Below are 57,671 nucleotides of genomic sequence, written 5' to 3' on the forward strand. Positions count from 1 at the left end.
CGCCGCGGCCAACCCGGAGATCCCGGCCCCCACGACCAGGACGGCGGGCCGACCGTCCACTTCGGTGTTCTCGGACATGGCTCGATTGTCGGGCAGCCCACGCGGCCCGGCACAGTCCCGGATCGTGTGCTGACGCTGGGCCGTACGGGTTGCGCTGGTGGCGGGCCGACCCGATCGGCGGTGCCGGAGGTGCTCGCGTGAGCCGGGACCACGAGCGGTCGACCCGCGGCGGGCAGGCGGCCCCGACGGCGTCGATCGGCCCGTCCGACGCCACCGCGCTCCCCCGGTCCGCACGACATCCCCCTTTTCACGCCACCGCGCCCGGCATTGCTGCATTCGGCGGCGACTTTTGATCCCGAAAGGGCACGATGACAGCCAACCGGCCGTTACCGGGATGTCCTCGGCTCGGGCATCATGGGAATCACTCGGGTGGGCACGGAGGAGTTGACGTGATGACGAATTCAGCATCGGATCTTCCGTCGGAGGTCGTCGACCTCACGAGCACCTCCCTCCGCGCGCTCCGGGACAGGCCGTCGTCGGTGCTGGACAGGGCGGTGCACCGCACCATCGCGGGGGTGCGACTCGGCGAGCACGACGACGCGGTCCAATCCCAGCGTGACTAGCGGATCCGATCCGCTCGGACGAGAACCGAGCACTCACCGCCTGCCCAGATCCGTCTTCGACCAGATCTGCTCCGGGCCGATCGACGGAACAGGAATGGCATTTTTGCGGAATGGTCAGTACAGCCTCCGCAAATTGATGTTTCGCGCCCTCCTGGAAGCACTGGACTCCTCGACGAGGTCGCTCGGCCCGTTCTCGGACGTGGACCACGCGTGGACCGTGCTGGCCGACGCCGAAGCCGTCGCGCCGGAGGTGGTGGAGGCGGTCCTGATGCACCCGGCGGTCGGCGTCTGGTCGTCGAGGGTGCTGCGCAACGCCTGCGGCGCCGCGGACGACAGCACCCCGCTGTGGTCGGAAGTCGGTGTCCTGCACGCCATCGCGGGCGCGTGCGCGGTGCGCTGCGGACTCGTCGCCACCCTGCCCGTGCCGGTCGTGCACGGTGCCGTCACGCTGCCCACGGTCGGGCAGTTCCGGCTGCCGCAGGACAGCTTCCCCGTGGGGCACGCGGAGTTGCGCGCCTCCCCGGACGGCGCGGTGCTGACCGCGTTCGGCAGCCGGGTGTCGATCACCACCCTCGACCGCGGCTTCCGGCCCGCGCGGACGCACCGGAGCACCGCCGACGGGCGCTCGCTCGACGTGGTGCTCGACGACCAGGACCCCTACCGCGAGTTCTCCGGCCTCGCGCCTCCGAGTCCGCTGGACGGCGTGGAGGTGGACGAGTGGCGCAAGCTCCTGGACGAGGCGTGGCGCCTGCTCGTGCGGTGGCACCCCGGCTACGCCGCCGAGCTGTCCGCGGGGCTGACCGCGCTCATCCCCATCGACGCCGCCCTCCAGGTGGTCGCGTCGTCGTCCTCCGCCGCGTTCGGCGGGATCGCGCTGTCCCCCAAGCGGTCCGCGACGGAACTCGCGGAAGCGCTCGTGCACGAGGTGCAGCACTCGAAGCTCAACGCGCTGTCCGACCTGGTGCGGCTGCACGACGGGCCGGACCCCTCGGTGCGGTACGCGGGCTGGAGGGACGATCCGCGTCCCGTCGTCGGTGCCCTGCACGGGATCTACGCGTTCGTCAGCGTGGTGGAGTTCTGGCACGTGCAGCGCGGCCTGGTCCCGGAGCCGCACTCGCGGCGCGCCGACCTGACGTTCGCGTTGCGCGCCCGCCAGGTGCGCCGGGCCGTGGACGACCTGCGCGGCGCCGCGGGGCTCACCGACCTCGGACGGCGGTTCGTCGCCGGGGTGTCGGTGCGGCTGGCGGCCTGCGAGACCGCCGACGTGCCGGAGGACGTGACCGCGGCCGTGACCGGCCTCCTCGAAGACCACTACGCGACCTGGCGTCTCCGGCACGTCCGGCCACGGCCCGCCGACGTCGCGGTGCTCGTCGAGCGGTGGTCCGCCGGTCTGGCGCCCTCGTCACCGCTGTCCGTCGCCGGTGACGTCGTCGCGAGCCGGGAACGCGGCGAGACGGGCAGAGCGGCCCTGCTGAAGGCTCTCGTGCTCGATCCCGACCGGCGCGAGCGGATGGCGGGCGCCGTCGGCCCGGACGCCAGGTACGCCCTGGGCGACCGCGCGGGCGCGGCGGCCGGGTACCTGCGGCACCTCAGGTCGAACCCCGACGGCGGGGACGCCTGGGTGGGGCTGGGGATGGCGCTGCGGTCACCGGCGCTGCTGACCCGGCCGGAGGTGGCACGAGCCGTGCACGACGCCGTGCTGACCCGCACCGGCACCCCACCCGACCCGACGCGGCTGGCGGCCTGGCTGGACCCGGCCGTCCCCCACCCCGCGGCCCAGGCCACCGCACGGCGGTAGGTGGTCACCGCGCCGGCGATGCGGTGACCACGAACCTTCACCGCGCGGTTACGCCATCCGGCCCGGAAAGCCCGGCGGAGACCGGAGGTCACCGCGCCAGTGCGCTGACCACGGACCCAGCCGTGTAGTTCCACCGACCAGACCGGAGGTCACCGCGCCAGTGAGGTGACCACGGACCCAGGCCGCGCGGGCTCCACCGACCAGCCGGAAGACCGGCGGTCGGTGGTCACGGCGTCAGAGCTGCATCGTGTCGGTGTCGCAGTTGGCCCGGACGGACTGGCTCGCCGCCGTCGTGGCCGGGTGGTCGTCGCCGAGGACCTTGCGGAAGCTGGTCACGGTCTTGGTGTGCAGGATCGCGGCCTCGTCGTCCTTCCCGAGCTGGCCGAGGTCGATCGCCAGGTTGAGCGCCACCGCGAGCGTCGACGGGTGCTCAGGCCCCAGCACGCGGATCGAGCGGTCGAACGTGTCCCTGTCCAGGGTCTCCGCCGTCGTGTGGTCGCCGAGCGCGGCGAGGTCGCTCGCCAGGTTGGTCGTGCTCACCAGGGTGAACGGGTGGTCGCTGTTGAAGACCTCCCGCAGCGAGACCGACGCGAACTCGTCCAGCTTGCGGGCCTTCTCCACGTCACCGCGCAGCCGCAGGGTGACCGCCAGGTTGGTGGCGGCGATCAGCGTGTAGGGGTGGGTGGGACCGCGGACCTCGCTGAACTGCCGGTGGCTGCGCTCGGCGAGCTCCTCCGACGCGTCCATGTCGTGCAGGTGGCGGAGGTCGGTCGACAGCGTCATCATCGCGGTCACGGTGTCGACGTGGCTGTCGCCGGACTGCCTGCGGTAGCGGTCGAAGCAGTCCGTGGCGAGTTCCTTCGCGCCGTCGTGGTCGCCCGCCTTGCGCCTGGCCACGGCCAGGTTCCTGGTGGCGCCGATGATGCTGGGGTGGTCCCGGCCGAAGATCTCGATCTGCTTCGCCAGCGTGGACTCCTGCTGCCGGGCCGCCTCCACGTACAGGCCGCACTCGCGCAGGTCCATGGACAGCGCGTTGAGCGAGCGGAACGTCAGCAGGTGGTCGGCACCGAGAACGGCCGTGCGGCGCCGCAGCGTGTCCTCGTCGATGTCGCGGGCGCGGAAGAAGTCGCCCATGAGGCGGTAGCAGCTCGCGAGGTTGTTGGCGTAGATCAGCGTTGCCGGGTCGTCCTCACCGAGGACTCGGCGGGACCGCTGGTAGACGTCCTGCTGGAGTTCCAGCTCCTCGGCGAACAGCCCCTGGGACCGGCGGTCGGCGGCGACCGTGTCGAGCATGCCCAGCACGTTCTCGTGGTCGTCCCCCACGGTGAGCCGCAGGGTCTCGTAGGTCTTCTCGTTGAGGAGCTGGGCCTCCTCGGTGTGCCCGAGCCTGCGCAGGGCGATGGCGTAGCGGCGGGTCATCTCCAGGGTGTCGAGGTCGGAGTCGCCCAGCAGCGGTTTCCAGGCGTCGACCGCCTGGACCGCGAGGTCGCGCGCCGCGCCGTAGTCACCGCTGTTCAGCAGGTACCGGACCAGGTTGTGGATCAGTTCGCGAACCCACTTGTCCTTGCTCTGCACCGCGAGCGCCATCGTGGCGTGGGGCAGGAGTTCCGCGTAGCGCGGCCAGTTGGCCGAGGCGTCTGGGTCGCCAGGATCGCCGTTGACCAGGAGGAGGTGGACCGAATGCCGCATCTTGTTCTGCTCGTCTTCGTTCAACCGGTTCTTCAGGACCGTCTGCACCAATCGGTGCAGTTGGAGGCTGTTGTTCCGGTGGTCGATTTTTGCCAGGCTGTACTTGCTGATTTCCCTGATCGCCCGGTTGAGCTTGATCGGGTCACCGAACGCTTCGTCGAGTGCTTCTGGCACCGGGGTCCCGCGTACGCCGCTGAAGAGTTTTCGAGATATCGGCTCCGGTCCGAAGAAGGCGCAGACCTGGAGCAACTGGAGAGCGGCCTGGTGCTCGTTCTTGAGCTTTTCCAGCGGGACGTTCCACGCCGCGGCGACCGGGAGCTGGTAGCCGGTGGCGGTCCCCGTGGACAGCAGCTCCATCCGGTTCTGCTGGAGCAGCTCCAGGTACTCGGACACCTGCATGCCCGTTTGCGCGCGCCACGCCGCGGCCTGCTCGATCGCCAGTGGCAGGTCGCCGAGGGCTTCCGCCAACCGGTCGGCGTCGGCGTCGTCCAGCGCGCCGCCGCGCATGCCCAGCAGCTCCTTGCTCTCGGCGCGGGTGAACAGGTCGACCTCGACCGCCCTGGCGACACCGGCCCAGTCGGAGTTGCGGGAGGTCACGACGATGTGCCCGGAGCCGGCGGGGAGGTAGGGGCGCACCAGTTCGGGGCGGTCGGCGTTGTCGAACACCAGGATCCAGCGCGAGTACGGCTCACCCCGGCGCAGCGCTTCCAGCACGGCCGGGACGGCGGTGTCCGCGGTGCCAGAGGCGGGCACGCCGAGCCGCTTGGCGAGTTCGACGAAGCTGCTGGTGATCTGCGCCGGGTGCTCGGCCGAGATCCACCACACGACGTCGTACTCGGAGGCGTGCTGGTAGATGTACTCGACCACGGTCTGGGACTTGCCCACACCGCCCATTCCGTGGAGTGCTTCGGGTAAGACGGCCGTCGCGCCCGGTTCGATCAGGCGCTGGCGCAATTGCTCCAGGAGTTGTTTGCGTCCGACGAAATCCGGGTTCCTCAAGGGGACGGGACCCCACACCTGCGGCCGCCTCGGTGTGCCGCCCCGCGGGTCTGCCGAAGAAGTGGTTTCGTTAATGGACATGAAATCTCCTTCGGTGAACGGCCGGTCCTCCGACTGCCGTGGCAGCGGCAGGGGGTCAGCCGTGGTCAACGCGTCGTCCTCCTCAAGAGCGCCGGACTCCATTCCGCGCACATCTTGGTCGGACGATCGTTCGTCGGCAACTCTGAGCAGTTTTCGCAATTCCCTGGCCCGTGAGGCATATCCGCCGGAGAGAGCGCGGAACACGGCCTCCTGGACCCGGAGGTAAGGAAGCGTCGCGTCGGAGATCTGCGGGATCTCCGTTTCCTCCGGATCGTTGACGGCCTCGCGGAAGTTCCGCAGCGCGGACACCTCCGAACCGCCGTAGTCGCCGAGGATTCGCGCGACCCGCGCCGTGTCGGCCCGAGTGCCCCCTGCCAGCAGTTCTTCCCGCACACCGGCGGAGAAGTCGTAGGAGACGACACCGCGACCGGTCGACGACCCCTGCGGAGCCGATCTCGTCACCAAACCGCTGAGCATAACCTCGGCGAGCGTGGACAAGGTGGAACCCGGTAAGAGGACACGCTGGACCAGCTTCATCGTCGAGAGGTTCATCGGGGTCGCCGCGAGCAGACCGGCGAGTCGGAACGCTTGGACCGACGCGACGGTGCGAAAGCGCAAAACTCTCGCCCGAGCGGTGAGCGGCGCCGGATCTGTCACCGGATCGGGGAGGATTTCATAACCGTTCAGGTGGACGAGCGCCGCGGTCGTCTCGATCCATTCGCCGTCGGGCGCGGTGAGGAGCCGCGTCCACCCGGTGAACCACTCGTCGGACAGCCCCAGCACGGGCACCGCGATCCCGGACCGCTCGTCCCCGTCCACGGCCAGGTCGGGGTCGACCGGTGCCACCACGAGGTGCTTGTTGGCCGCGCCGGGCCGTGGCGCGGACAGGCGCACCCGCTTGGCCACCAGGCCGCCCCAGTGCCACAGGCGCTGCGCCATCATGTGGATCACGGCCACCGGCATCGTCCGGCCCCAGCGGTGCAGCAGGCTCGCCGCGGCACCGTTGCGCCAGCCCGCGCCGATGGCGTCGGTCAGGACGAGGACGATGCGCCGCTCGGTGTTGTCGACGAGGTGGGACCAGTGCCGCGGGGCACCGGTCCCGCTCTCCGGGACCAGCACCAGGTCCTCCACGGACGTCCGGGACCCGTCGAGGGAGAAGCAGCGGACGTTGCGAAAGGCTCCCTGGCGCAGCAGGAGTTCGCGGAATTCGTGCGCGGTGCGTTGCCAGATGTCCATCGAAGGAGAGGCGTCTATCACCAGCACGACCTCGAAACGCCGCCATTCTGCGGCTTTCCACTCGGGTATCCACAACTCTTCCTGAGCGGCCCGGATCGCCGTCGCCTCTTCGTCGAGCACCTTCCGCCACGGTGACGGCGACCGCCGCGCGAAAGGTCGCAGTGCCTGGGAGATCCGGGCCGCTTCCGACAGCGCGGGAATGGTCGGCCACGCCGCTCTGGCGTCGACCCCGCCATTCGCCTCCGAGAGCGTCGAACCGGAGTTCACAACAGCCGTTCGGGGTTCCCAGTCCTCTTTTCCGCCCGCCTCCGACGCGTTGTCGAGAAAGGTAGGCGGATCGATGTCATCGGGAGTATTGTCTTGTTCTGGCGCCGAGTCCTCGAAGCGGGGGGTTTCCACAGCGGGTTGTTCGGGCGGGCTCTTGTCCTCCGCGGGCTGGGGTGGGTGGTCGGGCTCGACCGGTCGGGGAAGCCGCCGGGCCAGCCAGAGCCCGTCGCGCAGTTCCCGGTAGGTCAGGTCGGCGGCGCGCAGGCGTTCGGGGAGGGCGGTGCTCTCGAACTGCTGGAGGAGCGCGGTGTGGATGCCGACCGGGTCGAGGTCGTCCTCTTCTGGCAGGTCGCCGAACGGTGATCTGCTCATGGCGACTCCGCGGTGGGGTTCGCCAGCGGGTGCCAGATCGCCTTCAGCAGGCTGTTCCAGTCGTGGTCGGCCTGGAAGGCGCCGGACGTGGCCATCGAGACGGCGTTGAGCAACTGGTCGGCGGCCAGGCCGCCGAGTTCCGCGCTGCGGTCGAGGAAGGCGTTGATCAGGCGCGCGATGTCGATCCCCTCGGCCTCGCCGAAGTGCGCCGCGACCATCCCGGCGAGCTGCTCGTAGGTGGGCGGGCCGATGTGGAGCTTCAGGCAGCGGCGGAGGAAGGCCGGGGGGAACTCCCGCTCGCCGTTGCTGGTGATGATCACGATGGGGAACTCGCGACACTGCACGACGCCCTGGCTGATGACCGCCGATCCGCCCCGGTCGCGGGTCATCACCGAGACCTCGGGCTGCTTCTTGGCGAACCTGACGAGTTCCAGCACGTCGAACTCGCCTTCCTCGAAGACGTTGAGCAGGTCGTTCGGCAGGTCTATGTCGCCCTTGTCCATCTCGTCGACCAGGAGGACGCGGGGCAGGTCGTACGGCAGGAGCGCCGTGCCGAGCGGTCCGAGGTGGATGTAGTTGCCGATGTCGGCGTCGTTGCCCTGCGGCCGTCCGCCGGAGGCCTGGACGCGCCCGATGGCGTCGTACAGGTAGAGGCCGTCCTTCAGCGTCGTGCGACTGGTGATGGGCCATCTCAGCACCGGCCCGAGACCGAGTTCGCGCGATATCAGGTAGGCCAGCGACGACTTGCCGGTGCCGGGGTTGCCGGTCACCAGGAGCGGGCGCCTGAGGTGGATGGCGGCGTTCACCATCGCTATCTCCTGGACGTTCGGCTTCCTCGGCGTGTTCAGCGCCCGCCCGACGTGCCGGTCGCCCTCACCCCGGTCGTCCGCGGGCCTGAGCACCGTGCCCTCGCCGGTGAACCGGCGCCACGGCGGGGGTTTGGGCAGGCCCTCGATCGGCGAATCGGCTATCAGCCCCGTCCCCCGGTACACCTGCCACTCCGGCGTGGTGGCCGAGGTGGAACTCGTCGAATCGATACCGGCGCTCACGGTGCCGCCTCCTCGGGTGGTGCCGCGTTGGTCAGCGTCACGGTCCTCTTCGGGTCGTCCCAAAGGATGGTCAACTGGTTGCCCACGTGCCCGCTCCGCGGCCCTTCGCGGAACGCGGTCACGCGGGTGCGGCGAACCCGTTCGAGCATGGTGTCCTTGTCGTCGTCGTTGTGGAACACCGAGTGGGCGGTGGCCAGGAACTCCTCGGACGCGCAGTTCTCCCGGTGCCACAGGATCACCGGGACACCGGCCCGCAGGCCGACGGCGACCTCGTCCTGGCCGCGGGTCTCCGGCACGGGTGGCGCGCTGAGCACCAGCGCGACGAGGTTCGGCCGCTGTTCGAAGGTCGACGCGAGTTCGCGGATGCCCTCGGGGGTGCCTGCGTGGCCCTGGCAGATGCCGGACCTGTCGAGCACGCCCGCGCCGTTCAACTGCTCGGTGAGCTGGATCCACCGCTGGTTCCACGACCGGAGCCATTTCCTGGTGACCATGCGGTCGAGGCTCCGCACCACCGTCGGATACCGACAACCGAGCGGCATCGGAATGAGGCTTTCCACTTCCCACGACCACTGGTCGACGTCGAGGTTCAGGATTTCACCGGGCAGGATGAATTCGATGTTGATCGTCGGGACGTGCTGCGCCCAGTCGCTCTCCACCTGTTCTATCAGTGTCGCGACGGAGCGTTTCATGGAAGCCAGACTGCCCACCTCGTCACCGCCTCGTATCGGGTACCACCCGGTCGACAAGTCGAGCTGACGCCAATGGTAGAGCCGGTATTGGTCCCCAGTGGCCCCCTCTCGTTGCAATTGGAACACCAGGTAGGCCTCCGCGTGGGGCGGTGGGCTCGACGTCTTCGAACTGTGCAGCAGATCGTTCCGCAGGGCCTTCAACTCTGGCATCAAATGGAGCTGCTCAGCCTGTCTGTCCACCCAACGGCGTAACTCGATCCCGAGTTCGGGGCGGACGATGGTGGCGACGTGCTCGATGAAGACCAGTGGCTTCGGCAGCCCGTTCGGGCCCGCGTTGAGGGTCTCCAGCGCGCGGAAGACCTCCAGGTACGTGGTCTGCTCGCGCAGGCGCGGAGCGGCTGGACCTGCGGCGACGTGGTAGTAGTCGGCGATGTTGGGCACCACGACCCCGGCGAGCAGCGAGAAGAGCTTCTTCCGCTCCCCCGCGGGGAACATGCTCAGCGCCGTCGACTGGTCGATGATCTCGCGCAGCGCCCTCGCGGGCTTCGAATCCTGCTCGATCCGGTCGATCACCACCTGCAACGTCGCTAGGCCGTCCGGGCGACGTCCGCACACCTCGACGATGCTGTAGAGGTGACCGATCGCGTTCTTGTGCTCTTCGACGGGAAGGCGTTCGTCGAGTTCGTCGCACACCATTCGGACCACCAGGTTGCGGCCACTCGCATCAGTCAGACTGGGAATCCGCAGGAGGGCTTGGACTATCGGCCAGAGCGCGCTGTGATCCGCGCGGTCCTCCGCCCAGTCCATCGCGGCTTCCTCTCCTGAGCCGGTTTCAGGTCCGGCCATCCTCGCTAAGTCGTCGGCACGAGCGCGGTTGTTACCGGAACTCGGGAACAGGCGCGGTCGGATCGCGACCGGTCGAGAATGCCATTAACGACCTGTCCATTCGCTCGTTCGCGCTGTCAACCGGCGCATCGCAAGCGAATCCCCTTCGAGTTCCCGTAGCACGGCCACGAGTTCGAGCAGGCCGTCCTCGTGGTCGAGGCAGGTTCGGAGCAACCCGATCACGTGCAGCCTGGCGCGCGGGTGGTGCGGCACCGCGCCCGCGATGCGCACGGGCAGCAGGGAGAGGACGACGCTCCGCGCCGAGTCCTCGCGGATCGAGTCCACCTCCATGAGCGCGTCCACCAGCTCGCCGAACGCGTCGCGGCCCCCCGCCGCCCGGCCACCGGGTCGACCCGCCGGTGCCCCGGTCGAGGAGGACTGGTGGACGTGCTGCTCGGCGATGAACGTGACGTCCCGCCCCGCTTGCACGGCCGTGCTCCCACCCGACGGTTTCGCCCGCTGGTCGACCGCCGGGGGCGGCACGGCGTCGCCCGCGCCGTCGGGGCGGTCTGGTGGTTCGGCACTGCGCACGCCCCTGATCCTGCCCGTACGACCGCCGCGATGTCACCAACTCCGGCAACAACTCCCTTTCACCACAAGGCAAAGCCGCAATCATGCGGTCTCGAGGGCTGCCACTAGGCCGTTCCCGCGCGCACCAGTCCGCATTCGTAGGCCCGCACGACGGCCTGCACGCGGTCGCGCAGGCCGAGTTTGGCGAGCACGCGGCTGACGTGGGTCTTGACGGTGCCCTCGGACAGGAAGAGGTGGACGGCGATCTCGCTGTTGGACAGGCCGCGGGCGATGAGGCCGAGCACCTCGCGTTCGCGCTCGGTCAGCACGTCCAGCACCGCCGAGGCGGGCGGGGACCCCGTGCCGATGTGGCGTTCGAGGAGCCTGCGGGTCACGCTGGGGGCCACGCAGGCGTCGCCGCGGGCGACCACGCGCACGGCCGACAGCAGGTCGGCGGCGAGCGTGTCCTTGAGCAGGAAGCCGCTGGCGCCCGCCTGCACGGCGGCGTAGACGAACTCGTCGAGGTCGAACGTGGTGAGCATCAGCACCCGCGCGCCGACGTCCGCCGAGCAGATGCGGCGGGTCGCCTCCACCCCGTCGACGTCGGGCATCCGCACGTCCATGAGCACGACGTCCGGTCGCAGGTCCAACGCCATGGCTGCGGCCTCGGCACCGTCACCCGCCTCGCCGACGACCCGCATGTCGCCCGCGTTCTCCAGGATCATCCGGAACCCGGTGCGCACCAGGGTCTGGTCGTCGGCGATCAGCACCCGGATCACGCGTCGCCCCCCTGGATCGGCAGGGCGGCGCGGACCACGAACCCACCGGCGGGGCCCGGTCCCGCGACGAGGCTGCCGCCCAGCAGCCGCACCCGCTCGCGCATCCCCCGCAGCCCGTTGCCGCCGCCCGTCCGGTCGGCCGCTCCGCGCCCGTCGTCGCTGACCCTGATGCCGACCTCCGCCTTCCCGTAGGACAGCACGACCTCGGCCTTCGCGCCCTTGCCCGCGTGCTTCATGGTGTTGGTCAACGCCTCCTGCACGATCCGGTACGCCGAGAGGTCCACTGTGGACGGCAGGGGCACGGTGGTCCCGTCGACCCTGAGGTCCACCGGGGTGCCCGCCTTCCGCACCTGCGCGGCCAGCGCGGTGAGCTGCGCCAGCCCCGGCTGCGGGTGCCACGTGTCGTCGACCGCGCCCACCGCCGCCAGCACCCGGCGCATGTCGGCCAGCGACTCGCGGCCCGTGCGGACGATGGCGTCGAGCGCGGACCGGGTGTCGGCCGGGCGGTTGTCCAGCGCGGCGGCGCCGCCCTGCGCCTGGATCACCATCACCGACAGCCCGTGCGCCACCACGTCGTGCAGCTCGCGGCTGATCCGCCCGCGTTCGGCCGCCACCGCGAACGCCGCCTGGAGGTCGCGGTCCCGTTCGAGTTCCCGCGCCCGTGCCCGCAGTTCGTCGAGGTGCGCGCGCCTGCTGCGGGTGCTCGACCCGACGGCCCACGCGGCGAGCAGTGCGGACGCGAACACGGTCAGCTCGCTGCGCGAGGTGTCCCAGGCGTCCTCGCTGGGCAGGAAGACCGGCTCCGGTCTGGGCAGCGGCGGCGCCGGGACGACGCGCGGCGGGCGCGGTGGCGGCGGCTGTTCCGCGGACTGCCGGTTGGCGAGCGCGTTGGCCAGGGCCCACCCGGTGGCCAGCAGCACCAGGCAGCCCAGCACCGCGAGGGACACCGCGCGCCGGTGCCGGAGGGCGACCGTGTACAGCAGCAGGAGCACGCCCAGGTCGACCAGTGCGATCGGCGCGGGCAGCAGCACGTGGGTCGTGACGGCCGCGGCGGCGAGCGCCGCCATCGGCACCGGCCACCGGCCGCGCAGCGCGACCGCGACCACCACGGCCACCGACGCCGTCCACCAGACCGCCGCCTGGTCCGAGTCGTCGACGATCCGGGTCGGCCCCAGGTCGCCGCTCCACACGGCGTTCGGGCCGTTCACCACCAGGGTCGTGACCAGCAGCAGCGCCGCGAGCACCGCGTTCCGCGCCGCGGGCAGGCGCGCCCATCCCCCCAGCCGCTCCCTCATGGCCCGCGAGCGTAGGACGTGATCACGTGCGCCCGCGTCCGTCGGGAGAGGTATTTCGGCCGCCCGGAGTACATCGCGCGACAGACGTGATCATGGGCGCGGAGGTGGACGCGGGGGGAAGCCGGACGGCGCCAGCCTTGACCGCATGAGACGACAAGTGCTGAAACGCAAGGGTTCCGCGGTGGCGGTCGCCGCCGTCGCGCTGACGTCGCTCGCGGTCGTCCCGGCCGCCGCGACCGGGGGCGGGTCCGCGCCGACCGTCGCCTGGCAGACCTGCCCGGCGTACTCCGACGAGGTGCTCCGCGCCATCGGCTTCCCCGACGAGGTGCTGCCGGAGGCCCGGCCCCAGCTCGCCAGGATGGAGTGCGGCACGGTCAGCGTCCCGCTCGACCACCGCGCACCGCGCGGCCGGAAGATCGACGTCGCGATCACCCGGCTCAAGGCCACCGACCAGGCCCACCGGCTGGGCTCGCTCGCGCTCAACCCCGGCGGACCGGGCGGCAGCGGGTACCTGATGGGGGTCCAGCTCACCCTGCTGAACGACGAGACCAGGAAGCTCGGCCGGCGGTACGACCTGATCGGGTTCGACCCGCGCGGCGTCGGTTACAGCACCAAGGTGACCTGCTCCCCGCCCGGTCCCGGAGGCGAGGAGCCGGAGCCGGGCCCGATCACCAAGGAGGCGGCCAGGGCCTCCTTCGACCGGGAGTCCGCGGCCCTCAAGGCGTGCGGTGAGAGCGATCCGGCCTTCCTCGGGCAGCTCACCGCGGAGAACGTCGCCCGTGACCTCGACGTCGTGCGAGCCGCCCTGCGCGAGCCGAAGCTCGACTTCCTCGGCGTGTCCTGGGGGACGTGGCTCGGCGCGGTCTACCGCAGCGCCTTCCCGGCCACCGCGGGACGGGTGTTCCTGGACAGCGTGGCGCCGCCGCACTTCCGGCTGGACGCCTTCGAGAACGGCCGCGCGATGGCCGGCGAGCGCAGTTCCGCCCGGCAGATGGCGTGGCTCGCGGAGCACCACGACACCTACGGCCTCGGTGCCACGCCGGAGCAGGTGCGCGCCACCGTCCTGGCCATGGTCCAGGACTTCGACACCAACCCCAGGCGGTACACCGACGTCCCCGAGCCCGTCGACGGGTCGCTCGTCTCCGTGAGCACCGTGCAGCCCTCGGAGATCTGGCCGCTGGCCGGAACGGTGCTCAAGGAGCTGCGGGAGTCGACCGGCCCGACCGCGCCGCCGACGGTCAAGGACATCCTGGTGGGACCGCCGCGCGAGCCCGCGCCGCCGGGTACGCCGGAACGGCAGAACTCGACGATGGGCCGCGCGACCTTCTGCAACGAGGACCCGAGCAGGCTCGACTTCGAGCACGCCTGGGCGGCCTTCGAGAAGCGCCTCGCGGACAACCCCGTGACCGGTCGTTCGCTGCGGTTCTCGGCCGGGTGCGGCGCGTGGCCGCTGCCCGTCCAGGAGTACCGCGTCCGGCGCGGCACCGGATCGCTGGTGCTGGCCGGGCACCGGCACGAGACCGTGTCGGTGTTCGAGTGGACCGCCGAGATGCGGAACGCGGTGGGCGGCAAGGTCTACACCGTCGAGGACGACGTCCACGGGTCCGTGCTCCGGGTGCCCGAGTGCGCCGCCGACCTGGTCGGGTACTTCACCACCGGGCGCGTCGACGGCGGGTGCCCCGGCGCTCCCGGACCGGACGAGACGACCCCGTCGGCCACGATGACCCTCGACCTGACCGGCACGGCACTGGCTGACTGACCGCACCAGGAGGGGGTCGCGCCCGGGGTGCGGCCCTCTCCTGGTCACGTCGGGAAGCGCAGGGTGAACGTGGTTCCCTTGCCCAGGGTGCTCGCCACCGCCACCGACCCGCCGTGCGCCTCGACGAACTTGCGGACGATCGAGAGGCCCAGCCCGCTCCCCCCGGTGGCGCGGGCGCGGGACCTGTCCGCGCGCCAGAACCGGTCGAACACGTGCGGCACGTCGTCGGCCGCGATCCCGCCGCCGGTGTCCGCCACGGTGATCAGCACGTCCGAGCCGTCGCGGGTGGCCGCCAGCGCGACGGACCCTCCCGCGGGCACGTACCGCAGGGCGTTCGTCACGAGGTTGTCGAGGATCTGCCGCAGCCGCACCGGGTCCGCCACCACGACCAGTTCCGCAGCAGCGGCGGACAGCACGACACCGGCCTGCGCCGCCTGCGGTCCGTGTGCGGCGCGGACCTGCTCGAACGCCTCGGCCACCGGCACCTCCTCGACCACCAGGCGCAGCTCGCCCGCGTCCGCGACGGCGAGGTCTTGCAGGTCGTCCACGACGTGTTGCAGCACCAGCGCTTCCTTGAGCAGCAACGCGGTCAGCTCCGGGCCGCCGTCGCTGACGCCGTCCTCGGCGGCCTCCAGCCAGCCGCGGATGTTGCTCAACGGGGTGCGCAGCTCGTGCGCGACGTCGCCGACCACCGCCCTGCGCGCCTGTTCCAGCCGCGCCCGGTTGGCCGCCATGGTGTTGAACGCCCTGGCCAGGTCCGCGACCTCGTCGTGGCCGCTGACCCGCACCGGCGGGGCGACGCCGCCGTCGGACATGTGCCGCGCCGCTGCCGTCAACGCGCGCAGCGGACGGGTGATGCGCGCGCCCACCAGCGCGGTCACGCCCGCCGCGACGAGCAGCACAGCGCCCGCCGCGCCCGCGACCTGCCACCCGTTGCCGGACAGGGAGATCGCGGCCGTGGAGGGGGACGAGAGGTACAGCAGCGCGGGCGGCGCGACGTACGGCGCGAGCTGCTCCTTGCGCGAGGCGGCCACGCACCCGGCCACGGCGGGCTCGTCGGGGACGCCCGAACCCGTGCTCTGCTTGCGGGCGGGGGTGAAGTCCGGGTCCAGCTCGACCTCGGGCAGCCCCTTGCGCGCCAGGCAGCCGTTGGCGATGTCCTCCAGGTCCAGCAGGGCGGCGAAGTCGGCGGCCGTGTCGAACGACAGCCGCGACTCCTGGCAGTCCTTCGCGTCCCGGCCCTTCCTGGTGTCCCGCAGGCAACCGAGCGAGCCCGTGCGGTCCTCCCGCTCGCGGAACTGGATCGGCGTGCGGAACGGCCCGAGCACCCGCTCGTCGACGCGGTCGGCCGGCGCGTCCGGCACGAGCACCGGGTCCACGGCCAGCGCGTCCACCACCGCCGCGGCCGTGGACGGCAGCGGACCGCGGTCACCGCCCACGTCGGCCAGCGTGCCGCCGTCCTTGGCCACCAGCGTGATCCGGCGGTGCGGGTTCGCCTCGACGAGCGAGGCCAGCACCCCGCCCGCGTCCGACCAGTCGCGGTGCCGGGTCGCGTGCTCCAGCAGCGTCGCGTAGATCCGGTTGTCCGCGGCCAGTTCGCGGCCCTGCTCGCGTTCGATGGACGCGCGGGTCAACTGCGTCGCCAGCCACGCCGTCGCCGCGATCGAGCACAGCGCGACCAGCACCGCGACCGCCAGCACCCTGGCGAAGACGCTACGGCGCACCGGCGCGACCCGCCGTCAGCTTGTACCCGATGCCGTACACGGTGAGCAGGTGCACGGGTTCGCGCGGGTCGACCTCGATCTTGCGGCGCAGGTTCTTCACGTGCGTGTCGATCGTGCGGTTGGTGAGGTAGCGGTCGAAACCGTGCATGCGCCGCAACAACTGCTCGCGGCTGAACAGCCGGTCCACTTCGGACACCAGGATCTCCAGCAGGCCGAACTCCCCCGGTGTGAACTCCACCCGCTCGCCGCGCACCCGCACCTCGTGCCGGACCGGGTCCACCTCGATCGGGCCCGCCCGCAGCACCGGCTCCGGCTTCTCGCCCCGCTGCCGCCGCAGCAGCGTCCGCACGCGCGCCACCAGCTCGCGCGGGCTGAACGGCTTGGTCAGGTAGTCGTCCGCGCCCAGCCCGAGCCCGAGCAGCAGGTCGTCCTCCGTTGACCTGGCCGTCAGCATCATCACCAGCACGTCGGACTCCGCCCGCAGCGCGCGGCACACGTCGAGCCCGCCAAGGCCGGGGAGCATCAGGTCCAGCACCACCAGCGCCGGGTGCCGCGTGCGGGCCACGTCGAGCGCCTCGCGCCCGTCATGCACGACGACGACCCGGTGGTGGTCCTGCTCCAGGTAGCGCCGCACCAGCTCGGCCTGGTTCTCGTCGTCTTCCGCGACCAGGATCAGGGGGTTCACCCGACGGATCATAAGTTCGCCCTCACCACGATCACCGGTTCCCCACAGGTCCCTCACAATCGCCGTCGACCATCTCGGCATGCGCACCACCCTCCGTCGAACGGCCGTCGCCACGGCCGGGGCGCTCGTCGTGATCGCCGCGATCGGCGTGGCCGTGCCGCTCCTCCGGAGCCGCCCGCCCGCCGCCGACCCGCCCGCGCCCGCCGTCAAGACGACGACCGTGCGGAAGGCGGACCTCGCCAACACCAGGTCGCTGGCCGCGGAGCTCGGGTTCGGCGCGCCGCGCCCGGTGAAGGGAACCGGCACCGGCACGGTGACGAAGCTGCCCGCCGTGGGCGACGTCGCGGAACGCGGCGAGGTGCTGTTCCGGGTGGACGACCAGCCGGTGACGGTCTTCTTCGGCGCCACGCCGTTCTTCCGCAGGCTGGAGGCGCCCGGTACGAAGGGCTCCGACGTCGCCGTGCTGATGGACAACCTCGCCGCGCTGGGCCACCAGGTCGGCCTCCGGCCGGACGACGACACGAAGGCCGAGTTCACGCCCAAGGTCGTCGCCGCGCTCAAGAGGTGGCAGCAGGCCGTCGGCGTCGAGCAGACCGGCGCGCTCGACCCCGGCCGCGTGCTGGTGCTCGACGGTCCCGCGCGGGTCGCGTCGGTCAAGGCGCAGCTCGGCGCCACCCCCACCGAGGAGCTGTTCGAGGTCACGCCCACGACCCGGCTCGTCACAGCACGGGTCCCGGCGCCGGACGCGGGTGGCGTGACGGCCGCCGCGCCGGTGCTGGTCGTGCTCCCCGACGGGAGGGAGACCCCTGGGAAGATCGCCTCCACGGCCCCGCTCGCGCCCCCGCCGGACGGCGGCCAGGACCCGAGGGTCGAGGTCGTCGTGACCCTCGACCGGCCGGACGACGTCACCGGCCTGGCGACGGCGCCGGTCCAGGTGAAGATCACGACCGAGAGCCGCACGGGGGTGCTGACCGTGCCGCTGGAGGCGCTGATCGCGCTCAAGGAGGGCGGGTACGCCCTGCAACTGCCCGACGGCGGGCTCAAGGCCGTCAAGACCGGCCTGTACTCGCTGAACAGGGTCGAGGTCAGCGGCGACGGGATCGTCGACGGCCTCCAGGTGGTGACCGCGCAGTGACCCCGGTGCTCTCGGTGCGGGACGTCACCCGGTGCTACCCCGGCGGCGTCACCGCGCTCGACTCGGTGTCCCTGCGGGTCGAGGCGGGCGAACTGCTCGCGATCGTGGGCCCGTCCGGCTCCGGCAAGTCGACCCTGCTGCACCTGGTCGGCACGCTCGACCAGCCGACGCGCGGAGTCGTGGAGATCGACGGCCACGACGTCTCGCGGCTCCCCGACCGGCAGCTCTCCGCGCTGCGGGGCCGCAAGCTGGGGTTCGTGTTCCAGCGGTTCCACCTCGCCGACGGCCTCACCGCGACCGAGAACGTCGCCACGGGCCTGCTCTACGCGGGCGTGCCGCGCCGGGCCCGCCGCGCGCCCGCCCTCGAGGCCCTCGCCCGCGTCGGTCTGGAGCACCGCGCCGACCACCTCCCCCACCAGCTCTCCGGCGGCGAGCGGCAGCGGGTCGCGATAGCCCGCGCCGTCGTGAACCGGCCCGCGCTGGTGCTGGCCGACGAACCCACCGGCGCGCTGGACACCGCCAACGGCCACGCGGTGCTGGACCTGCTGACCGAGCTGAACCGGCAGGGCACGACCATCGCGGTGATCACCCACGACCGCGAGATCGCCCGCCGCCTGCCGCGCCGCGTCGAGCTGCGCGACGGGCGGATCGTCGCCGACACCGGGAGCACGCCGTGAAGCCGCCCCGCCTGTCGCCGCTCGACCTGCTCCACCTCGGCGCGCTCGGCCTGAGCACCCGCAAGCCGCGCGCGGCGCTTTCCGCGCTGGGCATCGCGCTCGGGATCGCCACCATGGTCGTGGTCACCGGCATCCCGGCGTCCAGCCAGCGGGCGCTGCTCGACGAGCTGACGGCGTTGGGCACGAACACGCTGCGCGCCCAGCCGTCCCCCCGCCAGGAGGACCCGGTCCTGCTGCCCGAGGGGGCGGCGGCGATGGCGGCGCGGATCGGCCCGGTGACGGCGTCCGCCGCGGTGGCCAACACCCACGCGCGCGTCCGGCGCTCCGATCGGCTCGACCCCGCGCACAGCTCCGACATCGCGGTCCTGGCCAGCAGCCCCGGCCTCCTGGAGACCGTCAACGGCCGGGTGCGGAGCGGCCGGTTCCTCACCGACGGGGCGTTCCCCACCGTCGTGCTCGGCCACGTGGCCGCGAGCAGGCTCGGCATCAGCCACGTCCGCGACGACGCGACCCCGGCGGTGTACGTCGGCGACCGGTGGTTCACCGTGATCGGCGTGCTCGACCCGATGCCGCTGGCTCCCGACATCGAGCGGTCCGTGCTCGTCGGCTGGCAGGCGGCCCGCGACGAGCTGGGGTTCGACGGCCACCCGACCGTCGTCTACGTGAAGGCGCTGGAGGAGTCCATCGAGGACGTCCGGGCCGTGCTGCCCGCGACCCTGCACCCCGAGGTCCCCGGCCTGGTCCAGGTGAGCCGCCCGTCCGACGCGCTGGCCGCCAAGCGCGCCACCCAGAACTCCTACTCGGCGCTGTTCCTCGGCCTCGCGGGGGTGGCGCTGCTGGTCGGCGGCGTGGGCGTGGCGAACACGATGGTCATCTCCGTGCTCGAACGCCGCCGCGAGATCGGCCTCCGCCGCGCGCTGGGCGCCACCCGCGGCCACATCCGCGGCCAGTTCCTCACCGAGGCCGTCCTGCTGTCCGTGCTCGGCGGCGCGGCGGGCACGGTCCTCGGCGTGCTCGGCGTCGCGGGTTACGCCGCGGTGCACGACTGGCCGGTCGTCATCCCCTCGCCCACCCTGGCCGGAGGCCTGCTCGCCGCGCTCGTCGTCGGTGCCCTCGCAGGCCTCTACCCGTCCATCCGCGCCGCGCGGCTCACCCCGACCCAGGCACTTTCCGCACCGTGAAAGGACATCCATGAAGACGCTCGTCCCGCTGCTGGCACTCGCGGCGCTCACGGCCTGCTCCGCGCAGGGCCCGAAGGCGCCGGAGGTCGCGTCCCTGTCGACCCCGGCGAGCACCGCGGCGTCGGCCTCCGCGCCCACGGAGGAACGGCCGCGGGAACGGCTCGACATGACCCCCGAGGACTACGAGGCCTTGGTGGCACCGTGGAAGCGGTGCATGGCCGAGCTGGGCATGGACCCGAAGGGGCGCGCACAACCCGGCAGCGGACGCCCCGAGCCGTCGAAGGAGGAGGTCGACCGGGCGCTCAAGACGTGCGAGTCGAAGGACCCGCTGCCGCCGTGGGAGCGGGACGCCACCAACCCCGAGGCGGTCGACTTCGCCAACCGGGTCGTGCAGTGCCTGCGGGAGAAGGGCGTCCGGTACGTCGAGGTGGTGAACGAACCCGGCGAGGCCATCGTCAGCTACGCGTTCGGCGGCCCCAACAACGACGAGCAGTCGATCTCCCTGGGCATGGAGCACGCCAAGGAGTGCGAGATCCGGTCCGCGGCGCGGTGACGTCCTTCACCGGACGCGGAACGTCCACGTCCCCGCTCCCACCTCGTAGTGGGCCGTCGTGCCGTCGACGCGCACGAGTTCCGCGCCGGTGGTGGCCCGGACCTGGCGACCACCTCGCAGGGGCACCTCGACCACGGCGGTCGAGGTCACCGGGACGGTCACCGTCAGGGTGAACTCGCGATCGGTGCTGCGCCACGTGGAGGAGACCGGACCGCGGACCGTGTCGAGGGACGCCGAGACGTGGTCGAGCCCGGCGGGCACCCGGGGAGCGATGGCCACCGTGCGGTAGCCGGGCGCGGTCGGCCTGATCCCGCCCAGCACGGTGTACAGGGAGGCGTTGACCCCGGCGAACATCGCGTGGTCGTGCGTCTCCATGGACGAGCTGTAGAGCCACTGCTCCCACGAGGTCGTCGCGCCGTGGGCGATCTCGAAGCCGAACCCCGGATAGGTCTCCTGGTGCAGGACGGTCATCGCGACGTCGACCCGGCCGATCCGCGCCAGCGCGTCGACGAGGTGGCGGGTGCCGAAGATGCCCGTGTCGAGGTGGCCGCCGTCCTTGGTCAGGATGGTGTCCACCAGCCGCTCCCCCACCGCGCGGACGTTCTGCGCGGGCACCAGCCCGAAGGCCAGCGGCAGCACGCTGGTGACCTGGCGGCCGCTGCCGTACGTCGTGCCGTCGGCGCTGAGGAAGCGCGCGTTGAAGGCGGTCCTGATGCTCTCGGCGAGGTCGGTGTAGCGGCGGGCGTCGTCCGGGTGGCCGAGCGCGTCGGCGGCCTTGGCGACGTTCGCCGCCTGCTGGAACGACAGGGCGGTGTTGACCAGCGACACCTCGCTGAAGCAGTCGCCTGCGGACGGGCTGCCCATGCCGCCGTTGGACTCCGGGCCGTGGTCGGGCGGGCACCAGTCGCCGAACCCCTGGTTCGCGGGCCAGATCCGGGACGGGACGTCGGCGGCGTTCCGGTCCACGAACGCCTTCATGGCGGGGTACGTCTCGGCCAGGGTCGCGCGGTCGCCGTACTGCTCGAACAGCGTCCAGGCCAGCGTGACCTGCCCGCCCGCCATGTCGGGGTACTGCGCCTTGACCGCGTCGCTGGGCAGCGCGGTGCCGGGCGGGAGGTCCCGCAGGTACTTGGCGTAGAAGGAGTTCAGGTCGAACTCGCGCACGGACGCCTCGTGGTAGGCCTGCACGTCCATGGCGGGCGGGGTCCGCTCGTCGCGGACGGGGGTGTCGGTCGGCAGGCTCATCGAGTTGTTCAGCACGCTCCACCGGTTGTTGCGCCAGATCCGGTCGAGCATCTCGCTGGACGACTCGAAAGTGCCGGTCGACCTCACGTCCGCGTGCACCACCCGCCCGTCGAGGCTCTCCGCGGTCGGCCTGCCGGGGAAGCCGGTGACCTCGACGTAGCGGAAGCCGTGGTAGGTGAACCGGGGCTCGTAGGTCTCGCCCTGCTCGCGGCCTGCCAGGACGTAGGTGTCGGTCGCCGCGGCGTTCCGGTTCGTGGTGACGTCGAGCGTCCCGTCCCGGCCCAGCTCCTCGGCGGTGCGCATCCTGACCGCGGTTCCCGCCGGTCCCTTGACGCGCAGGCGGGCCCAGCCCGCGATGTTCTGGCCGAGGTCGTAGACGAACACCCCCGGCCGGGGTTCGGTGAGCGCCACCGGGCGCAGCGTGTCCACCACGCGCATCGCGGGCATCGTGTTGGGCGCCAGGTCGTTGCTCGGTGCGGACGCCGTCCGCACCGGCAGCCACCGGGAGTCGTCGAAGCCCGGCGCGTCCCAGCCCGGTTGGTCCTGCCGGGCGTCGTGGGTCTCGCCTGCGTAGATGTCGTTGGCGAGCACCGCCCCGCTCGACCACTTCCAGGTCCCGTCGGTCGTGACGCTCCGACGGCTGCCGTCGGTGAAGGTGACCTCGATCAGCGCGATGGCCTGCTTCGGGCCGAGCCAGCGGAAGCCGTACGGGTTGTACCGGGCGCCGTAGCCGTTGCCGAGCCAGACGCCGACGGCGTTCGGTCCACTTCGGACGGCGGAGGTGATGTCGTAGGTCTCGTAGAGGTTGCGCCGGTCGTACGGCGTGCTGGCGGGCGTCAGCACGCGGTCGCCGACCTTGCCGCCGTTGAGGCGCAGCTCGTGGAAGCCGAGGCCGTAGACGTGCGCGCGGGCACTGGCGACCGGCTTGTCGAGGGTGAAGTCCTTGCGCAGCATCGGGGCGGCGGGGTCGCGCTGCACCAGTGTCGGGTCGCCGGTGGGTTCGAGCTGCCCGTCGACGACGGTGGTCTGCGGGAACAGCGGGTCGGGGTCGGTCGAGAAGTCGTCGGAGAACAGCGGCGCGCCCGCGAGGTCGTGCACCGCGAGGTTGTCGTAGCGGGCCCGTTCCGGCACGCCGCCGCTGGTCGAGGAGCGGAAGCCCAGCGTCCCCCGCGCGTGCGCCGCGTCCTGGCGCACGTCGACCTGGACGCCGTCGACCCAGGTGGTGATGGTCGTCCCCGCGGCCCGGACCCTCAGGTGGTGCCGGGCGTACAGGGTGTCGGGGGTGACGACCGGGGCGAGGTCGACCTCACCGAGGGTGGTGAAGCGGCCGTCCACCTGGACGTGGGGCCGCAGCATCACCTTGCCGGGGGTGGTGGTCGCGTTGACCTGCCAGAGGTAGTAGTTGGAGGCGTCCTCCGCGCGGAACACCACGCTCGCCGCCGCGGCCCGCACGGTGAAGTCGACGTCCAGGGTGAAGTCCGCCCACGTCTTGTCGTCGGCCGTGTCGGGGGTGATCCAGCCCGCGCCCTGCCAGTCCCCGCGCAGCCCCGTCTCCCACCGGGCCACGTCTCCGAGCGCCGACCGCCGTCCCTTCGAGTCCCAGACCTGCACGGTCCAGAAGTACCGCCCGCCTGCCCGCGGTTCGGGGCCGCCGTACGGAACCGACACCACCCCGTCCCCCTCGACCCGCCCGGTGTCCCACACGTCGGGCCGACCGCGCCGCAGGAGGTCGGGGCTGCTCGCGACGAGCACCCGGTACGCCGTCTGCCGCTCGCCGTTGTCCCGCGACGTCACCTGCCAGGACAGGGCGGGGGTGGTGGTGTCGACGTTGATCGGGTCGACCGCCCGGTCGACGCGCAGCGCGCCGACCGCCAGGTGCGCCGCGCCTGCGCTCGTCCCGACCGCCGGGCTCACCGGGAGCAGCACCACCGCGCCCACCACGACGACCATCCGGAACCACGAGCCCCGCAAGCGGCCAGCCACCCCAGCCCCCAACCCCGTGGACACACCCCTGAGGCCGGTCCGCGCTCGGATTGAAACGATTCATTTCTCGTTTCGAGGCTACAAGCCCGGCAGGGGGTGGGGAACGGCTTTATGGCCGAATGCGCCGAGAGGTGGGTGGAGGGTCGGAGGTGCCCGAAAAGCAGCGGTGCCGCGAGGGCGAGAAGCCCTCGCGGCACCGGGAACTCGGTCGAACTCCGCCGGGTCGCCCCGGCCCGCGGCACCGGAACCACGACTCCGGACACCGCCGCGGCGCACAGCCGTTCCGCGGGTGGCCGTGCCGGCTGATCGAGTCCTCAGCCGGCAGGCACCCGTCCCGCTAGGCGATCGGTTCGATCCAGATGTTGCGGAACCTCGGGTTCTCACCGGGGTCGCCGTGGTCCTGCAACCTGATGGCCCCCGGCGACGCGTCCTCGGCGATGTTGTCGCCCGTGCCGCCGTTGATCTCGACGTTGTCGTGCACGACCGTGCCGTTCCAGACGACAGTGACGCGGGCGTTGTCGGTCTTGACGCCCGCGCTGTCGTACCGGGCGGCGCGGAAGGTGACGTCGTAGGTCTGCCACGTCAGCGGAGCCGTGGCCATGTTCCGGTCCGGCGCCCTCTTGGAGTAGATCCCGCCCGCCTCGTCGTTCGCGGGAGTGGTGTCCCCGAACGACTCCAGGATCTGGACCTCGTAGCGCTCCTGCAAGAAGATGCCGCTGTTGCCCCTGGCCTGGCCGGTGACCGACGACGGGTAGTTCGGCTCGCTCCACTCGGCGTGCAGGCGGAAGTCGCCGTACTTCTCCTTGGTCCGGATGTCACCGCCGTTGGACTCCACCGAACCACCGGACACCGGCCACGTCGCCGCGCCGCCCGCGCGCTTCTCCCACGCGTTCAGGTCGGTCCCGCCGAACAACTGGACCCGCTGCACCGCCGTGACGGTGATGTTGTCCAGGTTGACGTTGCCCACGTCGCCGGAGTCGAACTTGTACGCGACGGTGTTGTTCCCCGCGTTCAGGTTGAGCGTCTCTGGTTGTGTCGACCACTCGTCCCAGGTCGTCGTGCTGGCCAGCCTCACCTGCCTGACCTTGGTGCCGTTGACGTACACGCTCACCGACTTGGTCCCCGCGGAGGGGTTGGGGCCGTTCGAGTAGCGCAGCGACACGTTGTGCGCGCCCGCGGTCGCCGCGTTCACCGAGAACGTGGTCGTGGCGCCCTGGTTCCAGTAGCCGTAGACGAAGCCGGTCCCGGTGTAGCCGGGGCGGCTGGTGGTGATCTCGGCCCCACCGCTGATGGCGGCGCGTTCCGCCTCGTAGGTCACGGCGGTGGGCACGCCACCGACCTGGGAGTTGAGCGTGTACCAGGCTTCCGTGCTCCACAGGGGCGTTCCGGCCTCGGACGCGAACGGACGCGGCGACCGGACGTGCACGACCCGACCGGCCTGGAGGCCGGGGATCTTGAGCGTGACGGTCTTGCGGTCCGCCGACACGGTCGCGGACTCGACGGACAGGGTCTGCTCGTTGAGCTTCGGGCCGCCGTACGCGACGGTCGGGGCGTACCGCCACTGCTGGACCTGGTACTTGCCCGCCAGGTCCTGGACGGTCGCGGCCGACAGCGGCTGCGTGTACTCGAACTGGAACCCGCCCGGCACCGCGCGCATCGCCAGGATGTCGAACGCGGACACGCCGTTCGGGGTCAGCTTCTGCAAGCCGTAGGCGAGCTTGCCCGGCTGGCCCCAGTTGCCGCCGCCGTCGATGCCGCCGGTGTAGATCGCGCCGTCCGGGCCGACGCTGATGCGGCTCACGCCGGACTCCAGGCCCTGGGTCATGCGGAAGACCGCGCCCTGGTACTCGCCGTTGACCTTCTCCAGGAACACCCGTTGCAGACCGCCGTAGGTCACGTCGCCGTAGACCATCTGGCCCGCGAACACGCCCTGGGTCAACTGGACCGGGTTGCTCGGCGAGTTGGCGATCTCGTTGTGCGGCAACCACACCACCGGCGCGGTGACCGGCTGCGAGTCGTACGGGCCCGCCGGGTTCATGTAGTGGTTGAAGAACCGGTTCTGCTTGACGCGCACCAGCTTCGACGCGGGCAGCCAGCCGCCCTGGTTGTCGGTGACGAACGCGTCGCCCTCGGGACCCCAGCCGATGCCGTGCGGGGTCCGCAGACCACCGGCCACGTAGGACACCGCGCCCGTGTTCTTGTCGATCTTGAGCGTGGTGCCCCGGTTCGGCGCGGGCTGCGGGTCGGTCGTCGCGCCGCCCTCGTTGATCGACACCGACAGGTTCAGGTAGAAGAAGCCGTCCTTGTACAGCAGCCCGAACGCGAACTCGTGGAAGTTCCCGCCGAACGGCCAGGTCGCGACCGTGCGGTAGTTGTCGGTCACGCCGTCGCCGTTGGTGTCGTTCAGCTCCACGAGCCGGTTCTTCTCCGACACGTACAGCTTGCCGTCGACATACTTGATGCCCATCGGCTCCTTCAGGTCGCTGGCGATGCGCTGCGTCCGCACGCGGGAGGGGTCCGTGCCCCCGGTCGCGTTGCTGATCAGGTGCACCTCGCCGAGCGTCTTGGTCGAACCGCCCCAGGTCGCGATGGCCAGCCTGCCGTCGGGCAGCCAGTCCATCCCGGTCACCTGCGGCTGGAAACCGCTGGGCCGCAGGTTGGTCAGTGTGAAGCCGGGGTACACGCTGTCGAGCGGGAGGCCGTCACCGGGCGTGTCGGTGCCACCGACGCACTCCTTGCGGCCGGGCGCGGTCACCCGGACGACACCGGAATCGGTGCTGAGCACCGAGTTCGGCACCAGGACGAAGCTCGACGAGCCGGGCGGCTGCCAGTCCAGGGTGATCTGCTGGCCGCCGACGTTCTCGAACTGCTCGATCCGCAGCGCGTGGTAGCCCGTCGACAGGTTGACCGACCCCGTCACGGCCGTGGGGCCGTGCAGGCCGTCGTTGTCGATCACGCGGTTGCCGTCGATCGACAGGCGCGAGCCGTCGTCGCTCGTCAGCCGGAACTGGTAGGTGCCCGCCGTGGTGATGTTGATGTTGCCGGTCACCTCGGACACGAAGTAGTCGTTGACGACGAACTCGGCCGTGGTGGACCAGTTGATCGTCGACATCAGCTTGTCGACGTTGGGCGTCTGGCCCGTTTTCAGCGTGCACAACCGGTTCATGCTGGTCTGCACGTCGAACACCCGCAGCGTCACGCCGGGTTCCTGCGGTGGGACGGCGGCACGGGCGGGTGGGACGACCACCAGGCCCAGGAAAGCCACCAGCAGGACTATCAACAGGGAGAACGGCCGCGTGAACGCGCGACCGCGTATGGCGACATACGGAAGCATCGTCGCTCCTCTAGGGATGGCAGGGACATCGCCGAAGTCAAAAGTTACGAACACTTTCGTTCGAGGTCAACGAAAGTCGGCTGGTTTAGACAAAAAGTTGAGACGAACGGCGCAGCGAAGGCCATTTATTTCGGGAACCTACCGAACTAATGGCGGGTGAATACCGCTTTGCCTGAGTCGGATGCACCAACCGGGAATGGTCCGGTCGCGCGGAATCGCGAACGCGGCCAGGATAGTCGCGTCGGCGTGGAATGCGTTTCCCGGTTCGGCGCGTTTCGCCTGCACAGCAGCACTCCTGTCCTCCTCGCGCCGCCGAGCCCGCACGGTGGACGACCGCCGCCGTACAACCTCGGCGGGGTGCGGCTCGTGACGGAGGTATGGAACCCGGACCTCCCCGAGCGCCGGAGCGGTCGACCACCGAGCCGCTCACCTCCGTCGTGCCCGCCGATCCGTCGAGGCTCGGCTGGCTGGACGCGCTGCGCGGCATCGCGGCGCTCGTCGTGGTGTTCGACCACTCGTCGTACTCGTACCTGCCGGAGTTCCGGCGGGAACTGGTGCACGAGGTCAGCACCAGCAGGTACGGCATCATGGTGTTCTTCCTCGTGAGCGGGTACATCATCCCCGCCTCCCTGGAGCGCAGGGGGAGCGTCCGGGCGTTCTGGATCGGCCGGGTGTTCCGCATCTACCCGCTGTGGGCGGTGGTCGTCACCGCGCTCCTGGTCGCCGGGCTGCTGGGGCTCGCGAAGATCCGCACCGGGCAGAACGCCGCCACCACGGCCCTCGCCCACGTCACGCTGCTCCAGGAGTTGTTGGGAACGCCCAACCTCCTGATGGTCCTGTGGACGCTCTCCTACGAGATGGCGTTCTACCTGCTGGTCGTCGGGCTCTTCACGGTCCGGCTGCACCGGCGGTCGGCCGCGGTCGCCGTCGTCCTGGCCGTGGTCGCCGCCGCGAGCGCGGGGATCCTGCTGCCCGCCTCCGCGCTCTCCGGCGTCGTCGGCACGGGCGCGCTGGTCGCGCTGGTCTCCATCGCCGTCGTGGCCGCGATCTGCTGCTCCTGCGCCGGATCGCCCGCGCTGCGCGTCGTCGGGGGCGTCCTGGGCGGCGTGCTGGCGCTCGCCCTGGTCGCCACCAACGGCACCGTCACCGTGTGGGAGGGCGTGGTGATCCTCGCCGTGATGTTCCTCGGCACGGCGGTGTACCGGGCCGACAGCGGTCAGACCCCTTGGTGGCACGCGACCTGCGCGACCGCCGTCGTGGTCGCCTGCGCCGTCGGCAGCGCCTGGTGGTCGGGCGACGACGCCCGGTTCACCCGGCAGAGCTGGATCGCGGCGTTCCTGCTGGCGCTGGCCACCTTCGGCGTCGGACTGGCGACGCGCCGCCTGCGGACGCCGCGCCTGCTGCTGGGACTGGGCGCGATCAGCTACTCGGTCTACCTGGTGCACCCGGTGCTGCTGGCGGTGAGCGACGGCACGGTCGGCCGCGGACCGCGGGACGACGTGGTGGTCGAGGTGGCGTTCTACGTCGTGCTGCTACCGCTGTGCGTGCTGACCTACCGCTACGTCGAACGGCCCGGCCGGGCGTGGGGACGGCACCTGGCCCACCGCGGTCCCGCCGTACGCCAGGGTCCCGGCCCGCCGGTGGTGCGAACGGCGGACCGGGACGGTCAGCGGTGCGCGCTCGTCAAGGACCGAGCGGCGGAGGAGCCGGTCACATGAACTGGAGCCAGCCCGCGTAGACCGGCTCGGCGCCGGTGCTGCGGTTCCAGACACCCGCGCGACCGTAGAGGACGCTGCCCTCGTAGTAGTTCTTGTTGCACGAGGCCCACGTGCCCGCGGTGTGGCTGTTCACGCACCGGCCGCTGCGGTAGAGGGAACCGCCGCGGTAGTTCTCCCAGTCCACGATGGCGGACTTGCCGTCGGAGTCGTTGTCGAGCACCCACCAGCGGTCGCCGCTCACCTCGAAGCAGACCTGGACCCCCACCCTGAGCACGTCGCACCTCAGCAGCTCGCCCGACGGCGGGGTGCCCACGACCGCGTAGTCGGTCTCGTAGTCGACCGCCATCGCCGTGCCGGGCATCGCCAGGCCGATCACGGCCGCGACGGCCATCGACAGGGACAAGATGATCTTGCGCATGTGTACCTCTCCGTTGTGACGACTTCCGCCCCTCCGCGAGGGGCGGGGTCCTGGTGGCTCGGCCGGTGACGGCGAGCGGGTGTAGGCGGCGGGACGACGCCGGTGGGCTCAGTCGATCTCGGTGAGCGGGACGGCGAAGATCGCGCGCTTGTCGATGAACGTGCCGCGGTCGACGGACCAGGCGTGCTCGGTGACGGTCCAGAGCTTCCCGGCGGTGATGCCGGGGCCGTGCTCGTGGTAGAGGTCCTCGCCGCCGACCGCCCAGCTATTGGTGGTGGTCGCCCCGCCGGTCACGGCGGAGTACATCCAACTGTGCTGCCGGTTGGAGCTGCGGCCGAAGTAGTAGCGGTCCTCCCACGTCTGCACGCCCTGCACGTTGCTGCGCGGGCTGGTCACCGCGTCGTGCGCGACCGCCTTGCCGTTCGTCAGCACCGGCAGCCGGGTGCTCGCGTCGACCCGGTACCGGACCACGCGACCGCCGTCCACCGCGGCGTCCGCGCTGCGCTCGTCGCGGTACTCGCCCACGACGAGCGTGTCCGGCGTGGTGCTGCGGTCCAGCGACAACGACGAGAAGCACAACTGCGTCGCGCTGGGCACGCACTTCTCCGCGACGGAGTGCACGTACGACGCCACCTGGGGCAGGACGTACTTGTAGTTGTGGGCGTAGTAGGCGTTGCCGCTCTTGCCGATGACGTCCTGCGCGTCGGAGACCTCCAGGATGCGGTTGACGTCGAACACCCGCAGCCCGCCGACCGTGTCGGTCACGTACAGGTAGTGGCCGAGCCAGGCCAACCCGCCCGCGTGGATCGGCACCGCCTGGTAGTTCGGCGTCGTCGTCCGCGTCGGCTCGACGAGCAGCACGTGCCGGTACCTGCGGTTCGCCACGTCCAGGAACGACACCCGCACGCCCTTGTCCGGGCCCGTGAGGTCGTAGTACCAACTGACCAGCATGACGCGGTTCTCGCCCCACAGGCCGTCGTCGTCCGCGTCGGACGAGCCGGTGATGCCCTGCGGCACCCAGTAGGTGACCTTGCTGTCGCCCTCGTCCCAGCAGAACCGGTCGCTGCTGTGCAGGATCTGCCCGGATCCCAGCGGGAAGTCCGTTCGGGCGTAGTGCTCGGGAAGCGCTTGCTGCTGCGTGGCCGAACAGGTTTCGATCGGCCGGTTGGCGTCTCCGAGCACCGCCGCGACCGACCTGGTGGTGCCGAGCGCCGCCTCCAGCTTCACCGCGTAGGGCTCCAGGCTCCAGTCCGGTGTCAGCGTGAACGCGTCGACCGGCCTGCTGTGCACGAGGTCGTCGGCCTCCTCCGCCCGTACCGGCAACGCCGCGACCAACGCGTACGTGCAGACCAGTAGAACTACCGTGCGCCAACGTTTGCCCATGATCACTCCCGCTCGTCCCGGTGCACACCAGGTCTAGAGCGGACGGGGTTGATCAGCAGCAGCGCTGGCGCTGGTCAATCAAAAGAAGTCAAAGCGGCGAGGAGATCCGTGGGCAGACGAGAACGTTCCATCGACCCCGACAGCGGTCCTGTGCAGCGGTTCGCGTGGGAACTGCGGCGGTTGCGGGAGCAGGCGGGCTCACCGAGCTACCGGTCGCTGGCGCAGCGCGCGCACTACTCCGCCACGGCGCTGAGCGAGGCGGCGGGCGGCGAGCACCTGCCGTCGCTGGCCGTGGCGCTCGCCTACGTCCGGGCGTGCGGCGGCGACGTGGCCGAGTGGGAGGAGCGGTGGCGGCTGTCCGCCACCGGTGAGGGCGACGACTTCCCGCCGTACCCAGGACTCCAGCCGTTCGGGCGGCAGGACACCGAGCGGTTCTTCGGCCGGGAGGACCTCGTCGCCGACCTCGTCGAGCGCGTCCGCAGGCAGCGCGTGGTCGGGGTGTTCGGGCCGTCGGGATCGGGCAAGTCGTCGGTGATCCACGCGGGTCTGCTGCCCGCGCTGGACGACTGGACCGTGCTGACCACCACGCCCGCGACGTGGCGGGGCGGTGAGGCCGACCTCGTTGTCGTGGACCAGTTCGAGGAGCTGTTCACGCACGTCCCGGACGCCGCCGAACGGGAGGCGTTCGTGGCCTCGCTGCTCGGCGGCGAGCACCGGGTGGTGCTGGCCGTGCGCGCGGACTTCCTCGGCCACTGCGCCGCGCTGCCCGCGCTCGTGGAGTCGTTGCGGGACGCGCAGGTGCTGGTCGGGCCGATGACCGACGACGACCTGCGCGCGGCCGTGGAACGACCGGCCGCGCGGGCGGGGCTGAAGGTGCAGCCGGACATGCTCGCCGCCGCCATCGCGGACGTGCGCGGCAGATCGGGCGGTCTGCCGCTGCTCGCGCACGCGCTGCTGGAGACGTGGCGGCGGCGCGAGCGCGGCACGCTCACCCTCGACGGGTACCGGGCCAGCGGCGGGGCGGCGGGGGCCGTCGCCGCGACCGCGGAGAGCACGTACGCCGAACTGTCGCCACGGGGCCAGGTGGTCGCCCGCGCGGTGCTGCTGCGGCTGGTGCAGACCTACGACGACGCCAACGACCTGCGCCGACGCGCGCCGCTGGACGAGGTGCTGGCCGCGGGCAAGCCGACGGACACCGCGCACGTGGTGAACGTGCTGGCGAACGCCCGGCTGGTCGTGGTCGCGGACAACGTCGTGGAACTCGCGCACGAGGCCGTGGTGCGCGCGTGGCCCCGGTTGCGCGAGTGGATCGACGAGGACCGGGAGTCGTTGCGGCTGCACCGCGACTTCACCACGGCCGCGGCGGACTGGCAGTCGACGGACCGTGATCCGGGGCTGCTGTACCGGGGCGCCCGGCTCGCCGCGATGCGCGAGCTGGCGGGCCGGATCGAGTGGGCGGTGTCGTCCAACGAGCTGGAGCGGGAGTTCCTGCGGGCCGCGGTCGACGAGGAGAGCGCCGAGCGGGAGGCGGAGCGCCGCGGCGCGCGCAGACTGCGCGGTCTGGTGAAGGCGTTGGCCGCGCTGGCCGTGGTGTGCCTGGTGGTGGCGTCGATCGCCGTCGTGCAGAGCCGCAGCGCCGTGCGCGAGCGGCTGGTCGCCGAGTCGCGCCAGATCGCCGTGCAGGCGCAGGACCTCAGCGCGTCCTGGCCGGACGCCGCCGCGCTGCTGGCCGTGTCCGCGTACCGCACCTCCCCCACCGCGGAGGCACGGGGCGCGCTGCTCAGCACCGCCGCCTACAAACCCGTGCGGACGGTGCTGAAGGACCACCGGGGGCCGGTGCGCGCGGTCGCGTTCAACCAGGACGGCACGGTGTTCGCCACCGCGGGCGACGACCACGCCGTCCTGCTGCGCGCCACCGCGGCGGCCGACGCCGCGGCCGTGCTGGCCGAGCACGACGGCGCGGTGCGGGCGCTCGCGTTCCAGCCGGGGACCTCGGTGCTCGCGTCGGCGGGCGACGACCGCCGGATCGTGCTGTGGGACACCAGGACGCGCCTGCCGTTGAGGACGGTCACCGTCGAGGCGGGGGTGCGGGCGCTGGTGTTCACCGCGGACGGCCGGACCGCCGCGACCGCGTCGGCCGACGGCGTCGTTTCGCTGTGGCGGACCGAGGACTGGACGCGGACCGGCGACGTGGCCCACGACCTGGGCGAGGTCAACGGCCTCGCGGTCAGCGACGACGGCGCGGTGCTCGCGGTCGCGGGCGCCGGGGGCGTCCTGGTCGTGGACCACGGGGTGCCGCGCGCGTTCGCCGACCACGACGCCGCCGTGCGCACCGTCGCGCTGAGCCACGACGGCCGCACGCTCGCGTCCGGTGGTGACGACTACCAGGTGGTGCTGCGGGTGCTGGCCACCGGCGCGAAGTCCGGCCTGCGCAGGCACGTGGGATCGGTGTGGTCCGTGCAGTTCGACGCCTCGGGCACGAAGGTCGTGTCGACCAGCGACGACGGCAGCATCCGCTGGTGGTCGGTGCCGAACGGCGGGTGGCTCACCGGGCTGATCACCCGCACGCACCCGTTCCACGCGGCGGCGCTCAGCCCCGACGGCTCCCACTTCGCGGCGGGCGGCGACGAGAACGTGAGCCTCTGGCGGGTGCCGCTGCCGCCGTTGACCGGGCACACCAGCCCACCCGACGGCATCGCGCTCTCCCCCGACGGGCAGGTGCTGGCCACCGGCGGCCGGGACCGGATGATCCTGCTGTGGGACCGCGAGGGCAGGCAGGTCGGCCGGATCGACGTCCCCGCGCACGTGACCGCGCTGGCGTTCCGCCCCGACGGCGGACTCGTGGCGACGGACGTGGAGGGCACGCTCGCGCTGTGGCGCGGTGACCGGCTCGTGCGCACCTGGCAGGGGCACCAGGGCGGGATCACCAGCCTGGCGCTGAGCCCGTCCGGCGGGCAGGCGGCCACGGGCGGCACGGACGCCTCCGTCGTGGTGTGGGACCTCGATTCCGCGGAACCCGGCCGCACCCTGCCGACCGGCCACTCCGGCCCGGTCAACGCGGTGGCGTTCGTCGGGTCGGCGCTGGCGTCCGGCGGCGCCGACGGCCGGGTGCTGCGCTGGGACCCGGCCTCCGGGGCCGTCTCGGTCGTGCGCGAGGGCGGTCCGGCGGTGAAGTCGATCGCGGCGGTCCCGCACTCGTCGCTGCTGGCCGTGGGCGACACGGGCGGCGAGGTCGCGCTGTGGGACGAGGGCGGCGAGGAGCGCACGCTCGTCACCGGTCGCGGCGAGGTCGAGTCGATCGCGGTCAGCCCGGACGGCACGACCGTGGCGGCGGCGGCCAACGACAGCCTGATCACCGTGTGGCACGTCGGCGACGGCACGCACGTGGCGACGCTGACCGGCCACACCGGCCCCGTCAACGCCGTCGTCTTCGACCCGGCCAACGACCTCGCGTCCTCCGGCCCCGACCCGCGCGTCATCAGGTGGGACCTCGACCCCGAGGAGGTGATGTCCCGGCTGTGCGCGGCCGGGCCGTGCCGGTAGCGTCCACAGAGGACCGAACGGCGCCGGGGTGTTCGCGGTCACCGAACGCCCCGCGCCGCCCGCCGTCGCTCACAGGCTGTGCAGGACCTCGACGATCTGCCAGTCCACCGTGCCCTGGTCGATCCGGGAGTGGACCGGCGAGCCGCCCATCTCGGTGGTGATCCCGCGCGCGGCCGACTCGGCCTCGCCCCTGGTCCCCCACGCCACGATGTCGACGACGATCCCGTCGTCCCGGACGGTGGTCCTGCGCCACCGGAACCCCGGCTGACGGCGGAGGTAGTCGTCGATGTCGGCGTTGGCCGCGACGAAGTCCGCGCCGGTGTGGTCGCCCGCCGGCGCGAAGGTGGTGATCTCCAGGGCTTCTGACACGGTCCCGTGCTCCTGTCGTCGGTGGTCCGCGGGGCGTTCGGGTTCCAGCATCGCGCTCGGGGCGCCGTCCGGGGAGGACGCGTCGGGGTGGGTGCGGCACACCCACCCGTGCCAGGATCGTCCGATGAGCGGTGACGACGACCGGGCCGGTCGCGGTCGAGACCTGTTCCTGACCGACCTGTGGAGCCTCGTCGTCGACGAGGACGGCCGGGTGGACGGGGTCCCGGCGTGGATCGAGTCCTGGTTCCGCGGCACCCCGCCCGGCACCGCCCCGGACCACCCGACGGCCGCCGCGCTGCACCGGGTCCTGGCCTCGGGCGCCGACGCGGACGACCTCACCGACGTGGTGCGCGCGATGCAGCACGAGGTCGTGCGGAACGTCTGCCTGCTGCTCGACGACCCCGGCCTGCTGGGCATCCGCCACGACGGCCCCGCCTGGGAGCTGACGGCGATCAGCACGGCACCGCCGGACCGCCGTCCGATGGGCGACCTGCACCCCGCGTTCGACGAGCACGACCCCAGCGGCCGGTCGGGCGAACCCCGAGGCCGCCCCGTCCCCGCGCACCTGCCCGGTCACCCGCCGCACGCCAGGACCGCCGTCGCGCAGGCCCGCGCCGGTGACCGACTCGCCGCGCTCAGGACCTGGCGCGAGGCGACGGGGGCCACCCCCGCCGAGGCGAAGGCCGCCCTCGACGCCCTGCTCGACGGTTACTAGCCCGCGGACCGGCCCACCAGGCCCAGGAGGTGCTGGAGCACGGTTTCCGCGGAGTTCATCGACTCCAGTTCCGCCGCCGCGCCGCGAGCCGCCTCGCGGTACTTCGGGTTCTCCGCGATCCGCCGGGCGGCGTCACCCGCTTCCGCCGGGTCGTCGATGACGATGCCCGCGCCCAGGTCGGCCAGCCGGGCGGCGTTCCACGGCTGGTCTGCCACGAAGGGGCGCACGACCATGGGGAGGCCGTAGGCCAGTGCGGCGAGGAGCGTGCCGGTCCCGCCCGCCGTGACGACGAGGTCGACGGTCGGCAGGAGTTCGGCGAGGGGCACGAAGCCGACCGGGTGGACCCGCGGGTCGGCGTCGCCGGAGAGCTGGTCCGCCCGCGCCGTCACGACCACGGTGAAGCCCGCGGCGGCCACCGACGAGGTGAGCGTGGACAGGGCGGCGTCGTCGAGCACCGTGGTCCCGACCGTGACCAGCGCGAGCGGGAGCTCGGACTCGACGCCCTGCCAGGAGGTCCGCTCCGCGCCGTGCTCGTTCACCGAGGGGCGGATGGTGATCCGGTCGCTCGCCGTCGGCACATCCGCCGACCGCAGGACGTCGGGGTACGGGTCGACGAACGCGATCCTCGGCACCGGGGTCAGCGAGCGGGCGCGGTACTCACGGGACAGGCGCTCCCGCATCGCGTCCATCAGCGGTCCGGGCACCGAACCGGAGATCCCGTGCGCGACCCAGGGGACGCCGAGCGCGGCGGCGACCATGGGGGCGACGAAGTCGAACTCCTCGCACACGACGAGGTCGGGACCGAACTCGTCGGCCTGCCGCACGGCGTCGTCGAAGGTCAGGTCGACGCGCACGCCCGCGAACAGCTCCACCGCCGCCGGGCCGGGCTGCGCGGGGTCCGCCCCCGTGCGCCTGGTCGTCTCGCCGAGCAGGTCCTCGATGGACGGTCCGGCGGGGAGCACGCGCGTCGGGGCGACCAGCGGGGCCAGGTCGGGCGAGGTCAGCACCGCCGTCTCGATCCCGGCCGCGCGGGCGGCGTCCGCGATCGGCATCATCGGGAGGAGGTGACCCGCGGAGGGGCTTCCGCTGAACAGCATTCGCATGTGCTTGGACTCCTGGCTGGGGCGCGTCGACCACCTCGACGCGAACGGTGGGCTCCCGCGGACCGCGGTTGATCCACAATATCGCTCTCTGATGATCAGAGCCGACTCTGGCGAACACTGGCCAGATATGATCCACCCCGTGCCACCTCCGCCGAACAACACCGCGCCCGTCGGCAGGCGGGCCGAGTACGCCCAGGCCACGCAGCAGGCGATCCTGGACGCCGCCCACGACCTCTTCGTGCGCAAGGGGTACTTCGGCACCAAGGTGGAGGAGATCGCCAGGACGGCGAGGGTGGCGCCCGCGACGGTCTACGCGGTCGGCGGCGGCAAGAACGGCATCCTGCGCAAGCTGATCGAGTCCGGCACCGAGGCCGAGGACATCGAGGAGATCATCGCCGGGATCCAGGCGATCGACGATCCCCGCGTCCTGGTCCGGTTCCTGGTCCACGCCACCAGGGTCAAGTTCGAGCAGTGGTCGGACCTGATGCGGCAGGTCGCCGCCGCGGCGCCGCGGGAGCCGAGCGTCCGGGAGTGCCAGCGGATAGCCCACGAGAGCATCCGCGGGGGCTTCGGCCACTCCGCCCAGCGCCTGGCGGACCTGGGGGCGCTCCGCGAGGGCGTCGACGTCGCGCGGGCCGTCGACCTGCTCTGGCTGCACCTCTGCAACGCGGCCTACTTCATCCGCACGGACGATCTCGGCTGGTCGCTGGACGAGTCGGAGGCCTGGCTCCACGACGTGGTCCCCCGCGCCCTGCTCGCGGACCCGTGAGTCGACGGGCTCGACTACAGGTGGACCTGGAGGCCCTCGTAGAAGGCCGCGGCGGGCTGGTCCGGCCCGAAGTGGGGGCCGGTCGCCACGTCCGCGCCCCGGTCCCGCCACCAGGTCGCCTGCGCCTCCGTGGTGACGCCGTCGACGGCGATGAGCACACCCGTCTCGTGCAGCACGGGGATCAGGACGTTCGCGAACCCCGCGCCCCTCCCGGTCCCCAGGTCCACCAGGCGCTTGGCCACGCGAACCGAGCGGACGCCGAAGCCCTGCGCGGCGGCCAGGTCGTCCGGTCCCAGGCCGAAGTCCTCCAACGCCGTCCGCACGCCCATCTCGGCCAGCACGCCGAGGTTGTCCGCCGCCTCGGGCACCGCCACCACGCCCACCGGGACGCCGACCACCAGCCGGTCCGCCCGCAGACCGGTGTTCTCCAGCACCCGCACCACCCGTGACACGAGGTCCGCGTCGGACGCCTGGTGCGCGGTCACGGCGACGGTCAGCGGCGGTGCGACGCCGCCGCCCTGCCCCCACCACCGGACCTGGCCCGCGGCGGTGCCGAGCAGCCACTCGCCGAGCGGCAGGATCAGGCCCGTCATCTCGGCCAGTTCCACGCACCGCTCGTGCGCCACGGGCCGCTGCGGCCCCTCCCAGAGCAGCACCGCTTCCACGCCGTCGACGACGCCGTCCGACAGCCGCACCACCGGCCGGTAGCGGACGGACAGCTCACCCTGCTCCCACGCGCCCGGCATGCCGACGGCCAGCGCGTGCGTCGACCGGGCCGCCGTGTCCTGGTTGGGGTCGAACAGCACCCACTGCCCGCGCCGCTCCGCCTTGGCCCGCCGCAACGCCTGGTCGGCCGCCCGCAGCAGCTCGGTGTGGTCCTGGTCGCGCGCCGAACCCCGCGCCACGCCGATCGACGCCGACAGCGCCAGGCCGCGGCCGTCGACGTACAGGGGTTCGGCCAGCTCCCGGTTGACGGCGGCGGCGATGGTGGCGATGTCCGGGGTGGCGGCCGTGTTCTCTACGAGGATGCCGAACTCGTCGCCGTCGAACCGGGCGACCATCGCCTTCTCCAGCGCCAGCAACGACTTCAGCCGCTGCCCGACGTGCACCAGCAGCCGCTCGCCCGTGCGCCAGCCGAGGCTGTCGCACACCATGCCGAACGCGTCGAGGTCCAGGTGCAGCAGCGTCACGCCGTGCACCGGGTCGGCCCGCCGCACCGCGCCCTCCAGGTAGCTGCTGAAGAACTGGCGGTTCGGCAGGCCGGTGAGCACGTCGTTCAACGCCTGCCGGTTCAGCTCGCTCTGGAGCAACACCAGCTCGGTGCCGTCCTCGACGACCACGACGAAGTGCCCCGGCTCGCCGTCGGCGTCGCGCAGCAGCGACGCGGTCAGCGAGATCCGGGCGACGTCGCCGTTCCTGCGCACCAGCCGCTGGGACTGCCGGACGCGGTCCTGCCTGCCCTCCACCACGGCCAGCATCGCGGCGCGCAGCTTCCCGACCGTGCCGGGGTCGACGAGGTCGAACAGGGTCTTGTCGATCAGCTCACCCGCGGTGAGGTCGAGGATGTCGCAGATCGCGCTGTTGACCCGGATGAGCCCTCCGTCGACGCCGACGATCACGATGCCGCTCGCCGACGACGTGACCACCTCGTCGAACCGCGCCTGGCTCTCCTTGAGGTTCCACTTCGCGTCGCGCACGGCCTTGAGCAGCGAGAGCTGCATCCGTTCCTGCTGCTCCAGCACGGACCGCCGGTTCGCGACCAGGAAACCGGTGGCCAGCGCGCCGATCGCGCGGGTGATCCGGTCCGCGTGCGCCCCGGCGGGCTGGAACTCCGGCAGCGCGGGGAGGCCGGCGGCCAGCACCTCGGCGGTGTGCCGCAAGCCGTCCTCGCCGACGTGCCCCAGCGAGACGACGTGCCCGCCGACCCGTTCGACCGCCGCGAGGTCCAGCGGGTCGCGGGTCAGCACCGCGCACAGGACGTCGAGCTGCTCGCGCAGCTCCCGTTCCAGCTCCTCGGCGGTCAGCGGGATCATCTCGGCGCCGCTCAGCAGGTACCCCCACTTGCGGGCGAGGAGATCTCGCGCGCGGGAGCCGTCCGGGGAGGCCGGCCGGGGATCGGGGGTGGAGCCTGGCGAGGACATCGGTTCAGACCTGCTTCGTTCTGGTAGCGCGGCGGCTCACCCGCCGGAGGACGGCACGGGCTCGCTCGCGGTCGCGGGGTTCGGTTCGACGACCGCGGTCTTCGGCGGGGGCGGGGCGGTGTCAGGGTTTCCGGGCGACACCGCCGTAGATCACCGTGTTCATCTCCGAGGTGTCGGAGATGTCGCCCCGCCCGGCGGGCCGCCACGCCGCGCACCCGACCAGGCCGGGCTCGACCAGCTCGAAGTCGCCGAACAGCGCCCGCACCCGGTGGTGCGGCCGTTCGGTGAGCCGGTCGGCGCTGCGGCTCTCCTCGATCAGGCCCGTCACCTCGGACAGGCGCTCGTCCTGGCCGTCCGCGGTGACGTGGGTGATCGCCAGGTGGCTGCCGGGGGCGAGCGCGTCGCGGTACCGGGCCGTCAGCTCCCACGGGTCGTCCGCGTCCGGCACCCAGTGCAGCATCATCAGCATCAGCAGGCCGACGGGCTGGTCGAGGTCGAGCAGGTCGCGGGTCTCCGGGTGGTCCAGGATCGACTCGGGGTCGCGCATGTCGGCGTGCACGATGGTCGCGCGGTCGTTGTCCGCCAGCAGCAGCTCGCTGTGCGCCACCGCGACCGGGTCCTTGTCCACGTACACGACCCGGCTCTCAGGGAACTCGGCCTGGGCGACCTCGTGCACGTTGGCCACGGTCGGGATCCCGGACCCGATGTCGAGGAACTGCCTGACCCCCCGATCGGTCATGAACCGGACGGCCCGACCGAGGAACGCCCTGTTCACGCGCGCCGCCGAACGCGCGTCCGGCATCACCCGCGAGACGTGCACCGCGAGTTCGCGGTCCACCGCGAAGTTGTGGGCGCCGCCGAGCAGGAAATCATAGGTGCGGGCCATGCTCGGGACCGACACGTCAACGCTCCGCGGAATCCATTCCTGTTGGACCACCGCTGCCCCTCCTCGGATTGGGTGGCATGATCCTAGCGGCCGATAGGCCGATCCTATTGCCCCAGGAGAGTGGTAGAGACCACCTGATCGGACGCTCCCACTTTCACCTGAATGGCTTTTATCGTTGCACATCCACTAGGTTTAGGCGAGGAGCGGATATGTCCGTCCCGGTGGCTCCGGGCCGCCTTCCCCTGCTGGGCCATACCGTGCAGATGCTTCGTCGGCGGAACGACTTCACCGCAGATTTGCGGAATCACGGTGACATCGTCCGGATCGATCTCGGAACGATGCCCACCTATTTCGTGACGAATCCGCACGTCGTCCACGAACTGCTGGTCCAGAAGGGTGCTTCATTCAGGAAGGGCGCATTGTTCGACAAGTTCCAACCGGTCTTCGGAAACGGTCTGGCCACGTCGAACGGCGCTTTTCACCGCCGTCAGCGCCGGATGGTGCGGCCCGCGTTCCACGGGGAGCGCGTGGCCCTCTACTGCCGGGCCATGGCCCGCGCGGCGGCCGACCTGACGGCGACGTGGCACCCCGGCCAGGTGCGGGTGATCGAGGAGGACACCCAGGCGCTCGCCGTCACCATCGTGGGCGAGGCGCTGTTCTCCACCGACATCGGTCGACGCGCGGTCGAGGAGGTGCGCCGGTCCATCTTCACCGTGCTCAAGCAGGGCATGGTCCGGGCGCTGTCGCCCACCTTCGTCGAGAAGCTGCCCCTGCGCGGCAACCGCGAGTTCGACCGGGCCGTCGGACGCCTGCGCTCGATCGTGCTCGACGTCGTGCGCGGGTGGCGGGAGGAGGGCGTCGACCGGGGCGACCTGCTGTCGATGCTGCTGATGGCCCAGGACGCCGACACCGGCGCGGGGATGTCCGACGAGCAGGTCCACGACGAGGTCATGACCCTGCTCATCGGCGGCATCGAGACCACCGCGCTGGCGCTGGCCTGGACGTTCCACGAGATCGGCAGGCACCCGGAGGTCGAGCGCCTGGTCCACGCCGAGGTGGACGAGGTGCTGGGCGGGCGGACGCCCACCTACGCCGACGCCGCGAACCTGGTCTACCTCAACCAGGTCGTCGACGAGGTGCTGCGGATGTACCCGGTCTGGTTCCTGATGCGGCGCGCGCTGGCGCCGGTCGAACTGGGCGGGGTGGCGCTGCCGGAGGGCGCCGAGGTGATCTTCAGCCCGCACGCGCTGCACCACGACCCCGCGTCGTTCGGGGAGCCTCACCGCTTCGACCCCGACCGCTGGTCGCCCGACCGCGCCGCGTCGATCCCCAAGGGGGCGTTCGTCCCGTTCGGCGCGGGCTCGCGCCAGTGCGTCGGGAACCTGTTCGCACGGGCCGAGATCCTCATCACCGCGGCCACCGTCGCGTCGCGGTGGCGGCTGGTCCCCGTGCCCGGCAAGCCCGTCCGGGTCAAGTTCACGACCGCCGCGTACCCCAGCCGCATGCTGATGACGGCGGTCCCCCGCTACTGAGTTGGAGTTCTTCCGTGGGTTTATCGCGTTACCGCCGGTTCGGCGCCGTTCTGCTGCTCGCCGTCGGCGTCGGTCTCGCACCCGGCACCTCCGCCGCGTCGCCGCGGACGACGTGCGAGGACGTCGACGTGCCGGTGACCGTCGACCTGCTGCCGCAGACGATGTACGGCAGGCTGTGCGTGCCGGAGGGCGCCACGACGGTGCAGGTACTGGTACCGGGCGGCACGTACACCAGCGCGTACTGGGACATCGGCTACGCGCCGGAGACCCGGTCGTACCGGCAGGCCGTGAACAGGGCGGGCATCGCCACGATCGCCGTCGACCGGCTCGGCAGCGGCCGCAGTTCCCGGACGCTGAGCGCGCTGGTCACCGTGTCCGCCCAGGCGAACGCGGTGCACGCCGTGGTCCGGTCGTTGCGGCCCCGGTTCGACCGGGTGGTGCTCGTCGGCCACTCGATCGGCTCGGCGGTGGCCACGGTGGAGGCGGTCTCGCACCACGACGTGGACGGCGTGGTGATCACCGGGCTCTCCCACCAGATCAACCTGCCGGGCGCCGTGCCCGTGTTCACCACCCTCATCCCGACGCTGCTCGACCCCGTCCTCAAGGACCGCGGCCTCAACCCCGGTTACCTGACGACCACGCCCGGTTCCCGCTACTCGTCGTTCCACACCCCCGGAGTGGTGGAGCCGGGCGCGCTCGCCTTCGACGAGGCCACCAAGGACGTCGTCACGGCGACCGAGACGCTGGGCACGGTGCTGGTCGGCAGCCTCGTCCCGCTGTCGCGGCAGATCACCGTGCCGGTGATGCTCGTCATGGGCGGCGGCGACGGGAACTTCTGCGGCCCGCCCCTCGGCGCGGACTGCTCGTCGGACGACGCGCTCCGGCTGTCGGAGGGCCGGTTCTACGCGCCCGAGGCCCGGCTTCGCACCCACGTCGTCCCCGGTTACGGGCACTCGCTCAACTACTCCGCCGGCGCGCCGGACTACCACCGGGCCGTCATCGAGTGGACCAATTCGATCGGTTGACCACCCCTAGAAACCGTTGTGCCGCAAGGAGGTCCCGCAACACCCCGCGGAGTGACTACGCGGTGTCCCAGCGCCAGCACAATGCCCATCCATGACCAGGAGCGCGCCGACCGCAGGCTCACCGCCACCCCCCGATCCGCCGAGCGCCCGCGGTGAGCGGTCATGACGGCCGTCGTGGCGAACGCGCCCGGCGGCCTGCCGCTGATCGGCCACCTGGTCCCGCTGGTGCGCGACAGGCTGGAGTTCCTCCGGCGGCTGCCCGCGCACGGGGACCTCGTGCGGGTCCGCGTCGGGCCGTGGAAGGCGCTGGTCGTCACCAGCCCGGAGCTGAGCCACGAGGTGCTGCGGGACGACCGCACGTACGACAAGGGCGGCTACCTGTTCGACCGCATCCGGGAGACCGGCGGCAACGGCCTGGTGAGCTGCGCCCACCGCGACCACCGCAGGCAGCGCCGCCTGGTCCAGCCGTCGTTCCACCGCGACCGGCTCCCCGGTTACGTCGGGGTGATGAGCGCGCGGCTCGACGAGGTGCTGGAGCGCTGGCGGGACGGCGGGACCGTCGACGTCCTCGCCGACATGCAGTCCGTCACCGCTCGCACGATGGTGCCCGGCGGCCTGTCCTCGTCGGCCGTCGAGGAGGTGGTCGACGACATGAACGTCGTCCTCGCCGGGGTCGCGTGGCGGTCGCTGCTCCCCAAGAGCCTGGACCGGGTCCCGACACCGGCCAACCGGCGCTACCGCAGGGCGCAGGAGCGGCTCCGGCGGGTCGTCACCACCGTCATCGCCGACCACCGCGCGGGCGGCGGCGACCACGCCGACCTGCTGACCGGCCTGCTCGCCTCGTGCGATCCGGGCGACGGCACACCGGGCCTGTCCGACGACGAGGTCCACGACCAGGTGCTCACGTTCCTGCTCGCGGGCACGGAGACCACGGCGAACGTGGTCGGCTGGGCGCTGCACCTCGTGTCGCGGCACCCCGGCGTGGAACGACGCCTGCGCGCCGAGGCGGCCGAGGTCCTCACCGGCGGCGACGTCACGCCGGACGACCTGGCGCGGCTCACCCTGGCGCGTCACGTCGTCCTGGAGACGCTCCGGCTGTACCCGCCGGTCTTCCTGCTCACCCGCCTCGTCACCAAGGACGTGGAACTCGGCGGCCACCGCCTGCCCGCGGGCAGCACCGTCGCCTACAGCCCCTACGTGGTCCAGCACCGGGCCGAGCACTTCCCGAACCCCGAGAGCTTCGTCCCCGACCGGTGGTCCGACGGCGAGGACCCGCCGCGCGGGGCGTTCCTCGCCTTCGGCGGCGGCGCGCGGCGCTGCGTCGGCGACACCTTCGGGCTGCTCGAAGCCACGTTGATGCTGTCCACCATCACGCAGAGGTGGTCGATGCGGCCACTCCCGCGGTCGAGGACGCGCCCGGCGACGAGCCTGGTGCTCAGACCTCGCGCCCTGCACCTGCGGTCACGGGCGGTGCCCTCGTGACCGTGCGCGCCGACACCTGGTTCTACCCCGCGGACATCGCGGACGACCTGGCGGACTCCGGCCTCCCGCCCGAGGTCGTCGCCGAGACCCTCGCCTGCGCCTGGGAGTACACCCGGTGCGTGATCCCCCAGTTCACCAACTGGGACCGCTACCTCGCGTTCACCCGGATCATCGTGATCGGGATCATCGCGGAGTTCCGCGGCCACCTGGTGGACGTGGCGGCCGACGACCACCCGCTGGGCTACGACCTCGACGACCTGCTGGACACCGTGTTCAAGGGCACCCCCGGCCACCGGGAGATGGCCCGCGAGTACCGCGCGTTCCTGCTCGTCACCGGGGACAAGTCCAGCGACCGGCGGGACTCGGAGCTGTTCCACCGGTACGTGACCGCCCTCGCCAGGTCCCCTCGGGACTGGTTCCGCCTGCGCGACTGCGACGCACTCGCCCGCTTCACCATCGCCGCCGCGCTGGCGTGCAACGACCACGACGACACCTGGTTCACCGAGGAGGAGTTCGAGGTCCTCACCGAACTCGGCGACACCCTGTACGACGCGGTCGCCTACTACAAGCACCGCGCGGAGGGGGAGACCAACAGCACCTTCGCCTACGTGGGCCACGAACTGCGCAACGAGGGCTACCGCCGGTGCCGGGAAGTCCTGTGGGCGCTGGACGCGGCGTGGGCGCGCTCCCCCGCGCACCGACCCGTCCTCAACTTCCTGCGCTACTTCGGCGGGCCGATCCACATGATGATGCGGCGCTACCGGTTCACCGAGGAGGACCTGACGATCGGCCTGCCGGAGGACGAGCACGTGGTCACCCAGACCAGGCGGAACGTCAAGCTGTGGAACCGCGTCGACGTGACCGGCCGGAGCGTCCGCGACGCGCGCTACGCGACCCTCGCCGCCCGCAGCGACGAGCTGATGTTCCCCGGACTCGTGGAGCTGCTGGAGGGTTCCGCCGCGGGGCACTGCGACGACTGCCGCCACCGCCTCTCCTACGGGGCGGAGGGCGTCGGCCGGTTCGGTGGGGTCGAGCTGTGCGACGGGTGCCGGGGCGAGTGGCAGGCCTACCTCAGGGCGTTCCCGGCGCGGGCCGCGGAGGTCTTCCCCGTTCTGCGGACGTCGCCGTGACGGCGTCTTGACCACCCGGCGGTAGCGGTCGCGGCCCACGTAACGTGTGCCGCGACCGCGCACCCGTCCCGGAGGTCGACGATGCACTCGTTCCGCACGCCCGACGGCGTCATGCTGGGGGTCGAGCACTTCGGCGACGCGTCGAAGCCCCTCGTCCTGCTGGTGGGCGGCACGACCATGCTCTCCTGGCCCGACGCGCTCTGCGAGGCGCTCGCGCGCGGCGGGCGCCACGTCGTGCGCTACGACCTGCGCGACTCCGGCACGTCGACGACCGTCGACCCCGACGAGCCCGCCTATACGCTCCGCGACCTCGCGGCCGACGCCGCCGCGCTCGCGGGCGGCCTCGACGACCGGCCCGCGCACCTGGCCGGGATCGGTGTCGGCGGGATGGTCGCCCAGGTCGCCGCGCTCGACCACCCCGCCGCGTTCTCCGCGCTCACCCTCGTCGGGACGCGGCCCGTCGCGCCGGGCCCGGTCGACGACGACCTGCCCGACCACGACGGGGCGGCGCTGGAACGGCTGTTCAGCCTCCCGATGCCCGACTGGTCCGACCGCGGCGCCGTGGCGGAGTACGCCGCCGCGAGCGCGGAGATCCTCGGCGACGACCCCGCCGCGGCACGCGCGGTCGCCGAGCGCGTCTTCGACCGCGCGCCGAGCACCGACCCCGCCGTCGCGATGGCCAACCACCAGGGCGCGGTGTTCTCCAGGCTCGACTGCGCGCCGCGCTGGCGCGAACGCCTGCCGGGGATCGCGCTGCCCGCACTCGTGGTGCACGGACGTCGGGACCCGTTCTTCCCGGTCGGCAACGGCGAGGCGCTGGCGCGCGAGATCCCCGGCGCCCGACTGCTCGTGCTCGACCAGGCCTCGACCACCATCCCCGACGCGGCCGCCGACGAGGTCGCCGCGGCGATGCTCGCGCTCTAGGCGCCCTGGTCGACGGGCCGCGCGATCGTCCGGGAAAAAAGTTTCCCGGCGGTGTCGATCCGGTGCCCCGCCGTTCGACGCACGGGTGAAGGAACCACCGACCACGGGAGTCACCTTGAGCACCATCGCGATCAACACGTTCCTCACGCTCGACGGCGTCGGTCAGGCGCCCGGCGGTCCGGACGAGGACCGGGACGGCGGCTTCGAGCACGGCGGCTGGCAGGTGCCGCACTTCACCGAGCAGTTGGGCGAGATCGTCGGCGAGTGGCACACCGGGTTCGGCGGTCTGCTGCTGGGCCGCAGGACGTACGAGATCTTCGCCGCGCACTGGCCGAACGTGCCCGCCGACCACGACGACGCCGCCATGGCCGAGGTCCTCAACAAGGCGCCCAAGTTCGTCGCGTCCCGCACCCTCGGCTCCGCGGACTGGGACAACAGCACGCTCCTGGGCGCCGACGTGCCCACCGCCGCCGCGGAGCTGAAGGAGCGCGACCTCGGCGAGCTGCTGGTGATCGGCAGCCTCGACCTGGCGCAGACGCTGATCGAGCACGACCTCGTCGACGAGTACCGGCTGACCGTCTTCCCCGTCGTGCTGGGCACCGGCAAGCGGCTGTTCGGCGACGGCGCCGTCCCCAGCGGCCTCGAACTGGTGTCCACGCGCACCACCGACGGCGGCGTCGTGGCGTGCGTGTACCGGCCCGTCGGCAAGCCGACGTACGGCTCCTTCGCGTTGTAGCCCGGTCAGGTCGTCAAGCGACCGGCCCGGTGCAGCGTCTGCACGGCCTGGACGGTGGCGTACCCGCGCCACTCCAACTCCGCCGCCGGGGAGAAGGCGGCGAAGTCGACCACCCAGCCGCCGTCGTCGAGCTGCCGTTCGGCGAGCCGGTCCAGCTCGGCCTCGATCACCCCGTGCCGCAGCAACGCGCTCGCGGGCGTGCCCGGTACCGGCGCGAAGTTGAGCGCGCGCATGGTCTCCCCCTCGCTGCCGCCCTCGACCGGGACGAGGCCGGTGTCCGGCACGAACTTCCCGAGCCGCTCCAGCAATGGCGCGGCCTCGGGGTGCCGGTCGTGGGCGGCGTCGAGGAAGCGGATGGCGAACGACAGCTCGATCGCGTGCGGCTGCGTCTCCACCGAGGCGATGGCGTCCAGGCAGTACGCGGTCGCCCGCGCCAGCCACGGGTGCGCGGCGACCGCGGCGTCGTGCACCGCGACCCGATGGGCCACACCGGCGGCGAACGCCGTGCTCTGCAACGCCGACACCACCGGATCGGCACCAGCCCAGAACGTCGCGCACCCCGCGGGATCGGCGACCGGCAACGCGAACGGCAACCCGCCGTCGGGCAACGTCACCGAATCGAGCCAATCGCACAACTCGACCGCGCGCGGAGTCGTCAACGGCGCGACGTCCTCGAACACCTCAAACGCGTGCAACGCCCCCGCGGGCTGACTCTCGCCCGCCCGCAAATCCGGCTCCAGCCCCCAGCCGTAACCACCATCGGCATTGCGATAACCGTCCACCGCGGCCAACACCGCCTCCGGTCCGGTCCGGCCGAGGAGGAGGTCGAAACGACGGCGGTCGAGCACACGACCGTGCCTCGCGAGGAACGAGGCGGCACGGGAGAGGTCAACAGTCATACCCCCAGCATGGGGGCGGCCGCGCGGGGGTGTCTTGCACGAAACGGTCGTGGTCGTTCTGAACGCCACCTGCGGGTCACCGCCGCCCGTGCGGAGCGCGGGGCCGCTCTAGGATGACGACCGTGAGCCCCCGAGGTCAGCGCCGGATCGACGAGATCGGCGAGGAGAGCCGTCGCCGCATCCTCGACGCGGCCGAGGAGTTGTTCGCGGATCGCGGGTTCGACCGCACGTCGTTCGTGGACATCTCCGAGCGCTCGGGCATCAGTCGCGGGTCGATCCCGTGGCACTTCAAGAACAAGGACGGCCTCGTGATGGCCGTCGTCGAACGCGCGATCGACCGGGTGATGGTGCCGGAGCGGTACACGGCGCTGCCGCCGCTGGCCGACCTGCTCGACGACTACGCCGCGTGGGTGCGCAGCGGCAACTCGGCGCTGACGTTCATGCTGCTGACCGAGGCCATGAGCAGCACGGGCACCGTGCACAGCCGGTACCAGGAGTTCCTCGCCCGGCGGCGCGACGGCCTCGAGCTGTGGGTGCGCGCGCAACGGCCCGGAGGCGTGGATCCCGAGACCGCGTCGACGCGGGAGCGCGGGTTCGCGGTGGCGCTCAACGGCGCGCTCATCGGCATCCACCTCCAGGCGCTCATCGACCCCGACAGCTTCGACCTGGACGAGGCCATGCGGTCGGTCGCGACCCTGTTCGAGAAGAACCTGGCCGAGGTCTGGACCACCCCGCCCGAATCCTGAGACGGCGCCGGGCCGCCGGACCCGGCACCGTCGGGTCAGGAAGCCTCGGGCATGGAGTCGAGGATGGCCTCCATCCGGGTCCGCACCCAAGGCCGCATCGAGGCGTCGGTGTGGATCCACGGCGACCGGGCCTCCATCCCGGCGACGACCATCTCGCCGACGTCGTCGATCCCGGTGCCCGCCTTGAGGAACGCCTCGGTGGCCTGGAGGACTCCTTCCCCGAACCGGTCCGGGGAGACGTCCTCGCCCGCCGACCGGGAGTTGCGCAGGATGTCGGTGGCGACGGGGCCGGGGCACAGCACGCTCACGTCGATGCCGTGCTCGCCCGCCGCCAGCCGCAACGACTCCGACAGCCCGACCACCGCGAACTTGGCCGTCGAGTAGAGCACGTTGGTGCCCGCCACCAGGCCCGCGCCCGACGCGGTGTTCACCACGTACCCGCCCTCGCCGCGGTCGACCATGCGGGGCAGGAACGTCTGGACCCCGTTGACCACGCCGACGAGGTTGATGCCGAGCGCCACGTCCCACTGCTCGTACCGCAGGTCCGCCACCGCCGAGTACGGCGCGAACCCCGCGTTGTTGAACAGCAGGTCGACGGGCCCCAGTTCCGCCTCGACCCGGTCGGCGGCCGAGGCGAACGCCGCGCGGTCCCGCACGTCAAGCCGGACGGTCTCGACGACCGTCGTCCGCGACAGCTCGGCCCCGCTCCGCGCGAGCGCCTCCTCGTCGACGTCCGCCAGCGCGAGCCGCACACCGCGCCTGCCCAACGCCCGCGCGATCCCCAGCCCGATGCCCTGACCGCCGCCGGTGATGAAGGCGACCGACCCCTTCCAGTCCCTCATGAGCACGACCCTTCCCGCAGTTCTATGTTGACATGATATCTCTGTGTTGGTCAGCATAGAGATGTGCGCGCCGGGGGTCCACCTCGTGGGAGCGCACCGCCGAGGAGGGACACCGATGACCGAACAGGACCGTGCCGTGACCAGCGATCCCGCACCGCCGCCGGAGATGGCGTTCAAGGAGGTCGTGTCCGTCGGCGGGCGCATGACGTTGGGCGTGGTCGTCGGGTTCCAGGTGCTCGACAGCGTCGACAACGCGGTGTTCGGCATCTTCGCGCCCGAGATCAGCGAGTCGCTCGGCCTCACGTCGACGGAGATCACCGTCGTCGCGGCGCTCGCCGGGATCATGGTCGCCCTCGCCGCGCTCCCGCTCGGCTGGCTCGGGGACCGCCGCCGCCGCACCACCATCGCGGGCGCCTACACCCTCGCCTGGGCCTTCGCGGCCGCGCTCGTGGGCGTGGTCCAGAACCTCTGGCACCTGGTGCTGGCCCGCGTGGTCGCGGGCGTCGGCAAGGCGGGTGAGGGGCCCATCCAGGTCTCGCTCCTGACCGACACCTACCCGCGGGCCGGCCGTGGTCGGGTGCTCGGCCTCCACCGCGCCGCCCAACCGCTGGGCATCGTCGCCGGTCCCGTCCTGGCCGCGGTCTTCGCCGCGACCGTTCCCGCCGAGCACGAACCGTGGAGGTGGGCGTTCGCCTTCCTCGCCCTGCCGGGCCTGGTCCTGGGCGTGGCCGCCCTGCGCCTGCGCGAACCCGCCAGGGGCCGCTTCGACCGCGAGACGCCACGGCCGGTCCCCGCCCCCGTGCCGCTGCGCGCCGCGTTCGCGCGGCTCAGGGAGATCCGCACGTTCACCTTCGTCCTGATCGCGATGGGCGCGTTCGGCCTGTGCGTGGTCGCCGTGCCGATCCACCTGACCTTCATCCTCGAAGACCGCCTAGGGCAGGGCATGGTCGCCCGCAGCACGATCTTCGCCATCAGCGCGGTCGGCGGCCTGGTGGGCGCGGCGCTGGCGGGCGTCCACAGCGACCGCCTGTTCCGCCGCAGCCCCACCACGGCCCTCCACCTCGCCGCGGGCGCGCTGGCCGCGCTCGGCATCGGCTTCGCCTTCCAGGCGTACTCCCCCGACGTGGCGACGTTCGTGGTCATCGGCACGCTCACCCAGGGGATGCTGTTCGCGGGCATCGTCCCGCTGAGCATCACCGTCGCCGCGATCACCCCGCCCGAGATCCGCGCCACCGCGTTCGCACTGGTGGGCTTCAGCCTGGCGTTCGTCGGCGGCCTCGGCGGCGCGGTCGCCACCAGGATCGCCGAGTCGCTCTGGGGCGCCCAAGCGGCCATCGCCGCGATCGCCCCGACCGCGTCCATCGCGGCAGGCCTCGTCCTGGTGGCGGGCGCACGTCACCTACCCCGCGACATCAGGGGGAACGGCACGGACGAGGGGGGTCGGTGAGAGGACAGGTGGCCTACTCCTGAGTCGCTGGGCCGTTTCGCGTGGCGGCCTCTCGCCTCAGGAGCTCTCAAGTTCGTCCTCGGTGAAGCGGAGCGCTTCTTCCGCGCGCTTGATCAGGTCCAGGTAGGTGAGCACCCGGATTCGACTCTGGCCCACGTTGAAGGAGCGGACGGCCGTGGCGACCGTCTCCGCGGCAACCCCGGATATCTCCACGTGGTCGGGATTACCGATCACCACAGTGCCCTCGGCACGGCGGTAGTCGTAGTCCTGACCGAGTGCGTCGCGGTGGATCCTGTCCAGCGTCGGCCCCGCGTCGTCCATCATCTGGACGTAGCCCCTGCATTGGCTCACCGCGTCGTGCACGTCGGCCGACATGACCAGGTTCGCGCCTTGCACCTTGACCAGCCTGGCTCCGGGCCTCTTGAGTTCGACGACGTGAACGCTGCGGTCAGCGCGCACCAGAAGGATGTCGTGCTGCCCGAGGGGCATCAGGTCACGCCGGTCGGCCGTCTCCGTGTACTCACCACCGAAGATCCAGTGGCTGCGCCCGATCAGCCGCTGAACCGCGGCTTCCGTCGTCTTCTTGTCGGCGACGATCTCACGAAGGTCCTTCAGCAGTTCGCGACGCTGGCTGATCACCGCCAACTCGGCCGACCGGCGTTCCTCCTCGGTCGGGTCCAGCGCGGGAACGACTCCCCCCGTCTTCGCCGTACGTGACGGCCTGAATCCGCACGTTCTCGTGGGCGATCACCTCGTCCTGCCGGTCACGGACGAAGTGCGACCCGCCGTCGACCCAGCGGCGGCCGGTCTCGTGCGCGACCGCGGCGGCCGTGTCCGAGTCGCCGAAGTAGTCGAGCACGAGGTCGCCGGGGTTGGTCGCGATCGGGAGAAGACGGCGCAGCAGTCGTTCGGACGGCGGAACCGAACGGTGCCCGTCAGCCAGGTCCCACACCGTGCCGGGCAGCTCGTCAGGGGCTTCGGACAGGTAGAGCTTCAACCGGGGACGGCCGCCGGATGACCAGGCGATGCGTCCTTCGCTGTCCAGTTCCTCGAAGCGGTGCCGGGTGAATCGCCAAGATCGGTGGGCAGGCGGCCGCACAGCGGCGCCGCTCGGACCCCGTACCTCGTAACGCAGGTGCTCACGTGGGACAGGAGAGAACAGGTCACCCGCCAGCCACGGCCCGCGGGGGTCGTTGTCGGGGTTTCCGTATCGCGGCTCCGACTCGGCTGTGCGGGGAAGGGGGTTCGACTGCCACGTCGAAATGTCCCTCGCGAAGACGAGGAGGTAGTCATGGCTGGTGGTGAAGTAACGGGAGTCCCTACGGCCGGCGTTCTGAACGACGACCGTGGCCACGAAATTCGACCAGCCGTAGACCTTGTTCATCAGCAGACGGCAGTCGGCCAGCCGGTTGTCGTCGAGGTGCACCCAGACCGAGCCATCAGGGGAGAGCAGGTCGCGCACCAGGCGCAGGTGTTCCTGCATCAGACCGAGCCAGGAAGGCTTGCCGGGAACGTCCTCGTGCTCGACCATCCGATTCGTGTCCCACGGTGGCGCCAGATAGGCCAGCTTGACCTTGCCCCGATGGTGATCGGCATCGTTCAGGGTGCGAAGCGCGTCGTCGCTGTCTCCCTGACTGAGCAGGCTTCCCGTCATTCGACCAGCCTAGGACTCCTCGCGGAACGGCACGGACGAGAGGGGCCACGACTAGCGTCCGTCCACAGTGGACCCATCCTCACCGACGCCCGTCCCACGCCCCCCGTTCGACCCCCGCGGCGTCCGGAACCACCGCGGACGGCGTGTCGTAAACCATCGTCGACCTCTCCCCCGTGTCGTAGGTCGGCCAGCCGGGGTCGCCGGTGGTCACGAAGTCGACCCACGCGCGGTGCATCTCGGTCGCGAGGGCGGTCGGTGCGTCGGTGAACCTGGTGCGGGTCTGTGGTGGGAGTTGGTCGACCACGGCCAGGTCGTCGCGGGTGAAGGGGATCTCGATGCCGTGGAACGACGACTGGCCGCGGCGGGCGGTCGGTGGTTCCCAGCGGAACTCGTAGAGCCACGACGGTACCTTCCTGGCCTCGACCAGGCGGATCGTCGGGATGCGGAAACCCCAGTCGCTCCAGGCCGCTTCGGCGAGTTCGGCGCGGTCCGAGAGGTGGCGGCCGCCGGTTCGGTAGGCGTCCGCGAGGGCGCGGTCGAGGCCGATCGTGCGGCGGAGGCCGCGGAGGGCGAGCGGGCCGATCACGGGTAGTGCGCGGAGGGCCGCGACGAAGTCGACGGTCTCGTTGCGGACGGTCCCGGTCAGCAGGGGCACGTCCGAGCCCGCGGCGGCGTCCAGCGGTGACGTGGGCAGCAGGTCCGTGCCGTGCACCGCGCGGAACGGGCTCAGCAGCAGTGACCGCGGGTCGCCGCGCAGGAATCCGAGCAGGAACCGCACCATCAGCCACTGGGACGTGGCGGCGGTGCGTTCCAGCGACACGCCCGCGAACCCCTCGGGGGTCGCGGGGACCCCGAGGCGGCGGGCGGCGAGGCGGGTCACGCGGGTGGCCTCGTCCGCGTCCACGCTGGCCACCGAGCAGCCGCTCTGCGCTATCGCCCGCGAGAACAGGCCCGCCGAACCGGGCATCGCGAGCTGGAACATGACGCTCACCGCACCACCGGACTGGCCCATGATCGTGACCCGGTCCGGGTCGCCGCCGAAGGCCGCGATGTTGCGCCGCACCCACTCCAGCGCGGCCTGCTGGTCCCGCAGCCCGAGGTTGTCACGGCCCTCGCCGAGGTGCAGGAAGCCGTCGATCCCCACCCGGTAGTTGACGCCGACGTGCACGACGCCGTCACGGGCGAACGCCCGGCCGCTGTACCCGGCGAACGACCCGGACCCGGTCAGGTACCCGCCGCCGTGGATGTGCACGACCACCGGCAGACCCGCAGCCCCCGGATCGGGCGTCCACACCTCCAGTGTGAGGCAGTCCTCCCCGATCGCGCTCGCGTCCGAGGGCGCGAAGACGGGCGCCAGCGGGTCGTCGGCCGTGATGGGCTGCGGCGCCAGCGCGCCCGCTCGGGTCGCGTCGCGCACGCCGTCCCACTTCTCCGGCGCCTGGGGCGGCAGGAACCGCCGCGGCCCGAACGGCGGAGCGGCGTAGGGCACCCCGCGGAAGAGGTGCAGACCGTCGACGACGACGCCTGCGACGGTGCCGTGCTCGGTGGTCACGTGCGTCATGGGATCTGCCTTCGCTCGGCGGTGGTGGTCGCGCGCTCGGCGAGCACGCGGTCGCGCAGGAGGGCGCGGCGGACCTTCCCGGCGTCGTCCCGGAGCGGCTCGGCCGTGCGCTCGAAGGTGCGCGGGACCTTGTAGCGGACGAGGCGTTCACGCACGTGCGCCACGAGTTCCTCGTCGCTCACCGGGGCCGAGACCTGCACGATCGCGTGCAGGACACTGCCGTACTCGTCATCGGGAACGCCCACCACGCAACTGGAGACCACGAGCGGGTGCTCCTCGATCGCGCTCTCCACCTCGGCCGGGTACACGTTGGCGCCGCCGACGACGACCATGTCGGCCTTGCGGTCGGCCAGGTAGAGCCAGCCGTCCCGCATCGACCCGAGGTCGCCCACCGTCTCGAAGTTCCGCTCGTCGCGGTGGGGTGACGCGCCGAGGTAGAAGTACGGACCGGACTTCTCGGCCGTGCGGCGCATCCACAGCTCGCCCACGGTCCCGTCCGGCACGACCGCGCCGTCCTCGTCGCGCACCTCGATCTCGCCGACGAGCACCCGCCCGACAGATCCGGGGTGCGAGAGCCACCCGTGGCCGTCGGTGATGACGATCGCCTGCCCCTCGGTCGCGGCGTAGAACTCCAGGAGCCGGTCGGCGCCGATCCAGTCGATCCAGAACGTCCGCAGCCACGGCGGGCAGGGCGCGGCGCCGGTCGCCACCACGGCGAGGCTGGACAGGTCGGCCGCCGCGCGGACCCGCTCGGGGAGCCGGGCGACGCGGTGCAGTTCCGTCGGCACGAGGCACGCCCACTCGACGCGGTGGCGCCCGATGAGGTCGAGGGCCCGCTCGGCGTCGAAGCGCGGCATGACCACCACGTGGCCGCCGGTGATCAGCCCGGCCGTCGCCCACAGGAACCCGGCGTTGTGCCCGAGCGGCGTGGCGACGAGCACCGTGCTCCCCGGACGCATCCGGACGAGCGGCATCAGGGGCACCAGCGCGTCGGCGGTCGCGGGCTGGTCGCCCACGATGACCTTGGGGACGCCCGTGCTGCCGCCGGAGGTCGGGGCCTTCCACCACCGCGACACGAGCAGCGGCAACGGGCCGTCGTCCAGCGCGGCGTCCGGCTCGAACCCGACGGGGACCGACGGCGCGCCGGCGCCCGCGTCGAGACCGACGACGAGCGCGGGCCGGACGACGTCGACGATCGCCGCCAGTTCGCGGGCTGGCAGGCGGGACGACACGGGCTGGGGTGTGGCGCCGAGCTTCCAGACGGCGAGCACGGCCTCGATGAACGCGCTGCCCGACGGCAGCCCGACGGTCACGAACGCGCCTTCGCCGACGCCGAGCGCCGCGTACGCGCGGGCCAGGCGGTTGCTGCGCCGGTCGAGTTCGCCGCGGGTCAGCGAGCCGCGGTCGTCGGTGAGCGCGACGACGTCGGGGCTCTCCTCCGCGAGGCGGCGGACGGCCGTGACGAAGGGGGTGCCGGGGTCGAGGATCTCGCTGTGCCGGGCGGTGTCGGACATCGGCCCTCCGGTCGAGGCGTCGGTGCGTCGATCGCCAGCCAACCGTGGTCCAGCCGAATAGTCAAGGCATACTAGTCAGCACGTCCCAATTGTGCCGTCACTCGCCGAGCGCCGAGTGGGCGAGGCCGCGCCACAGCGCGCGGTTCGGGTCCCTCCGGTGGTCGCGCGGCTCGAACGCGTAGGTCAGCGCGACGCCGCGCATGCTAGAGATCAGCAGGGCGGTGAGGTCGCCGAAGGCGGGGTGGGCCGCGCGGCGCGCCCCGAACAGCGCGGGGAGCACCTGCTCGCGGATGACCTTCATCAGGGCGTGCTCGTGCGGCGCGAGGGCGGCGGCCAGGTCGGGGTTGTGCGCGGCGCCGAACCAGAGTTCGCGCGACGCGATGAACAGGGGCCCGTGGTAGGTGTCCCACAGGGCGTCGACCGCCTCGTCGAGGCTCCCCGACGAGGACTCGCCGAACGTCGCGATGGCGACCATGCGCTCCGCGGCGAGGTGCTTCATGGCCGCCACCAGCAGGTCGTCGCGCACCGGGAACTGGTGCAGCAGGCTGCCGCGCGAGACGCCCGCGCGCTGCTGGATGCGCGAGGTCGTCGTCGCCTGGTAGCCGTCCTCGGCGAGGCACTCGACCGCGGCCCGGAGGATGCGCTCGCGCGTGTCCCACGCTCGCTGCTGCACGGGGAGGGGCGCGCCTGCCGAGGTAACCATCCGCGCAGCATAACCATCGCTTGACTAGTACGCCTTGACTAATTCCATCGGTGGGGGTCATAGTCGCCGTGGTCGCCGATCGGCGGCCCGCAGCGAAGGAGATCCGCATGGGCGCAGCCGTCATCGCCGGGGTGGGGATGGTGCCGTTCACCAAACCGAGCGCCGGGGCGCGGTACGAGGACATGGCGGCGGGCGCGGTGCGCGCCGCGCTGAGCGACGCCGGCCTCGACTACACCGACGTCGAGCAGGCCTACGCGGGGTGGGTCTACGGCGACTCGACCTCGGGCCAGGCCGCCCTCTACGGGGTCGGGCTCACCGGCGTCCCCGTCTTCAACGTCAACAACAACTGCTCGACCGGGTCGACGGCCCTGTTCCTGGCCCGCCAGGCCGTCGAGTCCGGCGCGGTCCAGTGCGCACTCGCCCTGGGGTTCGAGCAGATGACGCCCGGCGCGCTCTCGACCGCGTGGAGCGACCGCACCTCCCCCTTCGCGGCCTTCGACGCCGTGAACGACCGCGTCCAGGGCGCTGGCGAGGGCCCGATGGCCGCGCGGTACTTCGGCGGGGCGGGCCGGGTCCACGTCGAGCGCTTCGGCACGAGGCCCGAGACGTTCGCGAAGATCTCGGTGAAGGCGCGGGCCCACGCCGCGCACAACCCCTACGCCGTGTTCCGCGACCCCGTGACGGTCGAGCAGGTGATGGCCTCGCCGATGATCCACGACCCGCTCACCCGGCTGATGTGCTGCCCTCCGACGTGCGGAGCGGCGAGCGCGGTCGTGTGCACGCCGGAGTTCGCGGCCCGGCACGGCGTCGACGCGAGCGTCGTCGTCCGCGCCCAGGCGATGACGACCGACACCCCCGGCACGTTCGAGTCCGACGACCTCCGCAAGCTCGTCGGCGCCGACATGACGCGGGCCGCGGCGCGGCAGGTCTACGAGGCGTCCGGCGTCGGGCCCCAGGACATCCGCGTGGTCGAACTCCACGACTGCTTCGCCACCAACGAGCTGATCAGCTACGAGGCGCTCGACCTCACCCCCGAGGGCACCGGCGAGAAGTTCGTCGAGGACGGCGACAACACCTACGGCGGGCGCGTCGTGACGAACCCGTCCGGCGGCCTGCTGTCCAAGGGGCACCCGCTCGGCGCGACCGGGCTGGCCCAGTGCGCCGAACTCGTCTGGCAGCTCCGCGGCACGGCGGGCGCGCGCCAGGTGGACGGCGTGAAACTGGCCCTGCAGCACAACATCGGCCTCGGCGGCGCCGCCGTCGTGACCCTGTACGAGAAGGTCGGCTGATGGCGGTCGACCTCGCCCGCGCGCTCGCCCGGCCGATCGAGCCGGTGGTGGCGCTGGTGGAGCGCGGCAGGCTGCGGGCGTTCGCCCGCGCGATCGGGGACACCGACCCGGTCCACTCCGACGTCGAGGCCGCGCGCGCCGCGGGTCACCCCGACGTGCTCGCGCCGCCCACGTTCCTCTTCTCGCTGGAGCTGGAGACCGACCCGCCCCTGGGGTGGCTCACCGACCTCGGCGTCGACCTGCGCGGGGTGCTGCACGGCGAGCAGTCGTTCACCTACCACCGCGACGTGCACGCGGGTGACACCATCGAGTGCCGCAGACGGGTGTCCAACGCCTACGCGAAGTCCCCGACCCGCGACTTCCTGGTCAAGCACACCGACTTCCTGCGCGGCGGCGAACTCGTGGCCGAGGCGGAAGCCGTCGTCATCGTGACCGCGCCGTGAGCCCCCGCGTCGAAGCGGGCACCACGCTCCCCGCCCTCGCCCTCCCTCCCGTCTCGCGCACGACCCTCGCCCTCTTCGCGGGCGCGTCCGGCGACACCAACCCCATCCACGTCGACCTGGACGTGGCGCGCTCGGCGGGTCTCGACGACGT

At 72.0% G+C, this 57,671-nt stretch carries 46 protein-coding genes (2 of these 46 only partly in view); 22 read left to right on the forward strand and 24 right to left on the reverse strand.

Features of this window, described 5'->3' with window-relative positions:
• A protein-coding gene (locus NZH93_RS02835; RefSeq protein ID WP_259621278.1) for an FAD-dependent oxidoreductase crosses the window boundary here: on the reverse strand, positions 1-78 show its start. 1,839 nt of this gene lie to the left of the window's left edge; only the first 78 of its 1,917 coding nucleotides appear in the window; its start codon is at positions 76-78; the stop codon falls past the left edge of the window.
• 374 nt (positions 79-452) lie between these two features.
• Here NZH93_RS02835 and NZH93_RS02840 point away from each other — a divergent pair, with 374 nt between their 5' ends.
• Positions 453-623, forward strand: coding sequence for a hypothetical protein (locus NZH93_RS02840; protein WP_259621279.1), 171 nt, complete (start codon positions 453-455; stop codon positions 621-623).
• Between the two features lie 136 nt (positions 624-759).
• Positions 760-2,421: an HEXXH motif domain-containing protein gene (locus NZH93_RS02845; RefSeq protein ID WP_259621280.1), complete on the forward strand. Its 1,662-nt coding sequence runs from the start codon at positions 760-762 to the stop codon at positions 2,419-2,421.
• A gap of 234 nt (positions 2,422-2,655) precedes the next feature.
• Here the strand turns inward: NZH93_RS02845 and fxsT are convergent, their stop codons facing one another.
• The 6 genes from fxsT to NZH93_RS02875 form a co-directional block, all read right to left on the reverse strand.
• A complete protein-coding gene (fxsT, locus tag NZH93_RS02850) occupies positions 2,656-7,065 on the reverse strand; it encodes an FxSxx-COOH system tetratricopeptide repeat protein (RefSeq protein ID WP_259621281.1) in 4,410 nt (1,469 codons plus the stop codon).
• Complete coding sequence (locus tag NZH93_RS02855; protein ID WP_259621282.1) at positions 7,062-8,114, reverse strand: AAA family ATPase; 1,053 nt, start codon at positions 8,112-8,114, stop codon at positions 7,062-7,064. Before NZH93_RS02855 ends, fxsT begins: the two co-directional genes overlap by 4 nt.
• Complete coding sequence (locus NZH93_RS02860; protein WP_308214158.1) at positions 8,111-9,649, reverse strand: VMAP-C domain-containing protein; 1,539 nt, start codon at positions 9,647-9,649, stop codon at positions 8,111-8,113. Before NZH93_RS02860 ends, NZH93_RS02855 begins: the two co-directional genes overlap by 4 nt.
• Before the next feature lie 84 nt (positions 9,650-9,733).
• Complete coding sequence (locus tag NZH93_RS50495; RefSeq protein ID WP_259621284.1) at positions 9,734-10,219, reverse strand: effector-associated domain 2-containing protein; 486 nt, start codon at positions 10,217-10,219, stop codon at positions 9,734-9,736.
• A 104-nt stretch (positions 10,220-10,323) separates the two neighbouring features.
• Positions 10,324-10,977 carry a response regulator gene (locus NZH93_RS02870; RefSeq protein ID WP_259621285.1) on the reverse strand — a complete coding sequence of 218 codons (654 nt, stop codon included), beginning with the start codon at positions 10,975-10,977 and terminating at the stop codon, positions 10,324-10,326.
• Positions 10,974-12,272, reverse strand: a complete 1,299-nt coding sequence (locus NZH93_RS02875; protein WP_259621286.1) for a sensor histidine kinase — start codon at positions 12,270-12,272, stop codon at positions 10,974-10,976. The genes NZH93_RS02870 and NZH93_RS02875 overlap by 4 nt, the downstream gene beginning before the upstream one ends.
• Positions 12,273-12,417: 145 nt before the next feature.
• Between NZH93_RS02875 and NZH93_RS02880 the strand changes: the two genes are divergently transcribed.
• Positions 12,418-14,031 carry an alpha/beta fold hydrolase gene (locus tag NZH93_RS02880; protein ID WP_259621287.1) on the forward strand — a complete coding sequence of 538 codons (1,614 nt, stop codon included), beginning with the start codon at positions 12,418-12,420 and terminating at the stop codon, positions 14,029-14,031.
• 44 nt (positions 14,032-14,075) lie between these two features.
• On the opposite strand, the gene NZH93_RS02885 is transcribed toward NZH93_RS02880, so the two are convergent.
• Both NZH93_RS02885 and NZH93_RS02890 read right to left on the reverse strand, forming a co-directional pair.
• Positions 14,076-15,755: a sensor histidine kinase gene (locus tag NZH93_RS02885; protein WP_259621288.1), complete on the reverse strand. Its 1,680-nt coding sequence runs from the start codon at positions 15,753-15,755 to the stop codon at positions 14,076-14,078.
• On the reverse strand, positions 15,745-16,440 hold the full coding sequence (locus NZH93_RS02890) for a response regulator transcription factor (RefSeq protein WP_259621289.1): 696 nt from the start codon (positions 16,438-16,440) through the stop codon (positions 15,745-15,747). Before NZH93_RS02890 ends, NZH93_RS02885 begins: the two co-directional genes overlap by 11 nt.
• A gap of 79 nt (positions 16,441-16,519) precedes the next feature.
• Here NZH93_RS02890 and NZH93_RS02895 point away from each other — a divergent pair, with 79 nt between their 5' ends.
• From NZH93_RS02895 to NZH93_RS02910, 4 genes are read left to right on the forward strand one after another with little or no spacing between them, the layout of a single operon-like run.
• The gene (locus tag NZH93_RS02895; RefSeq protein ID WP_259621290.1) at positions 16,520-17,575 is read left to right on the forward strand and encodes a peptidoglycan-binding protein; all 1,056 of its coding nucleotides are present in this window, start codon (positions 16,520-16,522) and stop codon (positions 17,573-17,575) included.
• On the forward strand, positions 17,572-18,252 hold the full coding sequence (locus tag NZH93_RS02900) for an ABC transporter ATP-binding protein (protein WP_259621291.1): 681 nt from the start codon (positions 17,572-17,574) through the stop codon (positions 18,250-18,252). Before NZH93_RS02895 ends, NZH93_RS02900 begins: the two co-directional genes overlap by 4 nt.
• The gene (locus NZH93_RS02905; protein ID WP_259621292.1) at positions 18,249-19,433 is read left to right on the forward strand and encodes an ABC transporter permease; all 1,185 of its coding nucleotides are present in this window, start codon (positions 18,249-18,251) and stop codon (positions 19,431-19,433) included. Before NZH93_RS02900 ends, NZH93_RS02905 begins: the two co-directional genes overlap by 4 nt.
• Before the next feature lie 10 nt (positions 19,434-19,443).
• Positions 19,444-19,986, forward strand: coding sequence for a hypothetical protein (locus tag NZH93_RS02910; RefSeq protein ID WP_259621293.1), 543 nt, complete (start codon positions 19,444-19,446; stop codon positions 19,984-19,986).
• A gap of 6 nt (positions 19,987-19,992) precedes the next feature.
• Here NZH93_RS02910 and NZH93_RS02915 read toward each other — a convergent pair whose 3' ends face one another.
• Both NZH93_RS02915 and NZH93_RS02920 read right to left on the reverse strand, forming a co-directional pair.
• On the reverse strand, positions 19,993-23,214 hold the full coding sequence (locus NZH93_RS02915) for a family 78 glycoside hydrolase catalytic domain (RefSeq protein WP_259621294.1): 3,222 nt from the start codon (positions 23,212-23,214) through the stop codon (positions 19,993-19,995).
• A gap of 337 nt (positions 23,215-23,551) precedes the next feature.
• Positions 23,552-26,548, reverse strand: a complete 2,997-nt coding sequence (locus NZH93_RS02920) for a 3-keto-alpha-glucoside-1,2-lyase-like domain-containing protein (RefSeq protein ID WP_259621295.1) — start codon at positions 26,546-26,548, stop codon at positions 23,552-23,554.
• Between the two features lie 377 nt (positions 26,549-26,925).
• On the opposite strand from NZH93_RS02920, the gene NZH93_RS02925 reads away from it, so the two are divergent.
• The gene (locus NZH93_RS02925) at positions 26,926-28,266 is read left to right on the forward strand and encodes an acyltransferase family protein (RefSeq protein ID WP_259621296.1); all 1,341 of its coding nucleotides are present in this window, start codon (positions 26,926-26,928) and stop codon (positions 28,264-28,266) included.
• Here NZH93_RS02925 and NZH93_RS02930 read toward each other — a convergent pair.
• On the reverse strand, positions 28,259-28,684 hold the full coding sequence (locus NZH93_RS02930; RefSeq protein ID WP_259621297.1) for a hypothetical protein: 426 nt from the start codon (positions 28,682-28,684) through the stop codon (positions 28,259-28,261). The genes NZH93_RS02925 and NZH93_RS02930 overlap by 8 nt on opposite strands.
• A gap of 108 nt (positions 28,685-28,792) precedes the next feature.
• Entirely contained in the window at positions 28,793-30,067 is a 1,275-nt protein-coding gene (locus NZH93_RS02935) for a hypothetical protein (protein ID WP_259621298.1), read from the reverse strand.
• Between the two features lie 108 nt (positions 30,068-30,175).
• Here NZH93_RS02935 and NZH93_RS50500 point away from each other — a divergent pair, with 108 nt between their 5' ends.
• A complete protein-coding gene (locus tag NZH93_RS50500) occupies positions 30,176-33,610 on the forward strand; it encodes an nSTAND1 domain-containing NTPase (protein ID WP_259621299.1) in 3,435 nt (1,144 codons plus the stop codon).
• Positions 33,611-33,679: 69 nt separating this feature from the next.
• Here NZH93_RS50500 and NZH93_RS02945 read toward each other — a convergent pair whose 3' ends face one another.
• Entirely contained in the window at positions 33,680-33,979 is a 300-nt protein-coding gene (locus NZH93_RS02945) for a hypothetical protein (protein ID WP_259621300.1), read from the reverse strand.
• A 124-nt stretch (positions 33,980-34,103) separates the two neighbouring features.
• Here NZH93_RS02945 and NZH93_RS02950 point away from each other — a divergent pair, with 124 nt between their 5' ends.
• A complete protein-coding gene (locus NZH93_RS02950) occupies positions 34,104-34,694 on the forward strand; it encodes a hypothetical protein (RefSeq protein WP_259621301.1) in 591 nt (196 codons plus the stop codon).
• On the opposite strand, the gene NZH93_RS02955 is transcribed toward NZH93_RS02950, so the two are convergent.
• Complete coding sequence (locus NZH93_RS02955) at positions 34,691-35,797, reverse strand: glycosyltransferase (protein ID WP_259621302.1); 1,107 nt, start codon at positions 35,795-35,797, stop codon at positions 34,691-34,693. The genes NZH93_RS02950 and NZH93_RS02955 overlap by 4 nt on opposite strands.
• 139 nt (positions 35,798-35,936) lie before the next feature.
• Here NZH93_RS02955 and NZH93_RS02960 point away from each other — a divergent pair, with 139 nt between their 5' ends.
• Positions 35,937-36,566, forward strand: a complete 630-nt coding sequence (locus NZH93_RS02960; protein ID WP_259621303.1) for a TetR/AcrR family transcriptional regulator — start codon at positions 35,937-35,939, stop codon at positions 36,564-36,566.
• A 14-nt stretch (positions 36,567-36,580) separates the two neighbouring features.
• Here NZH93_RS02960 and NZH93_RS02965 read toward each other — a convergent pair whose 3' ends face one another.
• Together NZH93_RS02965 and NZH93_RS02970 are read right to left on the reverse strand one after the other, a co-directional pair.
• A complete protein-coding gene (locus NZH93_RS02965) occupies positions 36,581-38,707 on the reverse strand; it encodes a putative bifunctional diguanylate cyclase/phosphodiesterase (protein ID WP_259621304.1) in 2,127 nt (708 codons plus the stop codon).
• Between the two features lie 121 nt (positions 38,708-38,828).
• Positions 38,829-39,626 (reverse strand): SAM-dependent methyltransferase, encoded by a 798-nt coding sequence (locus NZH93_RS02970; RefSeq protein WP_259621442.1) that lies wholly within the window; start codon positions 39,624-39,626, stop codon positions 38,829-38,831.
• Positions 39,627-39,802: 176 nt separating this feature from the next.
• On the opposite strand from NZH93_RS02970, the gene NZH93_RS02975 reads away from it, so the two are divergent.
• From NZH93_RS02975 to NZH93_RS03000, 6 genes are all read left to right on the forward strand, one after another.
• Entirely contained in the window at positions 39,803-41,125 is a 1,323-nt protein-coding gene (locus NZH93_RS02975) for a cytochrome P450 (RefSeq protein WP_259621305.1), read from the forward strand.
• A gap of 14 nt (positions 41,126-41,139) precedes the next feature.
• Positions 41,140-42,150, forward strand: coding sequence for an alpha/beta hydrolase (locus NZH93_RS02980; protein ID WP_259621306.1), 1,011 nt, complete (start codon positions 41,140-41,142; stop codon positions 42,148-42,150).
• A gap of 162 nt (positions 42,151-42,312) precedes the next feature.
• Positions 42,313-43,632 (forward strand): cytochrome P450, encoded by a 1,320-nt coding sequence (locus tag NZH93_RS02985; protein ID WP_259621307.1) that lies wholly within the window; start codon positions 42,313-42,315, stop codon positions 43,630-43,632.
• The gene (locus NZH93_RS02990) at positions 43,629-44,762 is read left to right on the forward strand and encodes a hypothetical protein (protein WP_259621308.1); all 1,134 of its coding nucleotides are present in this window, start codon (positions 43,629-43,631) and stop codon (positions 44,760-44,762) included. The genes NZH93_RS02985 and NZH93_RS02990 overlap by 4 nt, the downstream gene beginning before the upstream one ends.
• 81 nt (positions 44,763-44,843) lie before the next feature.
• Positions 44,844-45,686: an alpha/beta fold hydrolase gene (locus NZH93_RS02995; protein WP_259621309.1), complete on the forward strand. Its 843-nt coding sequence runs from the start codon at positions 44,844-44,846 to the stop codon at positions 45,684-45,686.
• A 115-nt stretch (positions 45,687-45,801) separates the two neighbouring features.
• Positions 45,802-46,422, forward strand: coding sequence for a dihydrofolate reductase family protein (locus tag NZH93_RS03000; RefSeq protein ID WP_259621310.1), 621 nt, complete (start codon positions 45,802-45,804; stop codon positions 46,420-46,422).
• Positions 46,423-46,427: 5 nt separating this feature from the next.
• Here the strand turns inward: NZH93_RS03000 and NZH93_RS03005 are convergent, their stop codons facing one another.
• On the reverse strand, positions 46,428-47,321 hold the full coding sequence (locus tag NZH93_RS03005) for a hypothetical protein (protein ID WP_259621311.1): 894 nt from the start codon (positions 47,319-47,321) through the stop codon (positions 46,428-46,430).
• Between the two features lie 122 nt (positions 47,322-47,443).
• Between NZH93_RS03005 and NZH93_RS03010 the strand changes: the two genes are divergently transcribed.
• The gene (locus NZH93_RS03010; RefSeq protein WP_259621312.1) at positions 47,444-48,067 is read left to right on the forward strand and encodes a TetR/AcrR family transcriptional regulator; all 624 of its coding nucleotides are present in this window, start codon (positions 47,444-47,446) and stop codon (positions 48,065-48,067) included.
• A gap of 35 nt (positions 48,068-48,102) precedes the next feature.
• On the opposite strand, the gene NZH93_RS03015 is transcribed toward NZH93_RS03010, so the two are convergent.
• Positions 48,103-48,909, reverse strand: coding sequence for an SDR family oxidoreductase (locus NZH93_RS03015; protein ID WP_259621313.1), 807 nt, complete (start codon positions 48,907-48,909; stop codon positions 48,103-48,105).
• Between the two features lie 115 nt (positions 48,910-49,024).
• Between NZH93_RS03015 and NZH93_RS03020 the strand changes: the two genes are divergently transcribed.
• Positions 49,025-50,356: an MFS transporter gene (locus NZH93_RS03020; protein WP_259621314.1), complete on the forward strand. Its 1,332-nt coding sequence runs from the start codon at positions 49,025-49,027 to the stop codon at positions 50,354-50,356.
• Positions 50,357-50,413: 57 nt separating this feature from the next.
• Here NZH93_RS03020 and NZH93_RS03025 read toward each other — a convergent pair whose 3' ends face one another.
• From NZH93_RS03025 to NZH93_RS03045, 5 genes are all read right to left on the reverse strand, one after another.
• Positions 50,414-50,995: a Shedu anti-phage system protein SduA domain-containing protein gene (locus tag NZH93_RS03025; protein ID WP_259621315.1), complete on the reverse strand. Its 582-nt coding sequence runs from the start codon at positions 50,993-50,995 to the stop codon at positions 50,414-50,416.
• Positions 50,955-52,010: a site-specific DNA-methyltransferase gene (locus NZH93_RS03030; protein WP_259621316.1), complete on the reverse strand. Its 1,056-nt coding sequence runs from the start codon at positions 52,008-52,010 to the stop codon at positions 50,955-50,957. The genes NZH93_RS03025 and NZH93_RS03030 overlap by 41 nt, the downstream gene beginning before the upstream one ends.
• A gap of 79 nt (positions 52,011-52,089) precedes the next feature.
• Entirely contained in the window at positions 52,090-53,571 is a 1,482-nt protein-coding gene (locus tag NZH93_RS03035; RefSeq protein WP_259621317.1) for a carboxylesterase/lipase family protein, read from the reverse strand.
• Positions 53,568-55,085, reverse strand: coding sequence for an AMP-binding protein (locus NZH93_RS03040; RefSeq protein WP_259621318.1), 1,518 nt, complete (start codon positions 55,083-55,085; stop codon positions 53,568-53,570). The genes NZH93_RS03035 and NZH93_RS03040 overlap by 4 nt, the downstream gene beginning before the upstream one ends.
• A gap of 97 nt (positions 55,086-55,182) precedes the next feature.
• The gene (locus tag NZH93_RS03045; RefSeq protein ID WP_259621319.1) at positions 55,183-55,788 is read right to left on the reverse strand and encodes a TetR/AcrR family transcriptional regulator; all 606 of its coding nucleotides are present in this window, start codon (positions 55,786-55,788) and stop codon (positions 55,183-55,185) included.
• 107 nt (positions 55,789-55,895) lie between these two features.
• On the opposite strand from NZH93_RS03045, the gene NZH93_RS03050 reads away from it, so the two are divergent.
• The 3 genes in view from NZH93_RS03050 to NZH93_RS03060 are tightly spaced (each overlapping or abutting the next) and all read left to right on the forward strand, a layout consistent with a single transcriptional unit that may run on beyond the window.
• Positions 55,896-57,077 (forward strand): lipid-transfer protein, encoded by a 1,182-nt coding sequence (locus NZH93_RS03050; RefSeq protein ID WP_259621320.1) that lies wholly within the window; start codon positions 55,896-55,898, stop codon positions 57,075-57,077.
• Positions 57,077-57,520, forward strand: a complete 444-nt coding sequence (locus NZH93_RS03055) for a MaoC family dehydratase N-terminal domain-containing protein (protein ID WP_259621321.1) — start codon at positions 57,077-57,079, stop codon at positions 57,518-57,520. The genes NZH93_RS03050 and NZH93_RS03055 overlap by 1 nt, the downstream gene beginning before the upstream one ends.
• Positions 57,517-57,671 carry the 5' portion of a MaoC/PaaZ C-terminal domain-containing protein gene (locus tag NZH93_RS03060; RefSeq protein ID WP_259621322.1) on the forward strand. 241 nt of this gene lie beyond the right edge of the window, so only the first 155 of its 396 coding nucleotides appear in the window; it begins with the start codon at positions 57,517-57,519; its stop codon lies off the right edge, out of view. Before NZH93_RS03055 ends, NZH93_RS03060 begins: the two co-directional genes overlap by 4 nt.

This window comes from Umezawaea endophytica (assembly GCF_025061645.1).
In the GTDB taxonomy this organism is placed as follows: domain Bacteria; phylum Actinomycetota; class Actinomycetes; order Mycobacteriales; family Pseudonocardiaceae; genus Umezawaea; species Umezawaea endophytica.

Coding starts and splice junctions, on each gene's coding strand:
- NZH93_RS02840 (WP_259621279.1), top strand. CDS start 453: ATGACGAATTCAGCATCGGATCTTCCGTCGGAGGTCGTCGACCTCACG.
- NZH93_RS02845 (WP_259621280.1), top strand. CDS start 760: ATGTTTCGCGCCCTCCTGGAAGCACTGGACTCCTCGACGAGGTCGCTC.
- fxsT (WP_259621281.1), bottom strand. CDS start 7,065: ATGAGCAGATCACCGTTCGGCGACCTGCCAGAAGAGGACGACCTCGAC.
- NZH93_RS02860 (WP_308214158.1), bottom strand. CDS start 9,649: ATGGCCGGACCTGAAACCGGCTCAGGAGAGGAAGCCGCGATGGACTGG.
- NZH93_RS02875 (WP_259621286.1), bottom strand. CDS start 12,272: ATGAGGGAGCGGCTGGGGGGATGGGCGCGCCTGCCCGCGGCGCGGAAC.
- NZH93_RS02880 (WP_259621287.1), top strand. CDS start 12,418: ATGAGACGACAAGTGCTGAAACGCAAGGGTTCCGCGGTGGCGGTCGCC.
- NZH93_RS02895 (WP_259621290.1), top strand. CDS start 16,520: ATGCGCACCACCCTCCGTCGAACGGCCGTCGCCACGGCCGGGGCGCTC.
- NZH93_RS02910 (WP_259621293.1), top strand. CDS start 19,444: ATGAAGACGCTCGTCCCGCTGCTGGCACTCGCGGCGCTCACGGCCTGC.
- NZH93_RS02920 (WP_259621295.1), bottom strand. CDS start 26,548: ATGCTTCCGTATGTCGCCATACGCGGTCGCGCGTTCACGCGGCCGTTC.
- NZH93_RS02925 (WP_259621296.1), top strand. CDS start 26,926: ATGGAACCCGGACCTCCCCGAGCGCCGGAGCGGTCGACCACCGAGCCG.
- NZH93_RS02930 (WP_259621297.1), bottom strand. CDS start 28,684: ATGCGCAAGATCATCTTGTCCCTGTCGATGGCCGTCGCGGCCGTGATC.
- NZH93_RS02935 (WP_259621298.1), bottom strand. CDS start 30,067: ATGGGCAAACGTTGGCGCACGGTAGTTCTACTGGTCTGCACGTACGCG.
- NZH93_RS02950 (WP_259621301.1), top strand. CDS start 34,104: ATGAGCGGTGACGACGACCGGGCCGGTCGCGGTCGAGACCTGTTCCTG.
- NZH93_RS02955 (WP_259621302.1), bottom strand. CDS start 35,797: ATGCGAATGCTGTTCAGCGGAAGCCCCTCCGCGGGTCACCTCCTCCCG.
- NZH93_RS02965 (WP_259621304.1), bottom strand. CDS start 38,707: ATGTCCTCGCCAGGCTCCACCCCCGATCCCCGGCCGGCCTCCCCGGAC.
- NZH93_RS02975 (WP_259621305.1), top strand. CDS start 39,803: ATGTCCGTCCCGGTGGCTCCGGGCCGCCTTCCCCTGCTGGGCCATACC.
- NZH93_RS02985 (WP_259621307.1), top strand. CDS start 42,313: ATGACGGCCGTCGTGGCGAACGCGCCCGGCGGCCTGCCGCTGATCGGC.
- NZH93_RS02995 (WP_259621309.1), top strand. CDS start 44,844: ATGCACTCGTTCCGCACGCCCGACGGCGTCATGCTGGGGGTCGAGCAC.
- NZH93_RS03005 (WP_259621311.1), bottom strand. CDS start 47,321: ATGACTGTTGACCTCTCCCGTGCCGCCTCGTTCCTCGCGAGGCACGGT.
- NZH93_RS03015 (WP_259621313.1), bottom strand. CDS start 48,909: ATGAGGGACTGGAAGGGGTCGGTCGCCTTCATCACCGGCGGCGGTCAG.
- NZH93_RS03020 (WP_259621314.1), top strand. CDS start 49,025: ATGACCGAACAGGACCGTGCCGTGACCAGCGATCCCGCACCGCCGCCG.
- NZH93_RS03030 (WP_259621316.1), bottom strand. CDS start 52,010: ATGACGGGAAGCCTGCTCAGTCAGGGAGACAGCGACGACGCGCTTCGC.
- NZH93_RS03035 (WP_259621317.1), bottom strand. CDS start 53,571: ATGACGCACGTGACCACCGAGCACGGCACCGTCGCAGGCGTCGTCGTC.
- NZH93_RS03040 (WP_259621318.1), bottom strand. CDS start 55,085: ATGTCCGACACCGCCCGGCACAGCGAGATCCTCGACCCCGGCACCCCC.
- NZH93_RS03045 (WP_259621319.1), bottom strand. CDS start 55,788: ATGGTTACCTCGGCAGGCGCGCCCCTCCCCGTGCAGCAGCGAGCGTGG.
- NZH93_RS03050 (WP_259621320.1), top strand. CDS start 55,896: ATGGGCGCAGCCGTCATCGCCGGGGTGGGGATGGTGCCGTTCACCAAA.
- NZH93_RS03055 (WP_259621321.1), top strand. CDS start 57,077: ATGGCGGTCGACCTCGCCCGCGCGCTCGCCCGGCCGATCGAGCCGGTG.